This window comes from Sphingomonas sp. CARO-RG-8B-R24-01, from assembly GCF_022662295.1.
Taxonomy (GTDB): domain Bacteria; phylum Pseudomonadota; class Alphaproteobacteria; order Sphingomonadales; family Sphingomonadaceae; genus Sphingomonas.
In genome coordinates this window covers 1-56,221 of the sequence record NZ_JAKNQI010000013.1, presented here as the reverse complement: position 1 = coordinate 56,221, position 56,221 = coordinate 1, and the positions used below count along the sequence as shown (strand labels likewise).

Below are 56,221 nucleotides of genomic sequence, written 5' to 3'. Positions count from 1 at the left end.
CGCGCCATAGGTCGGGGACAGTTCCTCGAGCCGGATGACCGCGTGCGCGACGGAATGGACCGTCTTGTCCATCAGCTCGGCGGTCAGGTCGTCCAGCAGCAGCACGGTCGCGTCATGGCGCGCGAAATAATGCTTCAGCGCCAGGATCTGGCGACGGTAGCGCAGCGAACTCTGGGCGAGCAGCCGGATTTCGGACAGGCTGTCGAGCACGACCCGCGACGGCTTGATCCGCTCGAACGCCTCGAAGATGCGCTTGGTCGTCTCGCCGAGTTCGAGGTCCGACGAATAGAGCAGGCTCTGCTGGTGATCGGTGTCGAGCAGGCTTTCGGGCGGAACGAGCTCGAACACGGTGAAGGAGGGCGGAAAGACCCAGCCGTGCGACGCGGCGCCCGCCCGCAGCTCTTCCTCGGTTTCGGACAAGGTGATGTAGAGGACCCGCTCGCCCGCCGCCGCACCCTGCATCAGGAACTGCGTGGAGATCGTCGTCTTGCCCGTGCCCGGGCTGCCTTCGAGCAGGAACAGGCGGCCAGGCTCGAGCCCGCCTGCCAGAATATCATCGAGACCGGCCACTCCGGTTGCACAATCCGCCACATGCGCTCCACTTCGACTGCGGTTGGTAACGACCCCAAACGCATCATGGGCTGATCTGGATCAACGGTTGGGGCAGGATCGCAATCTTTTTGCCGGGCCCGCTCCACCACAAGCACGGATTGATCCTTCGGCCGGGTCGCGCGTAGGATTAGCGATGGCCGCCAGTCGTATTCGCCGTTTCCTGACAGAGGAACAATGGACGTTCGCGCCGCACGAGCGCCCGGCCTTGCCGGGGTCGCCGGCGTCGCCCGAGCACAGCAATGCGGTGCGCCTGGCCTATGGGGCGATCGCGGTGCTTGTCGGGCTGACCGGCGGGCTCGGGACGGCGCTGATTTCGGTCAATACCACCACGCTGCAGGGGGCGCTCGGGTTCGATCCGACCGAGATCGCATGGCTGCCGACGGTCTATGTCATGACCAACGCGTCGATGAACCTGCTGCTGATCAAGTTCCGCCAGCAATACGGGTTGCGGCCGTTCACGATCCTCTTCCTCGGCCTGTACGTGCTGCTCGCCTTCGGGCATCTGTTCGTCCACGGCCTGGGTTCGGCGATCGCGGTGCGTGCGGCGAGCGGCATGGCGGGGGCGGCGCTCAGTTCGCTCAGCCTCTATTACATGATGCAGGCGCTGCCGACGAAATGGCGGCTGCGCGCGCTGGTCATCGGGATCGGGATCCCGCAATGCGCGACGCCGCTCGCGCGGCTGTTCTCGCCCGACCTGCTCGCGATGTCGCAGTGGCGGGCGCTGTACCAGTTCGAATTCGGGCTCGCGCTGCTGTCGCTGGTCGCGGTCAGCCTGTTGCGCCTGCCGCCGACCGAGCGGAAACCCGCGTTCGAGCCGATGGATTTCCTCACCTTCACCCTGTTCGCGACCGCGATCGCGTTGTTCTCCGCGGTGCTGGGGCAGGGGCGGATCGTGTGGTGGTTCGAGGCGCCGTGGATCGGCTGGTCGCTGGTCATCGCGATCCCGCTGCTCGCGGCCGCGCTGGTGATCGAGCATGGCCGCGCCAACCCGTTGCTCAATACGCGCTGGCTGGGGAGCGCCGATATCGTGCGCTTCACCATCGTCACGCTGATGGCGCGGCTCGTGCTGTCCGAACAGACCTATGCCGCGGTCGGGCTGCTGACCGTGCTGGGGCAGAACAACGACCAGTTCGGCACGCTGTTCGTGATCATCTTCGTCGCCTCGGTCGCGGGCGTCATCGCGAGCGCGGTGACGCTCGACGTCAACCGCCTGGCGCATCCGGTGATGCTCGCGATCGGGCTGGTGGCGGTGGCGGCGTTCGTGGATTCGCGCTCGACCAGCCTGACCCGGCCGGAACAGCTCTATGGCACCCAGGCGGTGATCGCCTTCGCGGGCACGTTCTTCCTCGGGCCGTCGCTGCTGTTCGGCATGACGCGCGCGCTGCAGGCGGGGGCGGGGCACATCATCAGCTTCCTCGCGCTGTTCGGAATGGTCAATTCGCTCGGCAGCCTCGGCGGGGCGGCACTGCTCGGCACCTATCAGACGATTGCCGAAAAGGCGCACAGCGCGGCGATCGTCCAGTCGATCGACCCGACCGACCCGATCGTCACCGCGCGGATCGCGGCGGGCGGCGGCGCGGTCGGGCGCGTGATCGGCGACCCGACGTTGCGCTCCGCCGAGGGCAGCGCGCTGCTCGCGCAGACCGCGACGCGCGAGGCCAACGTGCTGGCCTATGACGACACCTTCCGGCTGGTGGCGATCCTTGCCGGACTGACCACGGCCTATCTCGCCATTCTATTGATCCGTCGCGAACGGCGCCTGCGCCGTGCCGCGCCTGCCGGGGTTCCCGCATGACCGACACGCGCCAGCCACCCGCCGCCAGCCCGGTCGCGGCGGAACCCGTTACCGAGGCGCGCGCCGCGGAAGCGACCACTGGCGCAGGGACGTCCGCCGCGGCCGCCGCCGCGCCGGTCGGTTCCGGCTGGCGGCCACCACGTCCCTCGCGCAGCGCGCTGATCGTCGCGTTCGTGCTCACGACGATCGGCGTCGGCGCGGTGCTGTCCGCCTGGCGCCTGCCGCCGTTCGCGACCGCGACCGAGGCGACCGACAACGCCTATGTCCGGGGCCGCACGACGGTCATCAGCCCGCAGGTCAGCGGGTATGTGACCGCGGTGCTGGAACGCGACTTCGCGACCGTGACGCAAGGGCAGCCGCTCGTCCGGATCGACGACCGGATCTACCGCCAGCGCGTCGACCAGGCGAAGGCGCAGGTCGCCGCGCAACAGGCGACGCTTGCCAACAGCGACCAGACCGCGCGTGCGCGCGCCGCCAGCCTGCAGGCGCAGGACGCGGCGGTCGCCAATGCCAAGGCGCAGCTGCTCCGCGCGCAGGCCGACATGAACCGCGTCAACGACCTCGTCACCGACGGGTCGGTGTCGCTGCGCGAACGCGACCAGACGCTCGCCGCGCTGCGACAGGCCGAGGCGGGCGTGCTGCAGGCGAATGCCGCACGCGAGATCGCGCGGCAGGACATCCGCACGGTCGAGGTCGGGCGCGGCGGGCAGCGCGCGGGCGTCAGCGGCGCCGATGCGGCACAGCGGCTCGCGCAGATCGATTTCGACAACACGATCGTGCGCGCGCCCGAGAGTGGCCGGCTGAGCGAAGTCGGCGTGCGCGTCGGCCAATATGTGACGGCCGGATCGCAGCTGATGTTCCTGGTCCCGCCTGAAACCTGGGTCATCGCCAATTCTAAGGAAGCGCAGACCGCGCGGATGGCGGTCGGCCAGCCCGCGAGCTTCACCGTCGACGGCCTCGCCAACGCCCGCCTGACTGGCCATGTCGAGCGGCTGTCGCCTGCGGCTGGCTCCGAATTCGCGGTGCTCAAGGCGGACAATGCGACCGGCAACTTCACCAAGGTGCCGCAGCGGATCGCGGTGCGGATCAAGATCGATCCGGGCCAGGCGCTGGCCGGACGATTGCGGCCGGGCATGTCGGTGCAGGCGCGAGTCGATACCTCGTCCGGGCCGAAGATTCGATGAAGCGCATCGCTGGACTGCTCGCGGGTGCGCTCGCCGTGGGGGGATGTCTCGGACCCCGCCCCGTGGCGCCGGCAACGACGGCGGTCGTCCCGCCGCCCGCCTGGCGGACGGCGCTTGCTGCAAGCGGGGCGGTCCGGACGGATTGGTGGAGCGCGTTCGGCGACCCGGTGCTGACCCAGCTGATCGAACGCGCGATCGCCAACAGCCCGGATCTCGGGGCCGCCGCGGCGCGGGTGGACGAGGCGCGCGCGCTGCAGCGGCTTGCCCGGGCGCAGCTCGCGCCGTCGGTCAGCGCCGGGCTGCCGACGTCCGACGCCCGCGCGCTCAACGCCTTCGGCGTGGCGACCACCAATGTCGCGGCGCAGCCGTCGGTGTCGGTCAGCTATGACCCCGACCTGTTCGGCCGGCTGCGCAACGCCAGTGCGGCGGCGCGCGCGCAGTTGCTCGCCAGCGAGGGCGCGCGCGATGGCGTGCGGCTCGGGCTCGTGAGCAGCGTCGCGACCGGCTACATCACCTTGCGCGCGCTCGACGCACGGCTTGCGGTGGCGCGCGATACGCTCGCGGCGCGCGGCGACGGGCTACGCATCGCGCGGCGGCGGGCGGAGACGGGCTACACCTCCAACCTCGAACTGCATCAGGCCGAAGGCGAATATCGCGCGACCGAGCAGCTCATTCCGCAAGCCCAGCTCGCGATCGCGCGGCAGGAGGATGCGCTCGCGCTGCTGCTCGGCGAGACCCCGCGCGCGATCCTGCGCGGCGCGGCGCTGACCGCTTTGCGCACGCCGCCGATCCCGGCCGGGCTTCCCGCCGGCCTGCTGCGCCGGCGCCCGGATCTGTACCAGGCGGAACAGACGCTGGTCGCGGCCGACCGCAGCCTCGACAGTGCGCGCGCGGCCTTGCTGCCGAACATCGCGCTGACCGGGTCGGTCGGCGTGATCCTGACGACCGCATTGTCCAATCCGGTCGGGGTGTTTTCGCTCGGCGGGAGCGTCTTGTCGCCGCTGTTCGATGGCGGACGGCTGCGCGCCAATGCCGATGCGACGATCGCACGCCGCGACCAGGCGGCATTCGCCTATCGCCGCGCGGCGCTGACGGCCTTCCGCGAAGTCGACGACAGCCTCGCGGGCGTGCAGCGCTCGGGCGAGCAGGCGGTCGCGATCCGCGGGCAGCGCGATGCGCTGGCGGCGGCGCTGCGCAATGCGTCGAACCGGTATCGCGCGGGCTATTCGTCCTATCTCGACCAGCTCGATACGCAGCGCGGGCTGCTTACCGCCGAACTCGCGCTGGTGCAGGCGAACGCGGATCGCCTGACGTCCTACGTTTCGCTGTACCAGGCGATGGGCGGCGGCTGGAGCGAGGCCGATATCGCTCCGGTCCGCCGGTAGCGCGCGTCATCACGCCGACCACGCGGTCGGATCAGCCGTGCCCAGGCGACCCGGTGGATCGGGTCAGAACGCAAAGGGGGCCACCACCTCGCGCTCGGCGACGCGGATCGCGTCCTCGACCAGGCGCAAGGGCGCGAGATCGGCGTCCGACGTGCCCTCCGCTACGATCTGCGCAAACCGTGCGTAGAGGGCGCGATATTCGACATTGTCCGCCCGGCGGGGCGCCTCGCCGTCGATCGCGATCGTCGCGCCGCCGTCGCTGAGCACCAGCGTGCCGCTATCGGTACCGACCCGAATGTCCCAGCTTTGCGGCCCGGTCTGCAGGAAGTCGAAGTCGGCCGCGATCCGTGCGTCCCCCGATACCAGCGCCAGCCGGGCTGCGATCGGCGCGGCGCGACCTTCGGGGATCGCGATGTGCGCGGTTTCCACGCGGACCGGATCGGGCAGGATCTCGGTCAGGATCGACAGCGCGTTGATACCGGGATCGAACACGCCGAACCCGTTGGCGGCGAGGATCCATTCCTGCCCCGGGTGCCAGCGGCGGATGTCTTCCTTCCACGTGATGGTCACTTGCGCGACCTGCCGTTCCGCGATCCAGCCGCGCGCCTCCGCCACGGCGGCGGCCTCGCGCGAATGCCACGTCGCCATCAGCGGGGTCCCGGACGCGGCGGCGTGCGCGACGATCCCCTCGGCCTGCGCCAGCGTCGCGGCGGTCGGTTTCTCGAGCAGCACCGCGAGCCCGGCATCGATCGCGGCCGTCGCGATCCCGGCGCGCAGCCCGGGCGGCGTGCAGATCGCAACCGCGTCCAGGTCGGGCATGCCCGCCAGCATGGCCGCGAAATCGCCGAAGGCGGGGACTCCGTCGAGGCTGCCGTGCGGGTCCGCGGTTGCCGCCAGAACGAAGCCCGGGTTCGCCATGATCGCGGGAACATGCTGATCGCGCGCGATCTTTCCGATACCGACGATCCCGAGGCGAATGGGCCCATGACGCGGCGGGGCGGGGTCTGTCGCGGTGGTCATGGCAGCTCTCATGTTTTGTATGATGAATGGGCTGATAGAAGGCGGATGCGATGGCATCAAGCCGTCGGCGCTGTGTCGTCCCCGTCGCCCTGTTCGATCAGCGCGAGCACGTCGCCGATCAGATGCTGCATCGCGGCGCGCGCGGCATCGGCATCGCGCGCGACGATCGCGTCGCGGACCGCGGCGTGATCGGCGATGCTCGCGGTCCGCCCCTTGATGCGGTTGGTGAAGCGGATCGACGTGCGCAGGGCGGTTGCCACGACCTCGCGAAACTGGCCGTAGAACGGGTTTCGCGAGGCCTGCAGGATGGCGATGTGAAAGGCGATGTCGGCGTCCAGCGGATCGTCCGCCGCCTGGTCCGCCGCGATCATCCGGGCGAGCCCGGCGTCGATCCGGTGGAGATCCCGGGTGTCCCCGAAGCGCGCGGCGAGCGCCGCCGCCTCGGGCTCGATCGCGATCCGCAACTGGCTGAACTGGCGCAGCAGATCGACCGAAAAGGTCCGCTCGAGCAGCCAGCGCAGCACGTCGGGGTCGAACAGGTTCCACGTCTCGGCGGGCCGGACGACGGTCCCCTGGCGCGGGCGCGCGCTGAGCAGGCCCTTGGCGGTGAGCATCTTGACCGCCTCGCGCGTGACCGAGCGGCTGACGCCGTGCGTCTGCGCAAGCTGCGCCTCGGTCGGAAAGGATGTCGTCTCGTAAACCCCGGTGACGATATCGCGACCGATCGTGTCGAGCAGTCGGTAGGTCAGGTTTCGCGAGGGCGCGGCGGGCGCGGCGGCCGGCGGGGCGGCGGGAGGGGGCGTTACGGGAACCATAGCGCGCCATTCTGGCCCTTCGCGACCGTCCTGTCACGGCCCGGTCACGACGGTGGCGGCTGGACAAGACCAATAAGTCAGATAAATACCCGGAGCATTCCGCCATCGCCGATGTAGCGCCGGTGGCCTTGCCGGCATCCGCGCCGGCGCACAGGAGTCGAAGCGTTGACCGTGCCGATAGCGCAACCGTTCGGGGACGCCTTCCTCGCCGTCGATTGGGGCACGACCAACCGTCGTGTCTACCGCATCGAGGCGGGACGCGTCGTCGCTACCGATCGCGATGCGCGCGGCGTGACCGCGATCGCGCGGGACGGCTTTCCCGCCGCGGTCGCGGAGATCCGCACGCGCTTCGGGGACCTGCCGATGCTGCTCGCCGGGATGGTGGGCTCGACGATCGGATGGCGCGACGTGCCTTATGTCACGGTGCCTGCGGGGTTCGCCGGGATCGCGCGCGGGCTGGCATGGATCGACGCGCGGACCGCGATCGTCCCGGGGCTTTCGGTGCTCGCGGACGGGCGCGCCGACGTGATGCGCGGCGAGGAAGTCCAGTTGCTCGGCGCGGTCGCGGCGGGGCTGGTGCCGGCCGACGGGCTGCTGTGCCAGCCCGGCACGCATTGCAAATGGGCGCGGGTCGAGGCGGGCGTGGTGGTCGACTTCACCACCGCGATGACCGGCGAGCTGTTCGCGCTGCTGCGCGGGCACGGGCTGTTGTCGACGCAACTGGCTGGTGCGGTCTCGCCGGGGGCAGCGTTCCGCGACGGCGTCGAGGCCGGCAAGCGGCGCGACCTGTCCGCCGCGCTGTTCGGGATCCGCGCGAGCAAGCTGCTCGGCCAGCGCGACGATGCGGATGCCGCTTCCTATGCCAGCGGGTTGCTGATCGGCAGCGACGTTGCGGTGCGGCTGGCAAGCGGGGCCGGCGACCTCCATATCCTGTCCGACCCCGATCTGGGCGGACTTTATGCGATTGCGGTCGCGGCGAATGGGGGCACGCCGCACGTGGTCGACAGCCACGCTGCCTTCGCCGCCGGCATCATCGCGCTGTCGCGCGCGCTTGGAGAATGATCGCATGACCATGGTTTCCGATTTCGACGCCGCCTTCGCGCGCTGCCCGCTGGTTGCGATCCTCCGCGGGGTCCGCCCCGACGCGGTCGAGGCGATCGGCGAGGCGCTGGTCGACGCGGGCTTCACGCTGATCGAAGTGCCTATGAACTCGCCCGACCCGCTCGACAGCGTGGCGCGGCTGGCGAAGCGGTTCGGAGGGCGCGCGATCATCGGCGCGGGGACGGTGCTCGATACCGACACCGTTGCGGCGGTGCAGGCGGCGGGCGGGACCATGGTGATCTCCCCCAACATGAACCCGCGCGTGATCGCGGCGACCGCGGCGGCGGGGCTGGTCTCGCTCCCCGGCATCGCCACCCCGAGCGAGGCGTTCGCCGCGCTCGAGGCGGGCGCGACCGCGCTCAAGCTGTTTCCGGCGGAAGCCGCGAGCCCGGTTGTGCTCAAGGCAATGCGCGCGGTGTTGCCGAAAACGGTGCGCGTGCTTCCGGTCGGCGGGATCACGCCCGAGGGGATGGCGCCGTGGACCGCGGCGGGCGCTGCGGGTTTCGGTCTGGGCGGCGCGCTCTATTCGGTCGGTGCGACGGCGGAGCAGGTCGGCGCCAACGCGCGCGCGTTCATCGCCGCGCTGCAGTAACCCCGCCGTTCGACTCCTTATCCGTCACCCCGGCGAAGGCCGGGGCCGTCTCGTCACCCTGGCGTAGCCGGACGGCGGAATGCGGTACCGCGGGTCGTGTCCCTCGACATGGCGGCCCCGGCCTGCGCCGGGGTGACGGACGGGGAAGTCTTCGTCCCCTAGCCCTTCCCGAAATCGCTGGTATGGCCGTCCCCGTAACACGGACAGGCCCGGCACAGGGCGGTAGAGGGAGCGGCAGGCGATGGCGGGATTATGGTTCGAGCAGCTGAAGGTCGGGCAGACCTTCGCACATGCGATCCGGCGGACGGTGACCGAGACCGACAATCTGCTGTTCTCGACGCTGACGCACAATCCCGCGCAGCTCCACCTCGATGCCGAATATATGAAGACCAGCGACTATGGCCGGATCATCGTCAACTCGACCTTCACGCTGGGGCTGATGGTCGGCGTGTCGGTCGGCGACACGACGCTCGGCACCGCGGTCGCCAATCTCGGGTGGGACGAGGTGCGCTTTCCCGCCCCCGTCTTCATCAGCGATACGCTGCGGATCGAGACCGAGGTGGTCGACCTGCGCGAATCCCGCTCGCGCCCCGACGCCGGGATCGTCACCTTCGTCCACCGCGCGTTCAACCAGCGCGACGAACTCGTCGCGACGTGCAAGCGCACCGGCCTCCAGCGCAAGACCCCCGTGGGGGACGCGGCATGATCGACCTGCGCTCGTGGCTGTTCATCCCCGGCGACAGCGAGAAGAAGCTCGCCAAGGCGGATGGCACCGGCGCGGACGCGCTGATCTTCGATCTCGAGGATTCGGTCGCGCCCGAGAACAAGGCGCGCGGGCGGGATCTCGTCGCCGGATTGTTGGGGGATCGACCGCAGGAAGCCCGCACCAGCCAGTTGTGGGTGCGGGTCAACCCGCTCGACAGCGGGATGGTGCTCGACGATCTCGTCGCGGTGGTCGCGGCGGCGCCGGATGGGGTGATGCTGCCGAAATGCGCCGGACCCGCCGACATCGCACAGCTGTCCTTCTATCTCGACGCGTTCGAGGCGCAGGCGGGGCTGGCCGCCGGATCGATTGCTATCCTGCCCGTCGCGACCGAGACCGCCGCCGCGCCGTTCACGCTCGGCGACTATGCGAAGGTGCCGCAGCCGCGGCTCGCCGGGCTGACGTGGGGGGCGGAGGATCTGGCGGCGGCGCTGGGGGCTTCGACCAATCTCGATCCGGCGGGCGGCTGGGCACTGACCTATCGCACCGTGCGGACGCTGACGCTGCTCGGCGCGAAGGCGGCGTCGGTGCAGGCGGTCGACACGTTGTACGTCGATTTCCGCGACGAGGCGGGGTTGCGCGCCGCCTCGCGCGCGTCGCGGGCGGAGGGGTTTACCGGGCGACTCGCGATCCACCCGGCGCAGGTCGCCGCGATCAACGAGAGCTATCTGCCGGCCGCGGAGGAAGTCGCGTTCGCCGAGCGGGTCGTAGCGGCATTCGATGCGGCGGGCGGGGCGGGGACGGTCGGGCTCGACGGGCGGATGCTCGACATCCCGCATCTGAAACAGGCGCGCGCGGTGCTGGCCAAGGCGGCGGCGTACGGGGGGTAACGCCGCGCAACTGTTCCTTGGACCGGGCGGGATGCGCGAGGCGGGAGCGACCCGTACCTTCTGGTCCGACACCCCGACCCAACGGGAGGGGAGGCATGCAAGCACCCTGCAACGCTACCGCGCGGAAGTGCCGCCCGCATCCATCCCGGCCGGGGTCCCCGTCGCCGGCAGCGTTCCCGACATCGATTGCGCCACTCGCTCTGCCGTCGCCATCACGCGCAGCACATTGCCGCCAGCGAGCTTCGCGACATCGCCGTCGCTCCACCCGCGGCGCATCAATTCCGCGAGGAGCGCAGGGTAGGTCGAGACGTCGTCCAGTCCTTCGGGCAAAACGCTCCCAACCCCGTCGAAGTCCGATCCGATTCCGACATGATCGACCCCTGCGACGTGCGCGACATGCACGATATGGTCGGCCACCTGCGCCAGCGTGACACGCGGCGCGGGATGTTGCGCCTGCCAGTCCTGCAACGCCGCTTTCGCCTTTTCGGGCTGCCCGATCAGCAGGCCACCGAAGGGCGGCGCGTTGAGCCGGGTCTTTTCGGCCGCCAGCTCGGCCGACCAGCGGCGATAGGCGTCCGACACGTAATTGGGGGCGAAATCGACCATCACCACGCCGCCATTGGCCGCGACGAGCCGCAACACCGCATCGGACACGTTGCGAGGATGATCGTTCACCGCGCGCGCCCCGGAGTGCGAGAAGATCACCGGCGCCTTCGTCACGCGCAGCGCGTCGCGCATCGTATCCTCGCTGACGTGGCTGAGATCGACCAGCATTCCCAGCCGGTTGAGCTCGCCGACCACCGCCTCGCCGAACGCGGTGAGCCCGCCATGGCGTGGATCGTCGGTCGCCGAATCCGCCCATTCGATCGTGCGCGAATGGGTGAGGGTGAGATACCCCGCGCCGAGATCGTGATAGGCGCGCAGAACCGACAGGCTCCCGTCGATCTGCCCCCCGCCCTCGACCCCGATCAGCGAAGCGATCCGGCCGCTCCGGTGAATGCGGCGGACGTCGTCGGCGGTGCGCGCGAGCGCGAGATCCTTGGGGTAGCGCGCGACCATCGTGTGGACGAAATCGATCTGCTCGAGCGTCTGCTTGACCTGTTCGAGCCCGGGAAGCGCGGCGTCGACATAGACCGACCAGAATTGCCCGCCGACCCCGCCCTTGCGGAGCCGCGCGATATCGGTGTCGTATCGGGGGGTGCGCCGATCGAGCCCGGCAGCGAGATCGATGCTCCAGCGCTGCTCGCCCGCGCGGTCACGGAGCGGTTCGGGCCAGTCGTTGTGCCCGTCGATCAGCGGCGTCGTGCGAAGGACGCGGGCGACGCGCGTATCGTACCCGTCGGCGAGGGCAGGCGTTGCAAGCAGCATCGTGGCAAGGAGGGCGAGGGCGGTACGGGTGCGCGGCTGCATGGTCGGGTCCTTCCCGGGGAAGGACCCGTGGTAACCCACGGTGCGCGAGCGGCAAGCGGCAAACGCCCGGCGTCCGCCGCGAAGACTCGATCCGGGTGGCAAGACGATCGCGGGCCTGCGGTGTCCCGGCTTCCCTCGACCGGCGCACCCGGCGACTGCCTCCGCCGGGGAGGCCGTCGCGATGCAGCCCCGTTACCGCAGGGAAGCGGTCGCCACCGGCGGCGTCCTGGCGGTCACCCGCCATACGGTGTTGCCAAGATCGTCCGCGATCAGCAGCGCACCCGACTTGTCGACCGCCAGCCCGACCGGGCGCCCGCGCGCCTTGCCGTTCGGGCCGACGAAGCCGGTCACGACATCCTGCGCCTTGCCGTTGGGCTTGCCGCCGGCAAACGGGACGTAGACGACCTTATAGCCGTTGAGGTTGCCGCGATCCCAACTGCCGTGTTCGGCGACGAACGCGCCGCCCTGATAGGCCCCGGGTAGATTGGTCGCGGCGTAGAACACCATCCCGAGCGGGGCGACATGGGAGCTGAGGCCGTAGTCGGGCAGGATCGCCTTCTTCACCAGATCAGGGCGTTGCGGCATCACGCGCGGATCGACGTGCTGGCCCCAGAAGCTGTACGGCCATCCGTAGAACGCGCCGTCCTTCACCGAAGTCATGTAATCGGGCACGAGATCCGGGCCGATCTCGTCGCGCTCGTTGATCACGGCCCACAGCTGCCCGCTGGTAGGGTTGAAGGTCAGGCCGTTGGGGTTGCGCAATCCGGTCGCGAACAACCGCGATGCGCCGTTGGTGCGATCGACTTCCCAGATCGCGGCGCGGTTCTTCTCCGCCTCGATCCCGTTTTCGGTGATGTTGCTGTTCGATCCGACGCCGACGTACAGCTTGGTCCCATCGGGGCTGGCGACGAGGCTCTTGGTCCAGTGATGATCAATCGGCCCGCCGGGCAGATCGGTCAGCTTGACGCCCGGCGCGGTGATCCTGGTCTGGCCCGTGACATAGGGGAAACGCAGGATCGCATCGGTGTTCGCCACGTACAGGTCGCCGCCGACCAGCGTGATCCCGAACGGGGAATTCAGGTGATCGAGAAACACGGTGCGGACGTCCGGCTTGCCGTCGCCATTGGTGTCGCGCAACAGCGTGACGCGGTTGCCACCCTTCGCACCGGCACCGGCATAGCTCTGCACCAGGCCCATGATCAGTTCCTTGGGCCGCTTGACCGGCGCGCTGCCCGGGCCGTTCGCCTCGACCACGAGCACGTCGCCATTTGGCAGGACAAACGGCTGGCGCGGATGGGCGAGACCGGTGGCGAGCGCGGTGATTTGCAGGCCGGGGGCCACCGTCGGGGTCTCGCCGCCCGTCCACGAGCTGGCGGGCGCGACGTGCATCGGCGGGAGCAGATACTGGTTGATCGCGGGCAGCGTCGGATTCGCACCGATCTGCTTGTCGGTGGAGCCGCCGGCCCCGCCGCAGGAGGCAAGCGCCAGGGTCGTCGCGCCGAGGACCAGCGTGGGAAGAATGCGCATCATGCGGCTCCTACGGGATAGCGATGGGCGACCGACGTGCCGGTCCAGCTCGAGACGATCACCAGCACGGCGACGATCGCCGACAGCAGGATCCCGGTCGGCATGACCGACGTGTACGCATCGCGGCTGTGGATGAACGCGTTGACCGTGCCGAGCACCAGCACGACAATGTTGAGCAGGCTGTGGAACCATGGCCGCGGCGCCCGCCGCGCGCGACGGTTGCGCGCAAAGTCGACGATCCCGGCAATCGCCGCGAGCACGCCCATGATCAGGCCGCCGGTGATCAGCCAGACCGAGAAGTTCGCCCACATCATTTCGGCAGTATTGACGTAGGTGAGGTCGGTCACGAACGCGGTCGTGAAGAACGCGAGTGGAAACGCCGCGAGTACCGAGTGAATGGGATGGGGTGCGCTTGCCATCGGCATATCGCGCACGTCTTGCTGAGCCATAGTCTGCAATCCTTCGAAGGTGTGCGAGATACGCCCCGCGCGCCCGAGTGTTCCGTCCCTGCAACGATTACGCGCGTATTCCAGGGCGTTACCGCCTCAGCCGCCCGCCATCGGCCAGAAGAAGGCGATCAGCGGTACGCCGAACCCGATCACCACCAGCGACAGCGGCAGGCCCAGCCGCCAGTAATCCCCGAACCGGTAGCCCCCCGGGCCCATCACCAGCGTGTTGCACTGGTGGCCGATCGGCGTGAGGAAGTCGCAGCCCGCCCCGGTCGCGACCGCCATCAGGAACGGATCGGGATTGAGGTGGAGTTGCTTGGCGACCAGCACCGCGATCGGCCCGAGCACCAGCACCGTCGGGGCATTGTGCAGGAAGGGCGAGCAGGCCATTGCCGTGACGAGCAGTACGCCGAGCACGATAATCGGAGCGACCCCGGTCAGCGCATGCGCGAGCCCCGCGGCGATCAGCCCGGTCCCGCCCGTATGCTGTACCGCCTCGCTGATCGGGGTCAGCGCACCGATCAGGATCAGCACTTCGGGTTCGAGGGCGCCGTACGCTTCGCGCATCGGCAGCGCACCGATCAGCACGACCGCCACCGCCGCGCCGAAAAAGCCGCCGACGACGGGCACGACCTTGAACGCGATCAGCAGGATCGCGACCGCCAGCACCAGGATCGGACCATATTTCTGGCGCGGGCTGCCGAGCTTTACCGCGCGTTCGGCGAGCGGCAGCAGCGACTGGCTGCGCACGAATTCGGGAAGGGCCGTATCGTTCGCCCGGATCAGCAGCAGGTCGCCCGCCCGCAGCGTCACTTCGCGCAGGCGTTGCGTGATCCGTTCATTGCGGCGGCCGACGGCGAGGAGCTTCACGCCGAAATCGTCCTGCAACCGTGCGCGCTGCGCGGACTGGCCGATCAACGGGGAGTCCGGCTGGATCACGGTTTCGATCGAGCGCACCTCGGTATGCGCCTCGGCGCTTTCGAGCGCGTGCTCGGACCGCGCGGGCAGCAACGGCAGGCGCGCGAACATGGCCGCGAGACCTTCGTCGTCCCCCTCCAGCAACAGGATCTCGCCCGGAACGAGCCGGGTGTCGGGCCCGGCGGGCAAACGCCGGCCATCCGCGCATTCCAGACCGACCACGACGATCTTGTCCTTGTCGAGCGCGAGATCCGCGATCGTGCCGAGCGTGTCGGGAAGGGTGTCCGGAACGGTCGCTTCGGTCGAATAGGCCTCTTCCGCGGTCCCGTCCTCGAGCCGTTCGCGCCCTTGCCGGTCACGCGGCAGCAGGCGCCAGCCGAGGCTGACCACGACGAAGCCGAGCAGTGTCAGGCACAGCCCGACCGGCGCGAAATCGAACATGGCGAACGGTTTGCCGACGGTTTCCTCGCGCACCTGGCTGACGATGATGTTGGTCGAGGTCCCGACCAGCGTGACCAGCCCGCCGAGCAACGACATGAACGACATCGGCATCAGCAAGGCGGAGACCGAGCTGCCTTCGGTCCGCCCCAGCCGGATCGCCGTCGGCATCAGGATCGCCAGAGCACCGACATTCTTGGTCACGATCGACAGAAGTGCGGTCGCCCCGGCGAGCGCCGGGACCTGTAGCGGCAGACTCTTCAGCCGGCCCAGCAGGGGCGCGAGCGTCGCCTCCAGCACGCCGGACTTCGCCACGGCCGCGCTCACTACCAGCGCCGAGGCGATGATCACCACGACGTCGCTGGTAAAGCCCGTGAACGCGCCCTTGATCGGGACCACCCCGACGATCACCGCGATGCACAGCGCCACCAGCGAGACGAGATCGTAGCGGAACCGCCCCCAGGCAAAGGTCACGATGGCGCCGGCGATAATGGCGAAGGACAGGATCTGGGGTGTCGTCACGGGAACGCTTCCGAAGAGGGCGACCAACGCCACACCGGGTAAGTCGCAAGGTCAAACGTCATGCCCGCGGCTAGGGTTCCGGGTTCGGCGTCCGGGGGCGTTGCCTCCGATATCGGGCCGGTGCACAGTGGACCCTTCCGCGCTCGGTGCACCGGCGTGCGGAAGCCGGCCGAACGCTACCGGAACAGCGCCAGCGGGATCGCATCGGCCATCGCGCGATAGCCGAGCGGCGAGGGGTGGAGCCCGTCGCCGGAATCATACGCCTTGCGCAAGCGGGTCGGCGCGGCGGGATCGCGCATCAGCTCGTCGAAATCGATCACCGCATCGAAGTTCCCGGGGGTGCGGACCCACGCGTTCACGGCGGCACGATCCGCCTCGTTCCGCGCATCGGGATGATAATAAGCCGAGCCGCCGTCGGGCAGGATCGTCGCGCCATACGCCTTGATTCCCGCGGCATGCGCGCGCGCGACGATCTGGCGGTACGATCCGATCATCCGCGCGACCAGGGCGGCGTGCGCCTCCGGCGTGACGGGCGCATCGCGGGTCAGCGTGCCGAGATCGTTGATCCCTTCCAGCACGATCACATAGCGCACGCCCGGTTGCGCGACGACGTCGCGATCGAACCGGGCAAGGGCATTGGGCCCGAGCCCGTCCGACAGCAGCCGATTGCCGCCGATCCCGTGGTTGAGCACGCCGACCGGCCGCGTGCCCGCAACCGCCTGCAACCGGTTGGCGAGCAGGTCGGGCCAGCGATCGTTGCCATTGGTCGTCGCGCCATGCCCATCGGTGATCGAATCCCCGAGCGTCACGACGGCGCGGGCGCCGGCGTCCGGGGACTCGACGGCAATGCCCGCAAGCTGGAACCAATGGTCGACGGTCTGCGGGTCGCGCAGCGCCGGGTCGCCGGCATGGTTGCCATGCACCAGATAGCTGGTCGCGCGCGACCCCGGATGGCTGGTCTGGCCCTTTGGTGCCGTCGGCAGATACAGCGACACCGCGATCGATGCCAGCGCGGGCGCGTCCAGTGCCACCGGGTCGGACCAATAGCCGGCGCCCGCCGGAATCACGACGGTGGCCGCGCCGTCGAAGGTCAGGGCACGGTCGGAGCCGGGCACGATCCGCGCGCCCGATCCGGCCCGGGCCACGTGCGCCGCGTCGACCCGCAGCGGCGCGGTGCCAAAGGCATTGCTGACCAGGACGCGCAGGTGGCGGCCCCCCGTCGACAGGCGAACCACCTGCCGCAGCGTCGCGTCGCTCAGATCGGCGTCGGGAAGCGCGTTGTTTGGCTCCGGCGTCTGCTGCGACGCGGCCCAGCTGCCGAGCCACACCGTCCGCGGCGCGGGACTTGCGCCGAGCAACAGCGCGCTTGCGAGGCCGATTGCGACCGTGCGGACCAATTCCATCCCAATTTCCTCTCCACGCCACTATCTTGTGGCTGTCGCGGCCTTGACAGCGTGCCGATGCTGGTGTTGTTAACGCTATCAAAATATAATGTCGAGGGGAGTGGGGAATGAAGGGCGAACGCGGCAGTCTGGCGTCGGCGCTACCGGAAGATTGGGGCACGGGAAGCTTCGTCGGCAGGATGCTGACGCGCGCGGGACCGTCGCCGATCCTGGTGGTGCGCGGGCAAGCCTATGACATGGCGCGGGTCGTGCCGACGGTCGCGGCGTTGGTCGATCGCGGCGACTTCAGCGGCGCCGGCGGCGATCCGATCCCCGACTTCTCGATCGCGTCCGTCGACCTGCTCAGCCCGGTCGACCTGCAATGCGTCAAGGCCTGCGGCGTCACCTTTGCGGTCTCCGCGCTCGAACGCGTGATCGAGGAGCGCGGCCGCGGCGATCCGGGCGCCGCAAGCGCGATCCGCGACCGGCTCGAGGCGCGGGTCGGCGGGTCGATCCGCGGCGTGGTGCCGGGTACGCCCGAGGCCGCCGCGCTCAAGGCGGCGCTGATCGACGATGGCCTGTGGTCGCAATATCTCGAGGTCGCGATCGGTCCGGATGCCGAGGTGTTCACCAAGGCGCCCGTACTCGCCACGGTCGGCGCGGATGCCGAGATCGGGATCCGCTCGGATTCGACCTGGAACAACCCGGAGCCCGAAATCGCGCTGCTAGTCGACAGCACCGGCAAGGCAGTCGGTGCGATGCTCGGCAATGACGTCAACCTCCGTGATTTCGAGGGACGCTCGGCGCTGCTGCTCGGTAAGGCAAAGGACAATAACGCATCCTGTTCGCTCGGCCCGCTGGTGCGGTTGTTCGACGACAGCTTCGGGATCGACGACGTCCGCTCCGCCGAAGTGTCGCTGCGGATCGAAGGCGCGGACGGCTACGTTCTCGACGGCGCGAGCAACATGGCGGAAATCAGCCGCGACCCGCTCGAGCTGGTCCGCCAGACGTTGAGCGAGCATCAATATCCGGACGGGTTTGCCTTGTTCCTGGGCACCTTGTTCGCGCCGGTGCAGGATCGCGACGACCCCGGTCGGGGCTTCACCCACAAGGTCGGCGACGTCGTGGCGATCGAGAGCGCAAAGCTCGGACGGCTGGTCAATCGCGTGGTGACCTCGCGCGACGCCGCGCCGTGGCAGACCGGGATCGGCGCGCTGATGACAAACCTGGCCGGACGTGGCCTGTTGGAGAACAAGCAGTGACGGCCATGCCGACCGACGACACGATGACGACGCGTGCGATCTACCCGAGCCTTGCCGGCAAGCGCATCCTCATCACCGGGGGTGCCACCGGCATCGGCGCGGGGCTGGTCGAGGCGTTTTCGGCGCAACGCGCGCACATCGCCTTCATCGACATCGATCGCGACGCCGGCGGGGCCGTGGCGGAGCGGTTCGCGCCCGGCGGGTTCCACCCTTGCGACCTGCGCGACATCGATGCGCTGAAGGCCACGATCGGCACGATCGCGGAGCAGCTCGGCGGGATCGACATCCTGATCAACAATGCCGCCAACGACGATCGCCACAGCATCGCCGAAGTGACGCCCGCCTATTGGGACGACCGGATGGCGACCAACCTGCGCCACCTGTTCTTCGCCGCGCAAGCCGTCGTGCCGCACATGCGGCAGGCAGGCGGCGGGTCGATCGTCAATTTTGGGTCGATCAGCTGGCATCTCGGCCTGCCCGACCTCGTCCTGTACCAGACCGCCAAGGCCGCGATCGAAGGCATGACGCGCAGCCTCGCGCGGGATCTGGGCCGCGACAATATCCGCGTGACGACGATCGTTCCGGGCAACGTCCAGACACCGCGGCAGGAAAAATGGTACACGCCCGAGGGCGAGGCCGAGATCGTCGCGGCGCAATGCCTCGACGGTCGTATCCAGCCGGCAGACGTCGCGGCGCTTGCGCTGTTCCTCGCTTCCGACGACGCCCGCATGTGCACGGGGCACGACTATTTTGTCGATGCCGGCTGGCGCTGAGGGGATAGCAGAATGGTTCAGTCGGTTTTTGCAGCGGCGGCGACGCTCGGGGAGGGGCCGGTCTGGATCGACGGCGGCCTGTGGTTCGTCGATATCAAGGCGCACCGCCTGTACCGGTTCGATCCGGCGGCCGGCACCGCGCAGCACTGGACCGCGCCCGACCAGATCGGCTGGGTGTTGCCCACGGAAACCGGCGACCTGATCGCCGGCGTCAAGACCGGGCTGCATCGTTTCGACCCGGCAACCGGCGTCTTCACGCTGTTCCACGATCCCGAGCCGCAGCATCCGGGCAACCGCCTCAACGACGCGACGACCGATTCCCGGGGGCGGATCTGGTTCGGTACGATGGATGACGGCGAAGCGTCCGAAACCGGACGGCTGCATCGCTTCGCCGACGGCACCACGCAGGACAGCGGGCTGCCGCCGGTGGCGATCACCAACGGCCCCGCGGTCAGCGCGGATGCGACGATGCTGTACCACACCGACACGCTCGGCAAGCGGATCTGGCGCGTGCCGATCCACGACGACGGCGCGCTCGGCACGCCCGTGCTGCACGTCGAGATCGAGGACGGCGCGGGGCATCCGGACGGCTGCGTGATCGATTCCGAAAACTGCCTGTGGACCGGCCTGTGGGGTGGCTGGCGCGTCCGGCGCTACGACCCGGCGGGCAAGGCGATCCAGGAGGTGCGCTTCCCGGTCGCCAACATCACCAAGATGGCGTTCGGCGGCCCCGACCTGCGCACGGCCTATGCGACGACGGCGCGCAAGGGACTCGATCCTGCCGCGCTCGCCGACCAGCCCGAGGCGGGAAACCTGTTTGCATTCGACCCCGGGGTCGCGGGCCTGCCCGTGACCCCGGCAAAACTATAAACGAGAATTGGGAAGAGGATAGGATATGGCGACGGCATCGTTGCCCGGGCTCGGCCCGGATTTGAGCAAGGTCAATTTCGGCTTCATTGCCGCCATCGTCGCGGTGGCGACGATCGGCGGATTCATGTTCGGCTATGATTCGGGCGTGATCAACGGTACGCAAAAGGGGCTCGAGGCGGCGTTCGACCTCGGCAAGCTCGGGATCGGGATCAACGTCGGCGCGATCCTCGTCGGGTCGTCGATCGGCGCGTTCACCGCCGGGCGGCTCGCCGACCGGATCGGGCGGCGCAGCGTGATGATGCTGGCGGCGGCGCTGTTCCTCGTCAGCGCCCTCGCAGCGGGGGCGGCGAGCACGTCGATCATCTTCATCCTTGCCCGCATCGTCGGCGGCCTGGGCGTCGGCGCGGCGAGCGTCATCTCGCCGGTCTATATCTCAGAAGTCACCCCCGCCTCGATCCGTGGCCGCCTGTCGAGCGTGCAGCAGGTGATGATCATCACCGGGCTGACCGGCGCGTTCGTCGCCAATTACGTGCTGGCGCATTATGCCGGCGGCTCGACCGCGATCCTCTGGCTGGACCAGCCGGCATGGCGCTGGATGTTCTGGCTCCAGGCGATCCCCGCCGCGATCTACTTCCTCGCGCTCCTGATTATCCCGGAGAGCCCGCGCTACCTGATGGTCAAGGGATATGACGAACGGGCCCGCGTCGTGCTCGCCCGGCTGTTCGGGCAGGAAGAGGCGGACCGCAAGGTCACCGAAATCCGCGCGAGCCTGTCGGCGGATCATCACAAGCCGCGCCTGTCCGACCTGCTCGACAAGCGGACCGGCAAGATCCGTCCGATCCTGTGGGCGGGCATCGGTCTCGCGATCTTCCAGCAGCTCGTCGGCATCAACGTCGTCTTCTATTATGGCGCGACGCTGTGGGAGGCCGTCGGCTTCTCCGAGAATTATGCGCTCCAGACCAACATCCTGTCCGGCGTACTGTCGATCGGCGCGTGCGTATTCACGATCGCCTTCGTCGACAAGATCGGCCGCAAGCCGCTGCTGCTCGTGGGTTCGGCGGGCATGGCGGTGACGCTGGCAACGGTGGCCTATGCCTTCTCGACCGCGGTGACGGGCGCGGACGGTGCGGTGACGCTGCCCGGCAACAACGGCGTGATCGCGCTCGTTGCCGCCAACCTGTACGTCGTGTTCTTCAACTTCAGCTGGGGCCCGATCATGTGGGTCATGCTGGGCGAGATGTTCCCCAACCAGATCCGCGGATCGGGGCTTGCGGTCGCAGGCTTCGCGCAGTGGATCGCCAATGCCGCAATCTCGGTCAGCTTCCCGGCGCTCGCCGTGTCGCCGGGCCTTGCGGTCACCTACACCGGCTATGCGGTATTCGCGGCGATCTCGTTCTTCTTCGTCAAGGCGATGATCAACGAAACACGCGGCCGCGAACTGGAAGACATGGAGGGCTGAGCCTGCTCCAGACCTGAAAAAGGCCCCGTTCCGGAGGGAACGGGGCCTTTTTTCTTTGGGTCGCAGCCGGGGTGCTGCGGGTACTGCCGGGGGGGGCTGGAGCGTGGACTAGAGCGCGGTCCCGGTCCCGGCTTGCAGCGTCCGCATGTCGGCCTCGACCAGCGAGGTTCCGGAGGTGATCCAGGATCGCACGCGCGCGCGACGAAGCCCGTTGATCCAGTAGACGACGCCCATGCCGGGCCAGACCGGGGGCAGTCCGTCGCCGAGCGCGTTGGCAATCACCCGCAGGAATGCCCGTTCCCGCTTGTCCGCAAGCCGCGCGCGCAGCGGCAGGAATTTCTGCGGCCCGGTGTAATGCCGTAGCGCCGCCTGTTTCCAGAGATCGGTCTGAAAGGTGATCGACTGGACGTTCCAGGTCAGCGGTAGCGGCGTCCACTGGTTTTCGAACGCCTGGTTGAACGCGCATTGGTCCACCAGCTTGCACGCCTCGTTATACGGGCAATAGGATTGGTGGATCTGGCAGTATTTGTCATATTCGGCGCGAAAATGCGCGATGTCGCCGCGCGTCAGGTCGAACAGCATCACCCCCGAATTGAAGTAATATCGGGAAGCGTTGACGGGCGTGAAGGTCGTGGAAAATCCCGTCTCGCCGACTTCCTGGGTCTGCGACAGTTCGAACACCGCCGCGATCGGATTTCCGCGAAAATCGACCTGGGATATTGGCAGGGGCTCGTAGAAAATCGTGTCGGTGTCGGCGTAGAGAACGCGGTCATGCGCGCCGACCAGGCTCTGGATCGCGGTGAACTTCTGGTATGCGGTGCGCGTGAGGTGCTTGGTAACCTGGAAGTTTTTGTCCTGATACGTGTTCTGCGTCAGGCGAATGATCTGGAGCGGACTGCCCAGGCGCTGCGCCAGCCGGAGCAGGCCATCGGTTTCCGCCGGTCCATCCCAACGATCGATGAACAGATACGGGGTGAAAGGTTCCGTCTGGGTCAGAAGCGCCGATGCCATCGCATAACGCGCAAGACAGTATCCCCGTGCGTCAGTCACCATTGCCAGAGCCGAGTGCATTCGGAATTCCCCACGAACCCTGCAACTATGGACCTAAAGATATACGCTAGTCTCGTCAGCCGGAATAACGCATTTTGCGTATGGCAGTATTTCCTTCGGCCAGGATCTGTCTTTTCGGACGCCAAGGAAACCTTCGGCCCGGGCGGCCGGTCGTCAGCCTTCCTTGGACGCCAGCACCACCACGGGCCGGCGGCGTGGCGCCGCATCGGACTGGCGCCGGATCAACGCATAATCGGCGAGGACGTGCGGCTCGGTGATTTCGCTGGAGCGTCCCGCCTTGCCCATGCGGATCGCATGCACGAGCAGTTCGACCGCCATGCGCGACATTTCCACGACCGGTTGGCGGATCGTGGTCAGTTCGGGCCAGATCGTCGTCGCCAGCGCGGTATCGTCGAAGCCGCAGACGGTCAGGTCGCTCGGGACGTCGAGTCCCCGGCGATGCGCGATCGCGACGGTGGCGGCGGCCATGTCGTCGTTCGAGGCGAAGATCGCGGTTGGCGTGTCGGAGAGATCGAGCAGCCGATCGGCCGCGTCGAGCCCCGACCGATAGGTGAACAGCCCTTCGGTCACGAGCGCGGGATCGTCGGGGAGGCGCATGTCGGCCAGGGCGGCGCGATAGCCCTCGAGCCGCTCTGCGCTGGCCGTCTGGTTGGGGTTGCCCGTGATGAAGCCGATTCGCACGTGACCAAGCGCACCGAGGTGTCGCGTCATGTCATAGGCGGCCTGGCGATCGTCGATGCTCACCGACAGCGCCCATTCGGGCGCGCGGCCGGTCGCGACCGCGACGATCGGCACGCCGGCCGCCTCCAGCGCGGCGAGCACGTCGGGCGAATCGCTCAGTGGGGGCGGGAGGACGATCCCGTCGACGCGACCGTTGAGCAGATGCATGACGGCGGCGGCTTCCTGACCGGGCTCATCGCACTTTTCCACGACGAGCTGGACGTTGCTGCGGCTGGCCTGGTCGAGGCTGCCGACCAGGAACGCGCTGAGATAGGCGAAGCTGGGGTTGGAATGGAGCAGCCCGATCCGCATTTCCTCGCCGCCCGCCAGGGTGCGGGCCGCGGCGTTGGGCGCGTAGTTGAGCTCGGCGATGGCGGCTTCGACGCGTTCGCGGGTCTGGTCGCGGACGGTGTGCTTGGCGTTGATGACGCGCGACACGGTCATCGGCGACACCCCGGCCTTGCGCGCGACGTCGGTGATCGTCGGTACGTTGTGCTGGCGCCGGGAGGGTCGGGTTTCCGTCATACGGGTCCTTTCGAGGGCACGACTATGACCCGATCGTTAGGCTCTCGGCAAGTCGGGGTTTCCAGGCGTGTTCGCGGACGGCCCGACCAGGGGCCGATCGATGCTGCGGACCGGCGGGGCGGGGCGCAATGGCGGCCGTCTGGCGCGTCTGGGCGCGGTCCGGGGGCACCCTGACCAGTGCGCCGTTGACAGACCGGCGGCGCTTCGACCATGATAACGCTAACACAACGATGGCATCACAAGCAATGCCACGTCTGCGCACGCAGGGGAGGAATGCCGATGGGTCTTTGCACCAAGGAGAGCGTGGACAGGGTCATCCCTCGACCGCGTGGCGTGGGTGTCGCACCCCCCTGGTTCGCTTTGTCGCAATTCGGCCGGCGCTCTTGAGCGCGCTCGGCGACCAGGTCCCCCGGGCACCGGAAACGGCGGAGCACGCCGTTCCCCGACCGCGCGGGCGAGTCCGCTGGATCATCTGCGCGCTGCTCTTCGCGGCGGTGGTATTGTCATACATCGACCGCCTGGTGCTGGGCGTCCTCAAGCCGGAGCTTTCCAGCCTCTATGGTTGGTCCAACACCGGATACGGCGACATTACCGGTTATTTCCAGGTGTGTTACGGGTTCGGCTTCCTGTTCTTCGGCTGGCTGATCGATCGGATCGGCGCACGGACGGGCTATCTTCTCGCCATGGCGACCTGGACGATCGGGCATCTCGCGCAGGTGCTGGTGACGAGCACGACGGGCTTCGTGATCGCCCGGATCCCGCTCGCGCTAGGGGAAGCGGGTACCTATCCGTCCGCGCTGGCGGCGGTGTCGCAATGGTTCCCCAAGAAGGAGCGCGCGCTCGCGATCGGCATCTTCAATGCCGGTGCCAATGTCGGGGCGGTGGTCACGCCGCTCCTCGTGTCGCTGCTCGTCGTGTCGTTCGCGCTCAACTGGCGGTGGGCGTTCATCGTGACCGGGTCCTTCAATCTGGTGTGGCTCGGCATGTGGTTCTGGCTGTACCGCAAGCCCGCCGACCATCCCCGGCTCACCCGGGAGGAGCGCGCCTGGATCGAAACCGAAGCGGCCGAGGATGTCGGTCGCGCGAGTTTCCGGCGCGTGCTGCGCCACCGCGAAACCTGGGCATATATGGCCGGGCGCTTCCTGATCGATCCGGTGTGGTGGACCTTCCTGTTCTGGCTGCCGGACTTCTTCAGCAAGCAATATGGCTATGACCTCAAGAGCTTCGGCCCGCCGCTGGTGGCCATCTACATCATGGCCGACTTCGGTGCGATTTCGGGCGGCTGGTATTCGTCGCACCTGCTCAAGCGTGGCGTGGCGACCGGTCGCGCGCGCAAGCGGGCGATGTTTGCCTGCGCCCTGTTCGCGTTGCCGGTGATGTTCGCGGTCCAGGCGAGCAACATCTGGATCGCGGTCGGGCTGATCGGGCTGGCGTGCGCGGCGCACCAGGGGTTCTCGACCAACCTGTTCGCGCTGCCCGGCGATCTCTTCCCGCGCTATGCGCAGGGCACGCTCGTCGGGCTGGGCGGATTCGCCGGGGCGGCGGGGGGCTTCATCGCATCCAAGTCGCTCGGGTTGCTGCTCGATACGGTGGGGAGCTACCAGCCGTTCTTCATCGCGTGCGGCCTCGCCTATCTGCTGGCGCTGCTCGTGACCCACCTGCTCAATCCGCGCTACGTGGCGGTGACGATCGCCCCGTGACGGGGAATTGGCCGGGGTGGCGATCGCGGCTATGCGGGATGCCATGAGCCTGGATCATCCCGATATCGTGGCGTCGGTCGCGCGCTATGAATCCGAACTGGCGGCCACGCTCGGTTCGGCGGTGGTGGACGCGGACGTGCAGGAAAAGCATCGCAAGATGCGCAAGACCGCGTTCCAGTTCCTCCGCGCCACCTGCTTCCGCTGGGCGGAGACCGCAGCGTCGCTGTGCCCCTCGCTGATGGCCGCAGCGCCGGTCGGCGCGGTGGTCGATTCGCACGCGGGCAATTTCGGCTTGTGGCGCGATGCGCAGATGCGGCTCGTCTGGGGCGTCAATGATTTCGACGAGGCGGCGCGCGCACCCTGGCCGATGGATCTGGTGCGGCTGGCGGCGAGCCTGGTCCTCGCGCTAGACGATGCGCGGGCGGGCGAGATCGCGGATGCCGTGATCGCCGGATATGCCGACGGCTTGGCGACGCCCCGAGCCTTCGTGCTCGAGCGGGATCACGCATGGTTGCGCGATGCGTTCACCGCATCCGACAAGGCGCGCGAAGCCTATTGGGCAAAGCTCGATGCCGCCTTGCCGGCGCCGTGCAATCCCGCCGCCTTCGACCAGCCGCTGCGCGCGGCGCTGGGTCCGGTCGAGCAGGCGACGATCGCGCCGCGATCGGCCGGGGTCGGCAGTCTCGGCCGGCCGCGCTTCGTCGCGATGGGGCAATGGCGCGGGGGGCCGGTCGCCGCCGAGATCAAGGCGTTGCTGCCGTCGGCCTGGGTCGGGGGGCGCGTGGCCGGGTTGGCCGATCGGCTCGCGCACGGACGGTTCCGCTCGCCTGATCCGACCTTGCGTTATGCCGCGGATCACGTCGTCCGGCGGCTGGGGCCAAACAGCAGCAAGCTCGATTTCGACACGCTTGCCCCGGCGCTCCACACCAACCTGTTTTGCGCCATGGGGCGGGAGCTTGCCGCGATCCACCGCGACTCGAGCGAGGCCGCCCCGATCGCCAGCGAGCTTGCGGCGTTCCCGGCGGGCTGGCTCAAGCGCGCCGCCAAGACCGTCGCGGCCGCGACCGAGGCGGATTGGGACGAGTTCCGACGCGGCGCCGGCTGACGTTCGGCCGTCCTGCGGTGTCGGCCGGAGGCTCGCGATCGTCAGCAGTCCTGGCGGTGTTGCTCCCGGCATTCCTTCTGCGCGCGCTTGCGCTCGCGGCCTTCGCGTTCTTCCTGCTTGCGCATCTTGCGGCCATAGTTGCGGTCGGATTCGGACTGGCTGGTCGTCGTCCAGTCGACGGTCTTGCCGACCGCCCGGACGGGAAAGGTCACGACACTGGCCGCTGTCCGGATGCAGCCCCCCGCCAGCAACGGAAGCATCGCGGCAGCGACAAGGGGCAGAAACTTCATCGGTTTTCCTTCACGGCGTTGCGCGTCTGTACGCCAATTCCAGGGAAATCGGTGAAGAAACCGTCGATGCCAAGGGCGAGATAGCGGCGCATCGCCGCTTCGATCCTGCCGTGCGCCGCGGGATCGGTGCCGACCTGCAGGCTTTTCGGCAGGAATGTGTTCTCCGCGCGGAACGTCCAGGGATGCAGCCGCAGCCCGACGGCATGCGCGTCCGCCACCAGCGTGCTGGGCGCTGCATCGCCATTCTGGATCATGCCGAGACCCGGCCCGATGCCATAGGCATAGCCGGCGATCGCCTTGAGGCCGGCGGGCGTCGCCATCGCGGCGTAGCTCGGCGCGGCATGGTCGGCGGGGCCGCCGCTTGCGTCCATCAGCTGGATCAGGCGCAGCCCGGTCATGCCGTGAATGCGCTTGAGATTGTCGACTTCGAACGACTGGATGAACACGGGATCGCTCGGCCTGCTCCAACCGGCGGCCTTCAGCTGCGCGACGAGCAGCGCGTCCATCGGATGCCCGATGCTCGCGAAGTAGCTCGGATGCTTGGTCTCGGGATAGATGCCGACGACGCGCCCGCCGACCGAATGGCGTTTGGCGAGCGTGATGACCTCGGCGAGCGTCGGAACCTCGAACTGGCCGTCATATCTGGCGTTGTCGGGCCGCAGCTTGGGCAGCCGCTCGATCGCGCGGAGCGTTTTCAGCTCGGCCAGCGTGAAATCCTCGGTGAACCACCCGGTGTGGCTCTCGCCATCGATCATTTTGGTGGTGCGGCGGGCCGCGAATTCGGGATGGCTCGCGACGTTGGTCGTGCCGGTGATGTCATTCTCATGGCGCGCGACGAAGACATTGTCCTTGGTCAGCACCAGGTCTGGCTCGATGAAGTCGGCGCCCTGTTCGATCGCAAGCGTATAGGAAGCAAGGGTATGTTCCGGGCGCAAGCCACTGGCGCCGCGATGCGCGATGACGATCGGCGGGGAGAGCGGATGCGATGCGGGCGTGGCCATCGGCGCACTTTGCGCCATCGCCGGGGGTCCGGCTACCAGCGACAGCACGGCCAGATACAGAAAGCTTGATCGAAGGCTGTACGAAAAAGGACGTAGACCGCCGGTATGATCGGAAACCATTCGGTTCATGTTCGTTAACCCGTGCTGAAAGGGAGGCCATACCCCATGCAATTCACCATCAACGGCGAAACCCACGAGGTCGAGCCCGATATCCGCGCGTCGCTGCTCGACGTACTGCGTGAACACGTCGGTCTGACCGGCACCAAGAAGGGGTGCGACCACGGCCAGTGCGGTGCGTGCACCGTTCTCGTCAACGGGCGCCGGATCAATTCATGTCTCACGCTGGCAGTCATGCATCAGGATGATGACATTCTGACGATCGAAGGCCTTGGCAGCGCGGACAATCTGCATCCGATGCAGGCGGCGTTCGTCAAGCATGACGGCTATCAGTGCGGCTATTGCACCCCCGGGCAGATCTGCTCGGCGGTCGGCATGCTCGACGAGGTCAAGAAGGGCTGGCCCAGCCACGTCTCCGACAAGCTCGACAACGTGTCGCTGAACAACGACGAGATTTCGGAGCGGATGAGCGGCAATCTTTGCCGGTGCTCGGCCTATCCCAACATCGTCGACGCAATTTCCGAAGTGTCCGGGCTCACCCCCGCCAAGAAAGAGGCAGCGGACGCATGAAGACCTTCGCCTATAGCCGGGCCGAGAGCCCCGAAGCCGCCGTCGCCGCGGGCGGACGCTTCATCGCGGGCGGGACCAACCTGCTCGACCTGATGAAGCTGCAGATCGAGACGCCGGAATCGCTGGTCGACATCAGTCGCCTCGACCTTGCGAAGATCGAGGAGCGCGAGGATGGCGGTCTGACGATCGGCGCGCTCGTTCCGAACAGCGACCTGGCCGCCGACCCGCGCGTGATCGAGGGCTATGCCGTGCTCAGCCGGGCGTTGCTCGCGGGCGCGTCGGGACAGCTGCGCAACAAGGCGTCGACCGGGGGCAATCTGCTCCAGCGGACGCGCTGCTATTATTTCTACGACACGGCGACTGCGTGCAACAAGCGCGAGCCGGGCACCGGCTGTTCGGCGATCGGCGGGTTCAACCGGATCCTCGCGGTGCTGGGCACCAGCGAGCATTGCATCGCGACTCATCCGAGCGACATGGCGGTTGCCATGCAGGCGCTCGATGCGACGATCGTGACGCTCAAGGCCGACGGGGACCGTCGCCGCATCGCGATCGGCGAATTCTATCGGCTTCCCGGCGACACGCCCGAGATCGAGAATGTCCTCGAACCGGGAGAACTGATCACTCACGTCGAGCTGCCCGCGCCGCCCAAGGGCGCGCAGCTGTACCGCAAGGTCCGCGACCGGGCGTCCTATGCCTTTGCGCTCGTGTCGGTCGCCGGGATCGTCTCGGTCGAGGACGGCAAGATCGCATCGGCCGCACTGGCGTTCGGCGGGCTTGGCCCGATGCCGTGGCGTAATCCGGCGGTCGAGGCGGCGCTCGTTGGCCAGGCGCCGAGCGACGCCGTGTTCGGGGTAGCGGCAGATGCGCTGCTCAAGGACGCCAAGGGTTATGGCTCGAACGATTTCAAGATTCCGCTCGCGCGCCGCACGCTGATCGCGAGCCTGCGCGAGCTGACGGGAGTTTCCGCATGAGTAGCACCAACGCACTGACGATGGACAAGCCGGTCCCCAACAGCCTGCTCGACACGAGCACGCAGGGGATCATCGGCAAGCCGCTCGATCGCAAGGAAGGCCCGCTCAAGGTTTCGGGCGCCGCGACCTATGCGGCCGAGTATCAGATCGAGAACCTCGCCTACGGCGTGCTGGTCGGTGCGCCGTTCGGCAAGGGCAAGATCACGGGCGTCGATGCCGAGGTCGCGCGCGCGCTGCCGGGCGTGATCGACGTCGTGACCGACTTCGAGAAGTTCCTCGCGACATCGGCACAGGGTCTTGCGGCAAAGGCACCGCAGGGCGTCGAGAGCGTCCAGTATTTCGGCGAACTCGTCGCGATCGTGCTGGCCGAGAGCTTCGAAGCGGCGCGTGACGCGGCACAGCAGGTTGTCATCACGTTCGACGCAGCGGACGATGGCCGGTTCGACTTCGAGGCGCTGAAGGGGGACGCCGAGAAGCCGGCCGATGGCGATATTCCGGCGCATTTCTCGCAAGGTAATCTCGACAAGGCGATGGCGGACGCCGCGGTCACGATCGACGCGACTTTCACCACCCCGAGCCAGAACAGCGCGGCCATGGAGCCGCATGCCAGTATCGCGACCTGGGACGACACGGGTATGCTGACCCTCCATGGGTCGTACCAGATCCCCGGAAATGATGCGGAGCAGCTCGCCAAGGCGCTCGGGGTCAGCAAGTCCAAGGTCCGGATCGTCGCGCGCTATATCGGCGGCGGCTTCGGGTCGAAGCTCGGGATCGCGCCGGAGTCGGTCGCGGCGGCGCTGGCAGCCAAGGCGCTCGGACGTCCGGTCAAGGCGGTGATGGCGCGCCAGCAGGTGTTCGAGGCGACCGTGCGTCGCTCGAATACCGAGCAGCGGATCCGGTTGGGTGCCGATGCGAATGGCAAGCTGACCGCGCTCGGCCACGACACCATCGCCTCGAACCTGCCCGACGACGATTATTTCGAACCGACCGGGCAGGCGACGCACTTCCTGTACGCAGCCGAGAATCGCGAGATCAATCACGACCTCGTTCGGCTCGACTGGCTCGTCTCCGGTTCGATGCGCGCCCCCGGCGAAGCGGTCGGCATGCTCGCGCTCGAGGGCGCGATGGATGAGCTCGCGGAGAAACTGGGGCTCGACCCGATCGAGTTCCGCAAGCGCAACGAGCCCGAGACGGATCCGGAAACGCAGGTTCCGCATTCGTCGCGCGAGCTGGTGCGGTGCATGGACGTCGGCGCGGCGAGCTTCGGCTGGGACAAGCGGAACGCAACGCCGGGTACGCGGCGCGAAGGCGAGTGGCTGGTCGGCATGGGCATGGCTGCGGCGGTGCGCGGCAACATGCTGCTGCCGTCCGAGGCGCGCGTCACGCTGTCGGCAACCGGCCGCGCGACGGTCGAGACCGACATGACCGACATCGGCACGGGGTCGTACACGATCCTCGGGCAGATCGCGGGCGAAGTCCTCGGGCTGCCGCTCGATCACGTCGACGTCGAACTCGGCGACACGAACTTCCCGACCGCAGCCGGCTCCGGCGGGTCGTTCGGCGCAGGATCGAGCGGGACCTCGGTCTATCTCGCGGCGGAAGCGATCCGCGAGAAGCTCGCCAAGGCCATGGGCGTCGATGCGGACGCAATGACGCTCAAGGATGGCTACGCGATCGCCGACAACCGCCGCGTTCCGCTGGCGGAACTGGCGGGCGAGGGAATCGTCGCGACCGGTTCGATCAAGCCTGGCAAGCAGGAGAAGGAAACGCGCCAGTCGTCCTACGGCGCGCATTTCGCCGAAGTCGGGGTCAATGCAGTGACGGGCGAAGTCCGCGTGCGCCGCATGCTCGGCGTGTTCGCGGCCGGGCGGATCCTCAATGCCAAGACGGCACGGTCGCAGTGCCTCGGCGGCATGACGTTCGGCATCGGCACGGCGCTGACCGAGGATCTGATCCATGATCCGCGCAACGGCAAATTGGTGAACCGCGACCTCGCGGAATACCATGTGCCGGTGAACGCCGACGTCCCGCAGCTCGAGGTCGAGTTCCTCGAGGAGCGCGACATCCATGCCAACCCGATGCACGCCAAGGGCATCGGCGAGCTGGGGATCTCGGGTGCGGGGGCAGCGATCGCGAATGCCGTGTACAACGCCACTGGCATCCGGGTCCGCGACTACCCACTTACGCTCGATAAGATCTTGGACGGCCTGCCCGAACTGTAAGGGCAGGCCCGCGCGCGGGGAACATCATGGCCGATTTCAAAATGGACGCCGACCACCCCGGCCTCGCGCTGGAACGCGGCGTCCAGGGAGTGCTCGGCGCCGGGCTCGACCGGAGCGAAGGGGCGCTCAAGGTCAGCGGTGCTGCCCGCTACGGCTATGAACATCCGGTCGCGGGGGAGGTGGCCTACGGCTATCTGATCACCGCACCGGCCGCCAAGGGGCGGATTACCGGCTTCGATACCGACGTCGCGCGCAGCCTGCCGGGGGTGATCGACGTCATCGTCGACGATTCCCGCATTCCCCGCCAGGCGGCGGCCTTCTCGCCGGCGCATGCCGGGAACGATGCGATCGATCATTGGGACCAGGTCGTCGGCGTCGCGGTCGCGACCAGTTTCGAGGCGGCGCGCGACGCGGCGAAGTCCGTGACGATGACGATCCAGCCCGAGACGGGCCGGTTCGACACGATGGAAAACATCGCGAGCGCGAGCGGCCCGCCCAAGGACTCGCGCCTGCAGGACATCGCCAAGGGCGACATCGACGCCGCGATGGCGGCGGCGGCGGTGACGATCGACCAGGTCTATACCACGCCCAACCAGGTCCACGCCGCGATGGAACCGCATGCGTCGGTCGCGGTGTGGGAGGGCGACAAACTCACGCTCCATTCCAGTCTGCAGATCCTTCATGCGGCCAAGGGCATTCTGGCCAAGGCCGTCGGGATAGACGCCGACAAGGTCAGGATCTTCTCGCCTTATATCGGCGGCGGGTTCGGCGGGAAATTGCTCGGGCCGGAAGCCGTGCTCGCGGCGATCGCCGCGCAGAAGATCGGCCGTCCGGTCAAGATCGCGATGGCGCGCGCGCAGTTGTTCCACAACATCTACCGTCGCACCGATACGCACCAGCGGATCCGGCTGGCGTGCGACGCAAAGGGGAAGCTGACCGCGCTCGCGCACGACAGCGTCGTGAGCCAGGGGCCGGACGGTGGCTTCATGGAGCCGGTCGCGCTCGGCTCGATCGCCTTGTACGATGCGCCGGTCCGGCATTTCTCGCACAAGATCGTGACGCTCGACATGGTGCAGGCGGGCGCGGTGCGCGCACCGGGCGAGGCGGTCGGCATGCTCGCGCTCGAAACCGCGATCGACGAAATGGCCGAGGCGCTGGGACGCGACCCGATCGATTTCCGCAAGCTCAACGAACCGCCGGTCGACCCGATGACGGGCGCGCCCTTCTCGACGCGGGCGCTGGTCGAATGCCTCGACAAGGGAGCTGAACGCTTTGGCTGGGCCAAGCGCGGTGCGCGCCCCGGTCAGGTGCGGGAGGGCGAGTGGCTGATCGGCATGGGGGTGGCCGCGGCGGTGCGGATCAACCTGCTGGTCGATTCGCAGGCGCGGGTCACGCTGTCACCGGACGGTCGTGCGCGGGTCGAGACCGACATGACCGACATCGGCACCGGCAGCTACACGATCCTGGGCCAGATCGCGGGCGAGGTTCTCGGGCTGCCGATGGAGTGCGTCGACGTGATCCTCGGGGATACCGATCTTCCGCCAGGCGCAGGCTCGGGCGGGTCGTTCGGTGCGGCGAGCGCGGGGTCGTCGGTCGCGCTGGCGTGCGAGGACATCGTCGCCACGCTGGCCGAGCGGATGCAGGCGGACGCCAAGGACATGACGCTCAAGGACGGGCACGCGATCGCGGGCAACCGCCGCGTGCCGCTGGCCGAACTGGTCGGGAGCGATCCGCTGGTCGCGCTCGGCAAGATCAGCCAGGGGAGCAACGCCAAGACCTTCAGCCAGGCCGCGCATGGCGCGCAATTCGCAGAGGTCGCGGTCAACAGCGTGACGGGCGAAGTCCGCGTGCGCCGGATGCTCGGTGTTTTCGAGGCGGGGCGGATCCTCAACGCGAAGCTCGCACGCAGCCAGGCGATCGGCGGGATGATCTGGGGGATCGGCTATGCGCTGATGGAGGATGCGGTGCTCGACCAGCGGCACGGCGCATTCGTCAATCACGACCTGGGCGAATATCACGTGCCGAGCCATGCCGACGTTCCGCCGCTCGATGTATTGTTCGTCGAGCATATCGACCGGCATGCCAATCCGATCGGCGTGAAGGGACTGGGCGAACTGTCGATCTCGGGCGCGGGCGCCGCGGTGACGAACGCGATCTACAATGCGTGCGGCGTGCGCGTGCGCGACTTCCCGCTGACGCTGGACAAGGTGTTGGCCGGGTTGCCGGATATGTGATTGCGTGGGGAGAGGGTGGTGCGAGAGCGGTGACGGTCGGTTTGCGGCATGCCCCTCTCCCCGGCCCTCTCCCGCAGGCGGGAGAGGGAGTAAGATGGCTGACAACGATTCCGTCCTGAACGCGGCGACCCAGTGGAAGGGCGCGCCGCTTGCGCTCGCCACCGTGGTGTCGACCTGGGGCTCGGCACCGCGACCGCGCGGGAGCCATATGCTCGTCCATGCCGATGGCCGGTTCGAGGGATCGGTCTCGGGGGGGTGCGTCGAGAGCGACATCCTCGCGACCGCCGCCGAGGTGATCGCGGGCGCGCCGTTCCAGCTCAAGAACTACGGCATCGCGGATGCCGCCGCCTGGGAAGTCGGGCTGCCGTGCGGGGGCGAGATTTCCGTGCTGGTCCAGCCGGTCTCGGCGGAAGGCTTCGACCCCGAACTGTTCGACCGCATCGCCGAGGCGCGCGATGGCGGCAAGGGGCTGGCGGTCACCACTGACCTGGCCTCGGGCCAGAGCTCGCTGCGCCCGCAGGAGGGGGCGGCGTTCGTCAATCGCTACGATCCGCCGCGGCGGCTGCTGATCGTCGGCGCGGTGCAGATCGCGCAGGCGCTGGCCGGCCTTGCACGCGAACTGGGCATCGCGACCACGGTGATCGACCCGCGCGCGCGTTTCCTGACCGAGGAACGCTTTCCCGGCGTCACGCTCGACGATCGCTGGCCGGACGAAGCGGTCGAGGCGCTCGATCCCGGTCCCTCGAGCGCGGTCGTGACGCTCAGCCACGATACCAAGATCGACGACCCCGCGCTCATCGCCGCGCTGTCGCGGCCGACCGCGTACGTCGGTGCGCTCGGCTCGCGCCGCAGCCATGCCGCACGGCGCGAGCGGCTCGCCGCGGCCGGCATTTCGGAAGCGGACCTCGACCGGATCGACGCACCGGTCGGGCTCGACATCGGCGCGGTCGGGCCGGCGGAGATCGCCCTGTCGATCGCCGCCGCGATGGTCGGTGCGTTCAACGCCGGTGAACGGAAAAAGGGATGAAACCGATCATCCCCGCCGAGGAATGCGTCCTGATCCTGCTCGCCGCCGGCCGCTCCGAGCGGTTCGGCGATACCGACAAGCTGCAACAGGAGTATCTGGGGCAGCCCCTCGCGTTCCATGTCGTCACCGCCTTGGAAAGCGTGCCGTTCAAGGCGCGGATCGCGGTCTGCTCGGGGTCGGAACTCGATTTCGGGAGCCGCGGCTATCGGGTGATCCACAATGACAATCCGGGCGACGGCATGTCCGGGTCCGTCAAGCTCGGCGTGGCCGCGGCGCGGGAGATCGGGTGTGCGGCGGTCGTGGTCGCGCTGGCCGACATGCCGCGCGTGACCGCGACGCACATCTACCGCCTGCTGGACGCGACGCACGGCCCGGATGCGGTGGTCGCCTCCAGCAACGGCGTCCACCCGACGCCCCCCGCAGTGTTCGGCGCGGATCAGTTCGAGGCGTTGCTGACGCTGGAGGGCGACGAAGGCGCGCGGGCGATGGTGCGCGCGGGACGGCACGTCATCGCACCTGAATCCGAGCTGCTGGACGTCGACCGGCCCGAGGATCTGGAGCGGCTGCGAACGTTGCGGTGACTTTGCCGCAGGGTGCTACCCCGGCCCGTCGCCGGGGGAACCCTCAGCGGACGTAACTCGCGCCGTTCACGTCGAGCACCGCGCCGGTCATCGACGCTGGCGCCTCGAGTGCGAGGAAACGCGCGACGTCGGCGACTTCCTCGGGGGCCGCGACCCGGCCGAGCGGAATGTCGGCGAGCAACGCGTCACCGCCGCGGCTCGACAGATAGTCCTCCGCCATCCCCGTCATCGTGAACCCGGGGCACACGGCGAACGCCAGGATGCCGTCGCGGGCATAGCCGCGCGCGATGCTCTTGGTCATCGCGACCATTCCCGCCTTGGACGCGGCATAGTGCCAGTGCGCGGGCGAATCGCCACGATAGGCCGCGCGACTCGCGATGTTGACGATCCGGCCGCCGACGCCGCGCGCCTGCCAGTGCAGCACCGCCAGCCGGCACAGTTCGGCCGACGCGGTCAGGTTGATCCGCATCGTCCGCTCCCATTCGGCGACCCATTCGGCATCGGTACGCTCGATCGGGTTGGCGTCGAACACGCCCGCGTTGTTGATCAGCACGTCGACCTTGCCGCCCAGCCGGTCCAGTGCGGCATCCCACAGCGCGCGGGGGGCGGCCGGGTCCGCAAAGTTGGCGGGGATGCCGCTGCGCGTCCCGTGCCCGACAAGCGCGATGCCCGGGCGATCCAGCGTTGCGGCAATGGCGGCACCGATCCCGCGCGACGATCCGGTGAGGAGGATGTTGGTCATGCGCCCGCCTTACCGGGCGACGGCGCGCGGACCAACCCCTTGCCCCGGCAAAGCGTCGTGCATCAGGTGGCGACGCTGGCCGAAAACGAGTCCGCCGCGCCCTTCAGCGTGCGCAGGCGGTCGTCGACCTCACCGAAGCCGCGTTCCAGCGTATCGATCTCGCCCGCGACATGATCGGTATCCTCCCGGATCGCCGCAATCGTGTTCGACATCGAATCGGCCGCCAGCGCGGTTTCGTCGACCGCCGCGGTAATCGCGGTGACGGTCCGGGCCTGTGCCTCCATCGCGCCGCGGATGCGGCTTGCGCTTTGCTGCACCTCGCCGACGGTCGCCTTGATCGAGGCGTTGGTGGCGACGGTCGACCGCGTCGCGGACTGGATCGCCGCGATCTTCGACGCGATGTCGTCGGTCGCGCGCGCGGTCTGACTGGCGAGGCTCTTCACCTCTTGCGCCACCACCGCGAAGCCGCGCCCGGCGTCGCCGGCGCGCGCCGCCTCGATCGTCGCGTTGAGTGCGAGCAGGTTGGTCTGTCCGGCAATGTCGCGGATCAGCCCGAGGATCGATTCGATCGACTTGGCGTGGTCGCTCAGCGTTTCCGACATGCACACCGCGGCGCCCGCCTGGGTCGATGCGCGCGTCGCGATTTCGGTCGCGGCCTCGACTTCGCTGCGGGCATCCTCGATCGCGCGGATCAACCCCGCAGCGGTCTCGGCGGCTTCGCGCATCGCCATCGCGGACTGCTCGGCCGCTGCTGCGACCTGGCTGGTCTTGTCGGTCATGCCGCGCGTCGCCTGGGCGGCCCCCTGCGCCTGCACGCGGATGCGGTTGCCGAGGGCGGCGGTGCCTTCGATCGACGTGGCGATCGTCAAGCTGAACTGGGCCGACCGGCCACGGCGATCCTCGCGCGCGCGGGCTGCGTCATGCCCGCCGAGATAGGATGCCATCACGTCCGCCTCGACCAGTGCGAGCCGCTGGACCGTATCCGCCAGCACCCGCAGGCGGGGCGAGCCGATCCCGAGCGTATCTTCGATCAACTGCAGCGTGCAGCTATGCGCGAAGCTGAGCGACGAGAGCAGGGCCTGCAGCGGAACCCCAGCCTTTTGCGACTCGGCGGCGTGGCGCATCGCCATGCGTGCCCAGTCGTCGCTGTGCGGATCGGCGTATTTGACGAGCGTATAGCGCGCGCTGTCGGCGATCCGCGCGGCGAGATAGGCATCGTCGAACAGCGGGCGGATGTGCGCCGACACCGGCAGGTCGAGATAATGTTTCCAGAAGGTGCGCGAGATGTCGTGCTCGTGCCCTTCGATCAGCCGAGCGATCTCGGCGCTTGCGGCGAGCACGCTGCCATCCCAGTCATAATCGGCAACCCGCTGCGCGGCCGAGCGGTTCTCGCCGCTCCACCCGCCGGGAATCGTGTTGCTTGCCGTCCAGACGCGGGCAATGTCGGCCATCGCGTTTCCTCTCCTGTGTACACCATACGCGCCGGGCCCGCGTCAGGCCGCGACCTTCGCGACGAATTCGCCCGCGCTGCTCTTCAGCGCGCCCAGCTTGTGGTCGAGCGAGTCGAACCCGCGGCCGACCAGGTCGATCTCGGACGCGACCGTCTCGGTATCCTCGCGGATCGCGGTGATCGTGTTCGACATCGAATCCGCGGCGAGCGCGGTCTCGTCCACCGCGGCGGTGATCGCCGTCACGGTCTGCGCCTGGGCTTCCATCGCATATCGAATGCGGTTGGCGCTTTCCTGAACCTCGGCCACGGTCGACTTGATCGAGGCATTGGTTTCGACGGTCGAGCGCGTCGCCGACTGGATCGCGGCGATCTTCGCGGCGATGTCGTCGGTCGCGCGCGCGGTCTGGTTGGCGAGGCTCTTCACCTCCTGCGCGACCACCGCGAACCCGCGGCCGGCATCACCCGCGCGGGCCGCCTCGATCGTTGCGTTGAGCGCGAGCAGGTTGGTCTGCCCGGCAATGTCCCGGATCAGGCCGAGGATCGACTCGATCGACTTGGCGTGCTCGCTCAGCGTTTCGGACATGCCGACCGCGGCGCCGGCCTGGGTCGATGCGCGATTGGCGATCTCCGCGGCGGCCTCGACTTCGGTGCGGGCGTCCTCGATCGCGCGGATCAGACCGGCCGCGGTCTGCGCGGCTTCGCGCATCGCCACCGCGGACTGTTCGGCGGCGGCGGCGACTTCGCTGGTCTTGCCGAGCATCCCGCGCGCCGATGTCGAGGTGCGGACCGACTGGCCGCGCAGCACGCCCGATTCCTGCGTTGCCTGTTCGACGGTCAGCGCGATGCCCTCGCGGAATTCGTCGGCAAGCCGGTCACGCTCGCACGACGCGCTGTGCGCGCAGAAGGCGTTGTAGATTTCGACCGTGATCTCGCTTTCCAGTCCCGTCAGCCGCAGGATCGTATCGATGAACGCGGGGAGGCGGGGATCGTCCGTGCGCAGCCGCTTGAACAGGATGGTGAGCGCGGCGCGATCGCTGGCGCAGGTCATCGACAGCAGCGCCATGGTCGACACGCCCGCGACATAGCCCGATGCGACCGATCGCTCCATCGATTCGATCCAGGCACGCCCGCTCACGTCGCAGAAGCGGTTGCGCAGATAGGTGATGCCGAGGTCGACCATCTTGGCCTCCTCGTGCGGTTGCCAGCTCCGCTCGCCCAGCCCCGCGCGCCGCCACTGGCCCCAGAAGGCCATCGCGATCTCGCCGGCGTCCGCTTCCAGGACGGTCCAGGCTTCGCGGGCCGCGGCCTCCAGCGTGCTGTCGAAATCGAAGGCGCGCAGTCGGGCGCGGATGTCGATCGTTGCGGCAACCGCGCCGGGAACGGGCAATTCACTGGAGTTCAAGGCGGGGCTCCGTATCTGGTGCGACGTATCTTCTGCGACCGGCACGCGCGACGGTCCGTGACCCGGCGTACCCCCATCTGGTTAACGCCCCGTAACCAGCGAATGCAGGATTGCAGCGGATGCATCTGCATGATCACCCAGAATCCTTGCATCGTCGGCCCGGCGGATTAAGAGGGCATCGACCCGCATTCGACCTCGTAGTCGACCCTGCAACCGATGAGGACACGCCGCCTTGGCCAGCACGACCCCCACGACCAAACGGGCACGCCCGCTCAGCCCGCATCTGAGCATCTGGAAATGGGGGCCGCACATGACGGTCTCGATCCTCCACCGCGTCACCGGCAGCGGGATGGCGACGGTCGGCACGCTGGTGATGGTGTGGTGGCTCGCCGCGATCTCGGGCGGTCCGGCGACCTATGCGACGTTCCATCATGTGTTCGGCGAATGGGCCGGCGGGGCGCTCGGCTATCTCGTCGGGATCGGGCTGACGCTGTCGTTCTTCCAGCATCTGGCCAGTGGCGTTCGCCATCTCGTGATGGATACGGGTGCCGGCTATGAGCTGAAGCGCAACAAGACCGGCGCGCTCGCGACGATGGTCTTCTCGGTCGCTGCGACCGCGGTGATCTGGGTCTATCTCCTGGGGTTCAAATAAGATGCGCTACGGAACCGAACTCGGCCGCGTGCGCGGTCTCGGCAGTGCCAAGGAAGGCACGCACCACTGGTGGCAACAACGTCTCACGGCGGGCGCCAACCTGTTCCTGATGCTGTGGTTCTTCATCGCGATCCTGCGCTTGCCCGCCTATGATTACGACACGGTCCACAGCTGGCTGTCGTCGAGCTGGGCGGCGATCCCGATGGCGCTCCTGATCCTCTCGGTCTTCTACCACTTCCGGCTCGGGCTGCAGGTGCTGATCGAGGATTACGCGCACGCCGAGAGCCGGGTGCTCGCGATGGTCGCGCTCAACTTCTTCACCGTCGTGACCGCCGGCATCGCCATCTTCGCGATCCTCAAGGTCGCCTTCACCGCTACCACCGGAGTGCCGCATGCCTGAGGCATATAAGATCATCGACCATACCTATGACGCCGTCGTCGTGGGTGCGGGGGGCTCCGGCCTGCGCGCGACCATGGGGATCGCGGAAAGCGGCCTGAAGACCGCGTGCATCACCAAGGTGTTCCCGACGCGCAGCCACACAGTTGCGGCGCAGGGCGGCATCGCGGCGAGCCTCGGCAACAATTCGCCCGACCATTGGTCGTGGCACATGTACGACACCGTCAAGGGCTCCGACTGGCTCGGCGACCAGGACGCGATCGAATATATGGTCCGCGAAGCCCCGCAGGCGGTGTACGAGCTCGAGCACGCGGGCGTGCCGTTCAGCCGCAACGACAATGGCACGATCTACCAGCGTCCGTTCGGCGGCCACATGCAGAACATGGGCGAGGGGCCTCCGGTCCAGCGCACCTGCGCTGCCGCCGATCGTACCGGCCACGCGATGCTCCACGCTTTGTACCAGCAGAGCCTGAAGTATGACGCGGACTTCTACGTCGAATATTTCGCGCTCGACCTGATCATGGAAAACGGCGTCTGCCGCGGCGTGATCGCGCTGTGCATGGACGACGGGTCGATCCACCGTTTCCGCGCGCATTCGGTCGTGCTGGCGACGGGTGGCTATGGCCGCACCTACTTCTCGGCGACCTCGGCGCACACCTGCACCGGCGACGGCAATGCGATGGTGCTCCGCGCAGGACTCCCGCTGCAGGACATGGAGTTCGTCCAGTTCCACCCGACCGGCATCTACGGCGCGGGCGTCCTCATCACCGAGGGTGCGCGCGGCGAGGGTGGCTATCTCACCAACTCCGAGGGCGAGCGCTTCATGGAGCGGTACGCTCCGTCGGCGAAGGACCTGGCGTCGCGCGACGTCGTGTCGCGCTCGATGGCGCTGGAAATGCGCGAAGGGCGCGGTGTCGGCGAGCATAAGGACCATATCTTTCTCCACCTCGATCACATCGATCCCAAGGTGCTGGCAGAGCGGCTTCCGGGCATCACCGAGACGGGCAAGATCTTCGCCAACGTCGACCTGACGCGCCAGCCGCTGCCGGTGACGCCGACCGTCCATTACAACATGGGCGGCATCCCGACCAATTATCACGGCGAAGTCGTCCACCTGCGCGACGGCAACCCCGATGCGGTCGTCCCCGGCCTGTTCGCGGTCGGCGAAGCGGCATGCGTTTCGGTCCACGGCGCGAACCGCCTCGGCTCGAACTCGCTGATCGATCTGGTGGTGTTCGGCCGCGCGACGGGCTTGCGCCTCAAGGAGACGCTCAAGCCGAATACGCCGCACAACCCGCTTCCCAAGGGGTCGGAGGAGCTGTCGCTCGGTCGTCTCGATACGTTCCGCAATGCCAAGGGCAGCTCGCCGACCGCGCAGATCCGGATCGAGATGCAGCGCACGATGCAGAAGCATTGCGCAGTGTTCCGCGACAATGCGCTGCTCACCGAGGGCCAGCAGAAGATCACCGCGACCTACGAGCGGCTGCAGGACGTCCACGTCACCGATCGCTCGATGATCTGGAACACCGACCTGGTCGAAACGCTCGAGCTCGACAATCTGCTCGCGCAGGCGGTCGTTACGATGGAGAGCGCGGCGAACCGCAAGGAATCGCGCGGCGCGCACGTGAACGAGGATTATCCCGATCGCGACGACGCGAACTGGATGAAGCACACCACCGCGACCTTCAACGGCTGGGGCGGCAAGGCGGGCAAGGTCGAGATCGGCTATCGCCCGGTGCACGACTATACGCTCACCGACGATGCCGAGTACATCAAGCCGAAGAAGCGCGTTTATTGAGGACGAGGGTTGCGGCGAATATCGGACGGGGCCTCCCCGTACGGTGTTCGCTGCAATCACCGGCGGCCTGCCGGTCCTTTGTTTGCGGGTTTTGGCGTCCGGGCCTATCGTCGTGATCTACGGAGGCACCAATGGCGCTTTGGACCCTGCACGCGGCTTACGATCCGGAGGCTCATATCTGGTACGCGCTCGATTGCGATGTGCCGGGGCTTGTCACCGAAGGCGAGACAATCGAACGGCTCCGCGATCGCGCCGCTGCGGTGATGCCCGAGCTGATTTGCGACAATGCGCATCTGATCGACGAGGATCGTCGTTCCGGACCCCATGCGCTTCGACTGGTTGCGTTGCACGAAAGTACGATCCCGGTCGGCGCCTGATGGTCACGAGCTACGGCCGTGACTTGAAGCGTCTGCTGCGAGAGAATGGCTGCTCTTCGTCCGCAACGGGAAGGGCGATCATTAGATCTGCCCACTGCCCCCGCCCCCCGTTCGTTTCGAGCGAAGTCGAGAAACCTGCGCTGTGCCGGGTTTCTCGACTTCGCTCGAAACGAACGGGTGTGTTTAGAGCTCGGCGCTACGGTCGAAACATTTCGCCCAGAACTGCGAGCATCGCCGCCAGCGTGGTTGCATCGAGCGTGCCGATGCGTTTGACCAGCCGGGCACGATCCAGCGTCCGCATCTGATCCGCCAGCGCCAGTCCATCCGTCCCTTTGAAGCGTACCGCGATCCGAAACGGGGCAGGGCGGCTTCCGGTCGTCAGCGGCACGACGATGACCGTGCGCAGATGCGCGTTCATTTCGTCGGGCGAGACGGCCAGGAACGGTGAAGTCTTCTGGATCTCGCGCCCAACGGTGGGATCGAACGCGGTGAGCCATACCTCTCCCCGGCGCATCGCTTGCGCTACCATGTCAGTGCTGCATCGTCCTCATTGGCAAACCCCTGCCAGGCGTCTGCATCGTCGGCCGTTTGGTCCGCCAGCGTGGCCGCCACCGCGGCCCATCCCGCATGCACGCCGGCGACCGGCGTAGCGATGATTTTGCCGTCCTCGACGCGCAGGTCGAGCGTTGCTCCGGCCGTGGTGCCGATCTCGCCGAGGATCGAGGCCGGGACGATCATTCCGACCGAATTGCCGATCTTGCGTAAAGCCGTTCTCATGATGGCCTCCTGCACTCCGGTAGCTAGTAAGCACAGGGCTATAACATTGCCCATCAATTCCTATGGCGTCGGGGAACCCCGCCGCCGCCCGCCGGTTTCCGCGACCATGTCAGATCCCCGCTATCCCCTGCTCGCCAATCCCCACATCCGCCTTTCCGGTCCGGTCGACCAGCTGATGTACGAGAACTTTCGTGCCCAGCTCGGCAACTGCCCCCCGGAAGGGACTCTCGTCATCGCGCTGACCACGCTTGGTGGCGACCCGGAGGTCGCGCGGACGATGGCGGACGACATTCGTCTGCTCGAAGATCATGACGGGCGCGAGATCCTGTTTCTCGGCAAGGTCGCGGTCTATTCGGCGGGGGCGACGTTCATGTCGGCGTTCCCGGTCGCGCGGCGGTTCCTGACGCGGCATACCCGGTTGATGCTCCACGAGCGGCAGATCACCAAGCAGATCAACCTCAACGGGCCGCTCCGGATGGTGGTGGCGTCGATCAAGGCGGCACTGCACGAAGTCGAGCATTCGATCGAGATCGAGGAAGAAGGCTTCCGCGACATCGTCCGCGACAGCCAGGTGACGTTCGAGGAACTGCGCGAGAAGGCGCCGTCCAACTGGTACATCGAGGCCGAGGAAGCGCGCGACCGCGGGCTGGTGCTCGACGTCATCTGATTGGACGAGACCGTCGCGTGCAATCGCAGATGCAGCAATTCAGTGCCGCAAGGGTTTGCGACAACAGCCTTGCTTGTGTACGGCTATCCGCACAACCCGGCGGTAACCCGCCCTCCTGGATGGAAAACGCGAGCAAGCGATGGCCGAATTCTTCCTCCCCGCCAACAGCAAGCCCAAGTCGGGCGGCAAGGTCCACAAGGCCGCGCCTGAGGCGAAACGAATCAAGAAGTTCAAGATCTACCGGTACGATCCGGACGCGAACGCCAACCCGCATTACGACACGTTCGAGGTCGACCTCGACTCGTGCGGCCCGATGGTGCTCGACGCGCTGATCAAGATGAAGGGCGAGCAGGATTCGTCGCTCACCTTCCGTCGCTCGTGCCGCGAAGGCATCTGCGGGTCGTGCTCGATGAACATCGACGGCAAGAACGGCCTCGCCTGCACCACCGCGATCGAGGACGTGAAGGGCGACATCCGCATCACGCCGCTCCCGCACATGGAAGTGATCAAGGACCTCGTTCCTGATTTCACGCATTTCTATGCGCAATATTCGTCGATCAAGCCGTGGCTGCAGACGGTCACGCCGCCGCCCGCGGGCAAGGAGCGGCTCCAGTCGCCGCAGGAGCGCGAGAAGCTCGACGGTCTGTACGAGTGCATTCTGTGCGCCTGCTGCTCGACCGCGTGCCCGAGCTACTGGTGGAACAGCGACAAGTTCCTCGGCCCGGCGATCCTGTTGCAGGCCTATCGCTGGCTTGCCGACAGCCGCGACGAGATGACCGGTGAGCGACTCGACGAGCTGGAGGATCCGTTCCGCCTCTATCGCTGCCACACGATCATGAACTGCGCGAACGTCTGCCCCAAGGGTCTCAACCCCGCCAAGGCGATCGCGGAAATCAAGAAGATGGAAGCCGAACGCGTCGTTTGAGCTTCGCCACCTCCGCCCGCGGGTCGTCGTGACGCCGGGCGGGGTCAGGCCCCGAGGAACTGCCGCGTTTGACCGCACCCTTCACTTACGATGACGATCCCGACCAGCCGGGATGGAAGCGGTGGCAGTTTCGCGACGCCACGCGCTACAACGCCTTTCTCGAGCCGTTGCTGGTCAAGGTCGAGGACCAGATTGCGCGGGTACGGATGCTGCCGCGCCACGAACATTCGAACATGCGCGGGGACGTTCATGGCGGCGCGTTGCTCGGCTTTATGGACGTGGCGCTGTTCGCCGCGGCGCGCGGGTTCGGGGTCCTGTCCGCCGGGGGCGCGGTGACGCTCGATCTTTCGGCGCAGTTCATCGGCGGCGGCAAGATCGGCATGCCGCTCGAGGCGCGCATCGAACTGCTCCGCGAAACGCGTAACATGTTGTTCCTGCGCGGGCTGATCGTCCAGGACGATACGCCGACGATCGCCAGCTTCTCGGGCACGCTGCGCAAGTCCACGCCGCCGCCCGCCACGGTGCCTGATCCAGAATGACCAATGTCCTTGCGCGCTATGACGCGCTGATTGCCTCGGGCGAACTCCGGCCCGATCCCGAACAGGCCGCTGCCGCGCGCCGTCTTGCCGATCTCGCGACCGCACTGGAGGCCGTCCCCAGGCGCGGCTCCATGCTGTGGCGGGTGCTGGGCCGCAAGCCCGAGGCGCCGCGGGGGCTGTACCTGTGGGGCGGGGTCGGGCGTGGCAAGTCGATGCTGATGGACCTGTTCTTCGATGCGCTCGACATAAGGCGCAAGCGGCGCGTCCATTTCGCCGAATTCATGCTTGAGGTGCACCAGCGGCTCGCGGTCGAGCGCGCCAAGGAGCTGGGCGACCCGATCCCACCGCTCGCCCGGGCAATTGCCGAAGACGTGCGGCTGCTCGCCTTCGACGAGATGATGGTGACGAACAGCCCCGACGCGATGATCCTGTCGCGGCTGTTCACGCTGTTGCTCGAGGAGGGCGTGACGGTCGTTACCACCTCAAACCGCCCGCCGGCGGATCTCTACAAGAACGGCCTCAACCGCGAGCATTTCCTGCCCTTCATTGCGCTGATCGAGTCGCGAATGGACGTGATCCCGCTCAACGGCCCGGTCGACTATCGCCGCGACCGGCTGGGGTCGATCGATACGTGGCTGGTGCCCAACGGCCCCGAGGCGACGAAGCTGTTGTCGGGCGATTTCTTCCGATTGACCGACTTTCCGGTCGAGGATCGCGCGCATGTCCCGTCCGAGGATCTGGTCGTGCAGGGGCGGACCGTTCATGTCCCCAAGGCGCTCAAGGGCGTCGCGGTGTTCAGTTTCAAGCGCTTGTGCGAGGAGGCGCGTGGCAGTGCGGACTATATCGCGATCGCGCGGCGCTATCATACCGTGATCGTGGTCGGGATCCCCAAGCTCGGGCCGGACAATCGCAACGAGGCGGCGCGGTTCGTCGCGTTGATCGACGCATTGTACGAACAGAAGGTCAAACTGCTCGCCGCCGCGGATGCCGAGCCGCAGGAGCTGTACGAAAGCGGGGACGGGCGGTTCGAGTTCGACCGGACGATCAGTCGGCTGGAAGAGATGCGGTCGGAAGAGTATCTCGCTGCAGGGCATGGCGGGGAGTGACCGGCTTCCTGTAACGAACCGTTTCCCCGCGCAGGCGGGGATCCAGGGTCGCGGGCGTTGCGCGTTGCAACTCTGGGCTCCTGCCTGCGCAGGAGCACGGACACGCTAATTGCACTTGCGAACGAATTGCAATAGTGGGGCAAATCCTTTGCCTTACGGGTTGCCCAAATGCGAAAACCCGCCTAAGTCGACGCCCGGCAGAGCTCGCCCGATCGCTCTTGAGTTTTTAACGCCATGGGCGGGCCTCAAAGCGAAAAGGATCCCGGATGGCTCGCAAGAAGATCGCGCTGATCGGCGCCGGCAACATTGGCGGCACGCTCGCCCATCTCGCAGCGCTCAAGGGCCTCGGGGACGTCGTGTTGTTCGATGTCGTCGAAGGCGTTCCCCAGGGCAAGGCGCTCGACCTCAGCCAGTGCAGCCCCGTCGAGGGTTTCGACGCGACCATCACCGGCACCAACGATTACAAGGACATCGCAGGCGCGGACGTGATCATCGTCACCGCTGGCGTCGCGCGCAAGCCCGGCATGAGCCGCGATGACCTGCTCGGCATCAACCTCAAGGTTATGAAGGCCGTCGGCGAGGGCATCGCTGCCAACGCACCCGACGCGTTCGTCATCTGCATTACCAACCCGCTCGACGCGATGGTGTGGGCGCTGCGCGAATTCTCCGGCCTCCCGCACAACAAGGTCGTCGGCATGGCCGGCGTGCTCGACTCGGCGCGATTCAGCCACTTCCTCGCGGACGAGTTCAAGGTCTCGGTCACGGACGTCACCAGCTTCGTGCTTGGCGGCCACGGCGACACGATGGTCCCGGTCATTTCCTATTCGACCGTCTCGGGCATCCCGGTCCCCGACCTCGTCGCGATGGGTCGTTCGACCCAGGAAGAGATCGACGCGATCATCAAGCGCACCCGCGGCGGCGGCGGCGAGATCGTCGCGCTGCTCAAGACCGGCTCGGCTTATTATGCGCCCGCCACTAGCGGCATCGCGATGGCGGAAGCCTATCTGTACGACCAGAAGCGCGTTCTTCCGGCAGCGGCACACCTGACCGGCCAATATGGCATCGACAATCTCTATGTCGGTGTCCCGGTCGTGATCGGTGCCGGCGGCGTCGAGGAAGTCATCGAGATCAAGCTCGACGACGAAGCGAAGCAGAACCTCAGCGTGTCGGTCGATGCGGTCAAGGAACTCCTCGTCGCGTGCAAGGCGATCGACGGGTCGCTCAACTGAGGTAATCTGGGCTGAGATAGACGTGCCACCCCGGCGCAGGCCGGGGCCCAACCGGGAAGGCCGAGGTAATGGAAGAACAGGCTTCCGTTTACATCATGGCAAGCGGTTACAACGGCACGATCTATCTTGGTTCGACGGTGAATCTGGCAAAGCGCGTGTGGGAACACCGCAACGGCGTGGTCGCCGGGTTCACGAAGAAATACGACTGCAAGCTGCTCGTCTGGTACGAAATGCTTGGCAGTTGGGAAGCCGCCCGGCAGCGCGAGCTGCAGATGAAGGAGTGGAAGCGCAACTGGAAGCTGCGAGAGATCAACGGGTTCAACCCAGATTGGGCCGACCTGTACGATCGTATCGCGCTGCCCTGACCGCCTTCGCTATTGGACCCCGGCCTTCGCCGGGGTGGTAAGGAACGAGATATATGAGCATCCTCGTCGACAAGAACACCAAGGTTATCACCCAGGGCATGACCGGGGAAACCGGCAGCTTCCACACCAAGGCGGCGCTGGAATATGGCACGCAGATGGTTGGCGGCGTCACGCCCGGCAAGGGTGGCACGACTCACCTCGACCTGCCGGTGTATGACACCGTGGCCGAAGCCGTTGCGATGACCGGCGCGACCGCGTCGGTGATCTACGTTCCGCCCCCCTTCGCGGCGGATTCGATCCTCGAGGCGATCGACGCACAGGTTCCGCTGATCGTCACGATCACCGAGGGCATTCCGGTGCTCGACATGGTTCGCGTCAAGCGCGCGCTGTCGGGGTCCAAGTCGCGGCTGATCGGCCCGAACTGCCCCGGCGTCCTGACCCCCGGCGAATGCAAGATCGGCATCATGCCCGGCAGCATCTTCAAGCAGGGTTCGGTCGGCGTTGTCAGCCGTTCAGGCACGCTCACCTATGAGGCGGTGTTCCAGACGTCGAACGCTGGTCTCGGTCAGACGACCGCGGTCGGCATCGGTGGCGATCCGGTCAACGGCACGAACTTCATCGACGTGCTCGAGCTGTTCCTCGCCGACGACGCGACCAAGTCGATCATCATGATAGGCGAGATCGGTGGTTCGGCCGAGGAAGAGGCTGCGCAGTTCCTGATCGACGAGGCGAAGCGTGGCCGCAAGAAGCCGATGGCCGGCTTCATCGCGGGCCGCACTGCACCTCCGGGTCGTCGCATGGGCCATGCCGGTGCGATCGTTTCGGGCGGCCAGGGCGGCGCGGAAGACAAGATTGCGGCGATGGAGCGCGCAGGCATCCGCGTCTCCGCTTCGCCGAGCGAACTGGGCACGACCTTGCTGGAAGTGCTCAAGGGTTAACGGCACATCGCCCCGGCCGGTTGGTCGGGGCCGCCGCGTCCGGTCGGGCGCGGCGGTGTCCCACTACTAGAGACCCCAATGTTCCGGGGTGACGAGGACTCGCTATGGGCTACGAGAACCAGGACTTCGGCGATATCGCAGGCGGCGTCAGCCCCGCGTTCATCGAGACGCTCTACGCGCGTTTCCGCACCTCCCCGGACAGCGTCGAACCGGCCTGGCGTGGCTTTTTCGAAGGCCTTGAAGGCACGTCTTCGGGCCCGAGCTGGCAGTCGGCGAAATGGCCACTGTCGACCACCGACGATCTGACCGCTGCGCTCGATCCGACCCAGATGGAGCCCGCGCCCAAGCCCGTGAAGGGTGGCGCGAAGCCTGCTCCTGCCGCGGCCCCCGCGGTCAGCCAGGATGACATCATCCGCGCCGCGGGCGATTCGATCCGCGCGATGCTGCTCATCCGCACGTACCGCGTGCGCGGCCATCTCGCCGCCAATCTCGATCCGCTGGGGCTCTCCAAGCGCGAGATGCCCGCCGACCTCAAGACCGAATATCACGGCTTCTCGGATGCCGACATCGACCGTCCGGTCTATCTCGGCGGGACGATGGGGCTGCAATGGGCGACCGTGCGCGAGCTCGTCGACACGCTGCGCGCCAATTATTGTGGCAATGTCGGCCTCGAGTACATGCACATCGCCGACGTCGAGGAGCGGCGCTTCCTGCAGGACCGCATGGAAGGCAAGGACAAGGCGATCGAGTTCACCGACCTCGGCAAGAAGGCGATTCTCAACAAGGTGATCGAGGCCGAGCAGTGGGAACGCTTCTGCGGCAAGAAATATGTCGGCACCAAGCGCTTCGGGCTCGACGGTGGCGAGAGCATGATCCCCGCGCTCGAATCGGTCATCAAATATGGTGGCTCGCTCGGCGTGAAGGAGATCGTCTTCGGCATGGCGCATCGCGGGCGCTTGAACGTCCTCACCAACGTGATGGCCAAGCCGTTCCGCATCATTTTCCATGAATTCGGCGGCGGGTCGGACAATCCCGATGACGTTGCGGGTTCGGGCGACGTGAAATATCACCTCGGCACCTCGACCGACCGCGAGTTCGACGGGATCAGCGTCCACATGTCGCTGGTCGCCAACCCGTCGCATCTGGAAGCGGAAGATCCGGTCGTGCTCGGCAAGACCCGCGCGATCCAGACGATTGCGAACGACCTGACCGAGCATAAGGCATCGCTCCCGGTGCTGATCCACGGCGACGCGGCATTCGCGGGGCAGGGGATCGTTTGGGAGACGCTCGGCTTCTCCGGGATCCGCGGGTATAACACCGGCGGTTGCGTCCACTTCATCATCAACAACCAGGTCGGCTTCACGACGTCGCCGCAGTTCGCGCGCTCGTCGCCTTATCCGTCGGACGTCGCCAAGGGCGTCCAGGCACCGATCTTCCACGTCAACGGGGATGACCCCGAGGCGGTGACCTTCGCCACCAAGATGGCGATGGAATTCCGCCAGCAGTTCCACCGCGACATCGTGATCGACATGTGGTGCTACCGCCGCTTCGGCCACAATGAAGGCGACGAGCCGGGCTTCACCCAGCCGCTGATGTACAAGGCGATCAAGGATCATCCTCCGGTCAGCGAGATCTATGGCAAGAAGCTGATCGAACAGAAGGTGATCGACGCAGCCTGGATCGACGAGAACATCAAGCAGTACACCACGCTGCTCGAAGGCGAGTTCGAGGCGGGTGCGAGCTACAAGCCCAACAAGGCGGACTGGTTCGCCGGGCGCTGGTCGGGGCTTCACGCCCCCGCCGATGCCGAAACCGCGCGCCGCAACGTCAATACGGGGATGGAGCAGAAGCTGTTCGATTCGCTGGGCCGTACGCTGACGACGATCCCCGAAGATCTGGTTGTCCACAAGACGCTCAACCGCGTGCTCGATGCCAAGCGCGAGATGTTCAAGTCGGGCCGCAATTTCGACTGGGCGACCGGCGAGGCTCTGGCGTTCGGGTCGCTGCTGTCGGAAGGCTATGGCGTCCGTCTGTCGGGGCAGGATTCTGGGCGCGGGACCTTCTCGCAGCGCCACGCGGTCTGGGTCGACCAGACCGACGAGCACAAGTATCGCCCGCTCGAGACGATCCCGCACGGCCGGTTCGAAGTGCTCGACTCGCCGCTCAGCGAATATGGTGTGCTCGGCTTCGAGTACGGTTACGCACTCGCGGACCCCAAGACGCTGGTCATGTGGGAAGCGCAGTTTGGCGACTTCATGAACGGTGCGCAGATCATGATCGATCAGTTCATCGCTTCGGGCGAGGCCAAGTGGCTCCGCGCCAACGGGCTCGTGATGCTGCTGCCGCACGGCTACGAAGGGCAGGGGCCGGAGCATAGCTCCGCGCGGATCGAGCGCTTCCTCCAGCTCTGCGCGCAGGACAATATGCAGGTCGCGAACTGCACGACGCCGGCCAACTATTTCCACCTGCTGCGCCGGCAGATGCACCGTTCGTTCCGCAAGCCGCTAATCGTCTTCACGCCCAAGTCGCTGCTGCGGCACAAGATGGCGGTGTCGCAGATCGACGATTTCCTCGGCGACAGCCACTTCAAGCGGTTGCTGAGCGATCCGTCCGCGCCGGCCGATGTCGACGTGAAGCGGCTCGTCCTGTGCTCGGGCAAGGTCGCCTATGACCTGATCGAGGCACGCGACGCGGCAGGCGATACGAACACGGCGATCGTGCGGGTCGAACAGCTCTATCCCTTCCCGGGCGAGCCGCTGGTCGAGCGGATGAAGCGGATGCCCAACCTCGAGACGGTGGTGTGGGCGCAGGAAGAGCCGAAGAACAACGGCGCGTGGAGCTTCGTCGAGCCGTTCATCGAAGACGTACTGACGGACGTCGGCGGGCGCGTGACCCGCGCGCGCTATGCGGGCCGTGCGGCTTCGGCTTCGCCCGCGACGGGTCTGATGAAGCGGCACCAGACCGAGCAGGCGGCGCTCGTCGCCGATGCGCTCGGCCACAGCGTCCGCGAGGAAATCCGCCGCACGCGGAAGGTTTGAAACGCTGCTCCGCTGCTTCCCCGGCGAAGGCCGGGGCCCAGTAGCGGGGCGTAAGGTAATTTCGCGCGGCGCTTGATCAGCGAGCGTTGCGCACCTGGGCCCCGGCCTTCGCCGGGGAAGATAAAAGAGGCGCATATGGCAACCGAAGTCACAGTACCGGTACTCGGCGAATCGATCACCGAGGCGACGCTCGGCGAATGGCTCAAGCAGCCGGGCGACAAGGTCGCGGCAGACGAGCCGATCGCCAGCCTCGAGACCGACAAGGTCTCGGTCGAGGTGCCGTCGCCGGTCGCCGGGATCATGGGCGAACATGCGGTCAAGGTCGGCGAGACGGTCCAGGTCGGCGCGATGCTCGCGACGATCGACTCGGGCGATGGCGCAGCGGCTTCGGCCCCGGCACCCCAGCCTGCGGTCACCGCTTCGCCCGAATCCGCAGCCGCTGCCGAGCAGGCCAACCCCGCCGCGACCGCAGGTCAGCAGGCCCCGTCGTCGTCGAGCGATGGCCCCGCCGCGCTTAGCCCGTCGGTGCGCCGCGCGGTGCTCGAGCATGGCGTCGACCCGTCTACCGTCAAGGGCACCGGCAAGGACGGTCGCCTGACCAAGGATGACGTCGCCGCCGCCGCTGCTTCGACCCCGGCAGCCGCTCCGGCGGCAACGCCGATGCCGGTCGCGCCGTCGGTCGCTGCCGCGAGCGGTCGCAAGGAAGAGCGCGTCCGCATGACGCGCCTGCGCCAGACGATCGCCAAGCGCCTCAAGGAAGCGCAGAACACCGCCGCGATGCTGACGACGTTCAACGACGTCGACATGACCGCGGTGATCGCGGCGCGCGCCAAGTACAAGGACCTGTTCGAGAAGAAGCACGGCGTCCGCCTGGGCTTCATGGGCTTCTTCGTGAAGGCCGCGACGATGGCGCTGCGCGACATCCCGTCGGTCAACGCGTCGATCGAGGGCGATGACATCGTCTATCACGATTATGCCGATATCTCGGTCGCTGTGTCGTCGCCGGGTGGCCTCGTCGTTCCGGTGATCCGTGATGCCGACCAGATGTCGGTCGCGCAGATCGAGAAGACGATCGGCGACTTCGGCAAGCGCGCCAAGGACGGCGCGCTCAAGATGGACGAGATGAAGGGCGGCACCTTCACCATCTCGAACGGCGGCGTGTTCGGCTCGCTGATGTCGACCCCGATCATCAACCCGCCGCAGTCGGCAGTGCTTGGACTCCACCGCATCGACGAGCGTCCGGTCGTGGTCGACGGGCAGATCGTGATCCGCCCGATGATGTATCTGGCGTTGAGCTACGATCACCGCCTCATCGATGGTCGCGAAGCGGTGACGTTCCTCGTCGCGCTCAAGAATGCTATCGAGGACCCGACGCGGATCTTGATCGACTTGTGATCTGACCGTTGTGCTCCTGCGAAGGCAGGAGCCCAGAGTAACGGGCGGCGGCGTTTGTAACTCTGGGTTCCTGCCTTCGCAGGAACACGACGAAGGACAGGAGAAGTCGTACGAAACCGGGCTGCGTCTATCTGATGGCGAGCCAGCGCAACGGGACGCTCTATCTGGGCGTCACCAGCAACTTGCAGGCTAGGGCCTATCAGCACCGCAACCGGTTGATCGACGGCTTTTCCAAGCAATACAACTGCACGCACCTTGTCTGGTACGACGCGTGTGACGATCTTGAGGCAGCACGGTATCGCGAGCTTCAGATGAAGAAGTGGCAGCGGGCCTGGAAGATCGCGTTGATCGAACAGGACAACCCGCAGTGGAAAGATTTGTACGAGACGCTGTTCTAACGCGTTCCGTGTTCCTGCGAAGGCAGGAACCCAGAGCACCGAGCGACGGCCCCCGTAACCCTAGGCTCCTGCCTTCGCAGGAGCACAGCGGAGAGTAAAATGGCTGACTATGATTTCGACGTTCTGATCATCGGTGCCGGACCCGGCGGCTATGTCGCGGCGATCCGCGCGGCGCAGCTCGGGCTGCGCACGGCATGCGTCGAGAGCCGCGAGACGCTTGGGGGCACGTGCCTCAACGTCGGCTGCATCCCGTCCAAGGCGATGCTCCATGCGTCCGAATTCTACAACGACGCGAAGAACGGCATGATGGCCAAGCTCGGCGTCAAGATGGATAACGTCTCGCTCGATCTTGACACGATGCACGAGCAGCGCCGGGATGCGGTCAAGCAGCTCACCGCGGGCGTCGCCTTCCTCTTCAAGAAGAACAAGGTCGAATGGCTCAAGGGCCAGGCGCGCTTCACCGGCGCCGACAGCGTCGAGGTCGCGGGCCAGACGTATCGCGCAAAGAACATCGTGATCGCGACCGGCTCGTCGGTCACGCAGCTCCCCGGCGTTACCGTCGACCAGAAGGTCGTCGTCGATTCGACCGGCGCGCTCGAACTGGCGAAGGTGCCCGAGCATATGGTCGTGATCGGTGGCGGCGTGATCGGGCTCGAGCTCGGCTCGGTGTGGAAGCGGCTTGGCGCACGCGTCACCTGCGTCGAATATCTCGACCAGATCCTCCCCGGCTTCGATGGCGAAATCCGCAAGGAATCAAACAAGATCTTCAAGAAGCAGGGGATCGAGTTCAAGCTGTCGACCAAGGTCACCGGCGTGAGCGTCGAGGGCGAGAAGGCGACGATCACGGTCGAGCCCGCTGCTGGCGGCGCGCCGGAGACGATCGAGGCGGATACCGTGCTCGTGTCGATCGGGCGGCGTCCCAATACCGATGGCCTCAACCTCGAAGCCGCGGGTCTCTCGACCAACGCACGCGGGCAGGTCGAGACCGATCACCGCTTCCAGACGTCGGTTCCCGGAATCTGGGCGATCGGCGACGTGATCCCCGGCCCGATGCTCGCGCACAAGGCCGAGGACGAGGGCATCGCGGTGGCGGAGAACATCGGTGGGCTTACCGGCATCGTCAATCACGACGTGATCCCCTCGGTCGTCTACACCTGGCCCGAGATCGCGGGCGTCGGCCTGACCGAGGAAGCCGCGCGCGAGAAGGTTGCCGAGATCAAGGTCGGCAAGTTCCCGATGGCCGCGAACAGCCGCGCCAAGACCAACCACGAGCCCGACGGCTTCGTGAAGGTGATCGCGGATGCCAAGACCGATCGCGTGCTCGGCGTGTGGGTCATCGCGAGCGTTGGCGGGACGATGATCGCGGAAGCGTGCGTCGCGATGGAATTCGGCGCGACCAGCGAGGACATCGCCTACACCTGCCACGCGCATCCGACGCATGCCGAGGCGATGAAGGAAGCGTCGATGGCGGTTCGCGGCAAGGCGATCCATATCTGAGACGGCACCGGGAACGATCGCGGCCGTTCGGCTGCGGTCGTTCCGATCCGCTGGCGGAACGATAATCGGATTTGGCGGTTTTCCCGGTCGTGCCAGGTTTAGGCACGTGTAAACGGGGATATTCCATGAAGAAGACGATGTTCGTGCTGGCCGCGCTGGCGCTCCCACTGGCAGCCTGCGGTGGCAATGGCGACGGCAAGCTCGCCAAGCAGGTCGAGAAGGCCGGCGACAATCGCGCGGACGCGATGGAAGCGGACGCAAAGAACCTCGAAGCCGCGGCCAAGGCCGAGCGCAAGACCGCTGATGAGCGCGCCGATGCAATCCGCGCCGCCGACGTCAACGCGCAGGCGATGACGCCCGAACAGCGCAGCGACGTCGTCGCCAACCAGGCGGCAGCGGTCCGCTGACGGCCGGCGCGCGGGGCGCCGTCCCCGCGCGCCAACGCGGACGTTCAGCCGGACGCCTCCATGGGTCGCTCGCGACGGCCGAAGTCCAGGAGCGGCGCGGACGGCGTTGCTTCGAAGGCCTGCCATCGCCGGGCGAAGCGTTTGATGACACGGCACAACAGGGCTATTGAACGGCGATGTGCAACGAAGCAGCCCGCCGGATCGCGCTCGGCCTGATGCGCGACGATTTCAACGACCTGCGCATTCCGCTGCGCTTTCCCGAGGGCCTGCCCAACCTCGCCAGCATCGACAGTTTCAAGATCACCGACACGACCTTCATCATCCGGAAGGATCGCACCGGACCCGACATCGATGTCGCCGCAGAGGGCGTCATGCGCCGCTGGAGCTGGCCCGGCCCTGCGGGCAAGCCCGTCTACAAATACCGCTCCGACGGCCGCGACTTCCGTAACAGCGCGGCGCAGGGGCGCTGCCTGATCGCGGCGGACGCCTTCTATGAATTCACGGCTCCCACTGACCCGCGGCAGAAGCGCAAGGACAAATGGTCGTTCACCAAAACCGGAGAGGCATGGTTCGGCATCGCCGGACTATGGCGCGAGCATCCCGCCGTGGGAGAGGCGTTCACGATGCTGACCTGTCCGCCTGGACCCGACATCGCGCCATACCACGACCGCCAGATCGTCATTGTCGACCGTACGGACTGGGCGGGATGGCTGTCGGGAGAAACCCCGGCGGCGGATGTATGCATTCCGTTGCCCGCAGGGTCGCTGACGGTCGAGCCGGTAGCACGATAACGCAGGGCTCCTGCGCAGGCAGGGATCCCAGAATTTCAGACGTCACGCCCCTATCCCTGGACTCCCGCCTGCGCGGGAGAACGGAGCGGG

General features: G+C 67.2%; 53 protein-coding genes (1 of these 53 cut by a window edge). 36 read left to right on the top strand and 17 right to left on the bottom strand.

What is annotated here, in order from left to right:
- Positions 1–570: the beginning of an ATPase domain-containing protein gene (locus L8G49_RS20160; RefSeq protein WP_242187727.1), read on the bottom strand. The gene continues 888 nt to the left of window position 1, outside the view; 570 of the gene's 1,458 nt are visible here — the first part of the coding sequence; its start codon is at positions 568–570; its stop codon lies off the left edge, out of view.
- Between the two features lie 175 nt (positions 571–745).
- On the opposite strand from L8G49_RS20160, the gene L8G49_RS20155 reads away from it, so the two are divergent.
- Genes L8G49_RS20155 through L8G49_RS20145 form a run of 3 tightly spaced genes read left to right on the top strand, consistent with a single transcriptional unit; the run spans position 746 to position 4,976 of the window.
- On the top strand, positions 746–2,407 hold the full coding sequence (locus tag L8G49_RS20155) for an MFS transporter (RefSeq protein WP_242187724.1): 1,662 nt from the start codon (positions 746–748) through the stop codon (positions 2,405–2,407).
- Positions 2,404–3,591, top strand: a complete 1,188-nt coding sequence (locus L8G49_RS20150; RefSeq protein WP_242187723.1) for an HlyD family secretion protein — start codon at positions 2,404–2,406, stop codon at positions 3,589–3,591. Before L8G49_RS20155 ends, L8G49_RS20150 begins: the two co-directional genes overlap by 4 nt.
- The gene (locus L8G49_RS20145) at positions 3,588–4,976 is read left to right on the top strand and encodes an efflux transporter outer membrane subunit (RefSeq protein ID WP_242187722.1); all 1,389 of its coding nucleotides are present in this window, start codon (positions 3,588–3,590) and stop codon (positions 4,974–4,976) included. Before L8G49_RS20150 ends, L8G49_RS20145 begins: the two co-directional genes overlap by 4 nt.
- A gap of 63 nt (positions 4,977–5,039) precedes the next feature.
- Here the strand turns inward: L8G49_RS20145 and L8G49_RS20140 are convergent, their stop codons facing one another.
- A complete protein-coding gene (locus tag L8G49_RS20140) occupies positions 5,040–5,996 on the bottom strand; it encodes a Gfo/Idh/MocA family oxidoreductase (protein WP_242187721.1) in 957 nt (318 codons plus the stop codon).
- Between the two features lie 56 nt (positions 5,997–6,052).
- Positions 6,053–6,811: a FadR/GntR family transcriptional regulator gene (locus tag L8G49_RS20135; RefSeq protein WP_242187720.1), complete on the bottom strand. Its 759-nt coding sequence runs from the start codon at positions 6,809–6,811 to the stop codon at positions 6,053–6,055.
- Positions 6,812–6,976: 165 nt separating this feature from the next.
- On the opposite strand from L8G49_RS20135, the gene L8G49_RS20130 reads away from it, so the two are divergent.
- The 4 genes from L8G49_RS20130 to L8G49_RS20115 all read left to right on the top strand — a co-directional run bounded on the left by L8G49_RS20130 (position 6,977) and on the right by L8G49_RS20115 (position 10,097).
- Positions 6,977–7,873, top strand: a complete 897-nt coding sequence (locus tag L8G49_RS20130) for a 2-dehydro-3-deoxygalactonokinase (protein WP_242187719.1) — start codon at positions 6,977–6,979, stop codon at positions 7,871–7,873.
- A gap of 4 nt (positions 7,874–7,877) precedes the next feature.
- Complete coding sequence (locus tag L8G49_RS20125; RefSeq protein WP_242187718.1) at positions 7,878–8,504, top strand: 2-dehydro-3-deoxy-6-phosphogalactonate aldolase; 627 nt, start codon at positions 7,878–7,880, stop codon at positions 8,502–8,504.
- 241 nt (positions 8,505–8,745) lie between these two features.
- Complete coding sequence (locus tag L8G49_RS20120; RefSeq protein ID WP_242187714.1) at positions 8,746–9,210, top strand: MaoC family dehydratase; 465 nt, start codon at positions 8,746–8,748, stop codon at positions 9,208–9,210.
- Complete coding sequence (locus L8G49_RS20115) at positions 9,207–10,097, top strand: CoA ester lyase (RefSeq protein WP_242140394.1); 891 nt, start codon at positions 9,207–9,209, stop codon at positions 10,095–10,097. Before L8G49_RS20120 ends, L8G49_RS20115 begins: the two co-directional genes overlap by 4 nt.
- 114 nt (positions 10,098–10,211) lie before the next feature.
- Here the strand turns inward: L8G49_RS20115 and L8G49_RS20110 are convergent, their stop codons facing one another.
- The 5 genes from L8G49_RS20110 to L8G49_RS20090 form a co-directional block, all read right to left on the bottom strand.
- Entirely contained in the window at positions 10,212–11,507 is a 1,296-nt protein-coding gene (locus L8G49_RS20110) for a dipeptidase (protein ID WP_242187713.1), read from the bottom strand.
- Positions 11,508–11,699: 192 nt separating this feature from the next.
- Positions 11,700–13,034, bottom strand: a complete 1,335-nt coding sequence (locus L8G49_RS20105) for a sorbosone dehydrogenase family protein (protein WP_242187804.1) — start codon at positions 13,032–13,034, stop codon at positions 11,700–11,702.
- Positions 13,034–13,483, bottom strand: a complete 450-nt coding sequence (locus L8G49_RS20100; RefSeq protein ID WP_242140396.1) for a DUF2231 domain-containing protein — start codon at positions 13,481–13,483, stop codon at positions 13,034–13,036. Before L8G49_RS20100 ends, L8G49_RS20105 begins: the two co-directional genes overlap by 1 nt.
- Positions 13,484–13,579: 96 nt before the next feature.
- Entirely contained in the window at positions 13,580–15,361 is a 1,782-nt protein-coding gene (locus L8G49_RS20095) for an SLC13 family permease (protein WP_242187707.1), read from the bottom strand.
- 176 nt (positions 15,362–15,537) lie between these two features.
- Positions 15,538–16,764 carry an SGNH/GDSL hydrolase family protein gene (locus L8G49_RS20090; protein WP_242187705.1) on the bottom strand — a complete coding sequence of 409 codons (1,227 nt, stop codon included), beginning with the start codon at positions 16,762–16,764 and terminating at the stop codon, positions 15,538–15,540.
- 107 nt (positions 16,765–16,871) lie between these two features.
- On the opposite strand from L8G49_RS20090, the gene L8G49_RS20085 reads away from it, so the two are divergent.
- From L8G49_RS20085 to L8G49_RS20070, 4 genes are read left to right on the top strand one after another with little or no spacing between them, the layout of a single operon-like run.
- Positions 16,872–18,005, top strand: coding sequence for a fumarylacetoacetate hydrolase family protein (locus L8G49_RS20085; protein WP_242187703.1), 1,134 nt, complete (start codon positions 16,872–16,874; stop codon positions 18,003–18,005).
- A gap of 5 nt (positions 18,006–18,010) precedes the next feature.
- Positions 18,011–18,778 (top strand): SDR family oxidoreductase, encoded by a 768-nt coding sequence (locus L8G49_RS20080; protein WP_242187702.1) that lies wholly within the window; start codon positions 18,011–18,013, stop codon positions 18,776–18,778.
- A gap of 12 nt (positions 18,779–18,790) precedes the next feature.
- A complete protein-coding gene (locus L8G49_RS20075; protein WP_242187700.1) occupies positions 18,791–19,648 on the top strand; it encodes an SMP-30/gluconolactonase/LRE family protein in 858 nt (285 codons plus the stop codon).
- Positions 19,649–19,673: 25 nt separating this feature from the next.
- Entirely contained in the window at positions 19,674–21,107 is a 1,434-nt protein-coding gene (locus tag L8G49_RS20070; protein WP_242140402.1) for a sugar porter family MFS transporter, read from the top strand.
- A gap of 108 nt (positions 21,108–21,215) precedes the next feature.
- On the opposite strand, the gene L8G49_RS20065 is transcribed toward L8G49_RS20070, so the two are convergent.
- Positions 21,216–22,160, bottom strand: a complete 945-nt coding sequence (locus L8G49_RS20065; RefSeq protein WP_347272088.1) for a glycosyltransferase — start codon at positions 22,158–22,160, stop codon at positions 21,216–21,218.
- Positions 22,161–22,331: 171 nt separating this feature from the next.
- Complete coding sequence (locus L8G49_RS20060; RefSeq protein ID WP_242140404.1) at positions 22,332–23,423, bottom strand: LacI family DNA-binding transcriptional regulator; 1,092 nt, start codon at positions 23,421–23,423, stop codon at positions 22,332–22,334.
- 383 nt (positions 23,424–23,806) lie between these two features.
- On the opposite strand from L8G49_RS20060, the gene L8G49_RS20055 reads away from it, so the two are divergent.
- Complete coding sequence (locus tag L8G49_RS20055) at positions 23,807–25,123, top strand: MFS transporter (protein WP_242140405.1); 1,317 nt, start codon at positions 23,807–23,809, stop codon at positions 25,121–25,123.
- Positions 25,124–25,166: 43 nt separating this feature from the next.
- Positions 25,167–26,228, top strand: coding sequence for a DUF2252 family protein (locus L8G49_RS20050; protein WP_242187695.1), 1,062 nt, complete (start codon positions 25,167–25,169; stop codon positions 26,226–26,228).
- Positions 26,229–26,269: 41 nt separating this feature from the next.
- Here L8G49_RS20050 and L8G49_RS20045 read toward each other — a convergent pair whose 3' ends face one another.
- The gene (locus tag L8G49_RS20045; RefSeq protein WP_242140407.1) at positions 26,270–26,518 is read right to left on the bottom strand and encodes a hypothetical protein; all 249 of its coding nucleotides are present in this window, start codon (positions 26,516–26,518) and stop codon (positions 26,270–26,272) included.
- A complete protein-coding gene (locus L8G49_RS20040; RefSeq protein WP_242187692.1) occupies positions 26,515–27,519 on the bottom strand; it encodes a glycerophosphodiester phosphodiesterase in 1,005 nt (334 codons plus the stop codon). Before L8G49_RS20040 ends, L8G49_RS20045 begins: the two co-directional genes overlap by 4 nt.
- A gap of 165 nt (positions 27,520–27,684) precedes the next feature.
- Here L8G49_RS20040 and L8G49_RS20035 point away from each other — a divergent pair, with 165 nt between their 5' ends.
- The 6 genes from L8G49_RS20035 (at position 27,685) to L8G49_RS20010 (ending at position 35,241) form a co-directional block, all read left to right on the top strand.
- Positions 27,685–28,206 (top strand): 2Fe-2S iron-sulfur cluster-binding protein, encoded by a 522-nt coding sequence (locus L8G49_RS20035; RefSeq protein ID WP_242187691.1) that lies wholly within the window; start codon positions 27,685–27,687, stop codon positions 28,204–28,206.
- A complete protein-coding gene (locus L8G49_RS20030; protein WP_242140410.1) occupies positions 28,203–29,177 on the top strand; it encodes a xanthine dehydrogenase family protein subunit M in 975 nt (324 codons plus the stop codon). Before L8G49_RS20035 ends, L8G49_RS20030 begins: the two co-directional genes overlap by 4 nt.
- On the top strand, positions 29,174–31,399 hold the full coding sequence (locus tag L8G49_RS20025) for a xanthine dehydrogenase family protein molybdopterin-binding subunit (RefSeq protein WP_242187689.1): 2,226 nt from the start codon (positions 29,174–29,176) through the stop codon (positions 31,397–31,399). The genes L8G49_RS20030 and L8G49_RS20025 overlap by 4 nt, the downstream gene beginning before the upstream one ends.
- A gap of 26 nt (positions 31,400–31,425) precedes the next feature.
- A complete protein-coding gene (locus L8G49_RS20020) occupies positions 31,426–33,633 on the top strand; it encodes a xanthine dehydrogenase family protein molybdopterin-binding subunit (RefSeq protein WP_242187688.1) in 2,208 nt (735 codons plus the stop codon).
- Positions 33,634–33,727: 94 nt separating this feature from the next.
- Positions 33,728–34,660 (top strand): XdhC family protein, encoded by a 933-nt coding sequence (locus tag L8G49_RS20015; RefSeq protein ID WP_242187685.1) that lies wholly within the window; start codon positions 33,728–33,730, stop codon positions 34,658–34,660.
- Complete coding sequence (locus L8G49_RS20010; protein WP_242187683.1) at positions 34,657–35,241, top strand: nucleotidyltransferase family protein; 585 nt, start codon at positions 34,657–34,659, stop codon at positions 35,239–35,241. The genes L8G49_RS20015 and L8G49_RS20010 overlap by 4 nt, the downstream gene beginning before the upstream one ends.
- A gap of 43 nt (positions 35,242–35,284) precedes the next feature.
- On the opposite strand, the gene L8G49_RS20005 is transcribed toward L8G49_RS20010, so the two are convergent.
- The 3 genes from L8G49_RS20005 to L8G49_RS21065 all read right to left on the bottom strand — a co-directional run bounded on the left by L8G49_RS20005 (position 35,285) and on the right by L8G49_RS21065 (position 38,820).
- Positions 35,285–35,983 (bottom strand): SDR family oxidoreductase, encoded by a 699-nt coding sequence (locus L8G49_RS20005; protein ID WP_242187682.1) that lies wholly within the window; start codon positions 35,981–35,983, stop codon positions 35,285–35,287.
- 62 nt (positions 35,984–36,045) lie between these two features.
- On the bottom strand, positions 36,046–37,434 hold the full coding sequence (locus L8G49_RS20000) for a methyl-accepting chemotaxis protein (protein WP_242187681.1): 1,389 nt from the start codon (positions 37,432–37,434) through the stop codon (positions 36,046–36,048).
- 42 nt (positions 37,435–37,476) lie between these two features.
- Entirely contained in the window at positions 37,477–38,820 is a 1,344-nt protein-coding gene (locus tag L8G49_RS21065; RefSeq protein WP_277923403.1) for a methyl-accepting chemotaxis protein, read from the bottom strand.
- 247 nt (positions 38,821–39,067) lie between these two features.
- On the opposite strand from L8G49_RS21065, the gene sdhC reads away from it, so the two are divergent.
- The 4 genes from sdhC (at position 39,068) to L8G49_RS19975 (ending at position 42,059) form a co-directional block, all read left to right on the top strand.
- The gene (gene sdhC / locus L8G49_RS19990; protein WP_277923401.1) at positions 39,068–39,487 is read left to right on the top strand and encodes a succinate dehydrogenase, cytochrome b556 subunit; all 420 of its coding nucleotides are present in this window, start codon (positions 39,068–39,070) and stop codon (positions 39,485–39,487) included.
- A gap of 1 nt (position 39,488) precedes the next feature.
- Entirely contained in the window at positions 39,489–39,887 is a 399-nt protein-coding gene (gene sdhD, locus L8G49_RS19985; protein WP_242187680.1) for a succinate dehydrogenase, hydrophobic membrane anchor protein, read from the top strand.
- Positions 39,880–41,682, top strand: a complete 1,803-nt coding sequence (gene sdhA / locus L8G49_RS19980) for a succinate dehydrogenase flavoprotein subunit (protein ID WP_242187679.1) — start codon at positions 39,880–39,882, stop codon at positions 41,680–41,682. Before sdhD ends, sdhA begins: the two co-directional genes overlap by 8 nt.
- A 131-nt stretch (positions 41,683–41,813) precedes the next feature.
- Entirely contained in the window at positions 41,814–42,059 is a 246-nt protein-coding gene (locus L8G49_RS19975; RefSeq protein WP_242187677.1) for a DUF1902 domain-containing protein, read from the top strand.
- Positions 42,060–42,255: 196 nt separating this feature from the next.
- Here L8G49_RS19975 and L8G49_RS19970 read toward each other — a convergent pair whose 3' ends face one another.
- Together L8G49_RS19970 and L8G49_RS19965 are read right to left on the bottom strand one after the other, a co-directional pair.
- A complete protein-coding gene (locus tag L8G49_RS19970; protein ID WP_242187676.1) occupies positions 42,256–42,588 on the bottom strand; it encodes a type II toxin-antitoxin system PemK/MazF family toxin in 333 nt (110 codons plus the stop codon).
- A complete protein-coding gene (locus L8G49_RS19965; protein ID WP_242187675.1) occupies positions 42,582–42,836 on the bottom strand; it encodes a hypothetical protein in 255 nt (84 codons plus the stop codon). Before L8G49_RS19965 ends, L8G49_RS19970 begins: the two co-directional genes overlap by 7 nt.
- Before the next feature lie 106 nt (positions 42,837–42,942).
- Between L8G49_RS19965 and L8G49_RS19960 the strand changes: the two genes are divergently transcribed.
- The 13 genes from L8G49_RS19960 to L8G49_RS19900 all read left to right on the top strand — a co-directional run bounded on the left by L8G49_RS19960 (position 42,943) and on the right by L8G49_RS19900 (position 56,131).
- Positions 42,943–43,503: an ATP-dependent Clp protease proteolytic subunit gene (locus tag L8G49_RS19960; protein ID WP_242140421.1), complete on the top strand. Its 561-nt coding sequence runs from the start codon at positions 42,943–42,945 to the stop codon at positions 43,501–43,503.
- 139 nt (positions 43,504–43,642) lie between these two features.
- Positions 43,643–44,428, top strand: a complete 786-nt coding sequence (locus tag L8G49_RS19955) for a succinate dehydrogenase iron-sulfur subunit (protein WP_010160550.1) — start codon at positions 43,643–43,645, stop codon at positions 44,426–44,428.
- Between the two features lie 68 nt (positions 44,429–44,496).
- Positions 44,497–44,967: a PaaI family thioesterase gene (locus L8G49_RS19950; RefSeq protein ID WP_242187674.1), complete on the top strand. Its 471-nt coding sequence runs from the start codon at positions 44,497–44,499 to the stop codon at positions 44,965–44,967.
- Positions 44,964–46,073, top strand: a complete 1,110-nt coding sequence (zapE, locus tag L8G49_RS19945; protein ID WP_242187672.1) for a cell division protein ZapE — start codon at positions 44,964–44,966, stop codon at positions 46,071–46,073. The genes L8G49_RS19950 and zapE overlap by 4 nt, the downstream gene beginning before the upstream one ends.
- A gap of 266 nt (positions 46,074–46,339) precedes the next feature.
- Positions 46,340–47,302 (top strand): malate dehydrogenase, encoded by a 963-nt coding sequence (gene mdh / locus L8G49_RS19940; RefSeq protein ID WP_242187669.1) that lies wholly within the window; start codon positions 46,340–46,342, stop codon positions 47,300–47,302.
- Between the two features lie 68 nt (positions 47,303–47,370).
- The gene (locus tag L8G49_RS19935) at positions 47,371–47,667 is read left to right on the top strand and encodes a GIY-YIG nuclease family protein (RefSeq protein WP_242187667.1); all 297 of its coding nucleotides are present in this window, start codon (positions 47,371–47,373) and stop codon (positions 47,665–47,667) included.
- Between the two features lie 53 nt (positions 47,668–47,720).
- Complete coding sequence (gene sucD, locus L8G49_RS19930; RefSeq protein ID WP_010160545.1) at positions 47,721–48,605, top strand: succinate--CoA ligase subunit alpha; 885 nt, start codon at positions 47,721–47,723, stop codon at positions 48,603–48,605.
- Positions 48,606–48,709: 104 nt separating this feature from the next.
- Positions 48,710–51,643, top strand: a complete 2,934-nt coding sequence (locus tag L8G49_RS19925; protein WP_242187662.1) for a 2-oxoglutarate dehydrogenase E1 component — start codon at positions 48,710–48,712, stop codon at positions 51,641–51,643.
- Positions 51,644–51,778: 135 nt separating this feature from the next.
- A complete protein-coding gene (odhB, locus tag L8G49_RS19920; protein WP_242187660.1) occupies positions 51,779–53,038 on the top strand; it encodes a 2-oxoglutarate dehydrogenase complex dihydrolipoyllysine-residue succinyltransferase in 1,260 nt (419 codons plus the stop codon).
- A 131-nt stretch (positions 53,039–53,169) separates the two neighbouring features.
- The gene (locus L8G49_RS19915; RefSeq protein ID WP_277923402.1) at positions 53,170–53,436 is read left to right on the top strand and encodes a GIY-YIG nuclease family protein; all 267 of its coding nucleotides are present in this window, start codon (positions 53,170–53,172) and stop codon (positions 53,434–53,436) included.
- Positions 53,437–53,535: 99 nt separating this feature from the next.
- Positions 53,536–54,933 (top strand): dihydrolipoyl dehydrogenase, encoded by a 1,398-nt coding sequence (gene lpdA, locus L8G49_RS19910; protein ID WP_242187656.1) that lies wholly within the window; start codon positions 53,536–53,538, stop codon positions 54,931–54,933.
- Between the two features lie 125 nt (positions 54,934–55,058).
- Positions 55,059–55,340: a hypothetical protein gene (locus L8G49_RS19905; RefSeq protein WP_242140432.1), complete on the top strand. Its 282-nt coding sequence runs from the start codon at positions 55,059–55,061 to the stop codon at positions 55,338–55,340.
- Between the two features lie 176 nt (positions 55,341–55,516).
- On the top strand, positions 55,517–56,131 hold the full coding sequence (locus tag L8G49_RS19900; RefSeq protein WP_242187654.1) for an SOS response-associated peptidase family protein: 615 nt from the start codon (positions 55,517–55,519) through the stop codon (positions 56,129–56,131).
- The last annotated feature ends 90 nt before the right edge of the window (positions 56,132–56,221 follow it).

Excerpts from the sequence above, each read along its gene's own strand:
- L8G49_RS20155 (WP_242187724.1), top strand. The coding sequence starts at position 746 with ATGGCCGCCAGTCGTATTCGCCGTTTCCTGACAGAGGAACAATGGACG.
- L8G49_RS20150 (WP_242187723.1), top strand. The coding sequence starts at position 2,404 with ATGACCGACACGCGCCAGCCACCCGCCGCCAGCCCGGTCGCGGCGGAA.
- L8G49_RS20145 (WP_242187722.1), top strand. The coding sequence starts at position 3,588 with ATGAAGCGCATCGCTGGACTGCTCGCGGGTGCGCTCGCCGTGGGGGGA.
- L8G49_RS20140 (WP_242187721.1), bottom strand. The coding sequence starts at position 5,996 with ATGACCACCGCGACAGACCCCGCCCCGCCGCGTCATGGGCCCATTCGC.
- L8G49_RS20135 (WP_242187720.1), bottom strand. The coding sequence starts at position 6,811 with ATGGTTCCCGTAACGCCCCCTCCCGCCGCCCCGCCGGCCGCCGCGCCC.
- L8G49_RS20125 (WP_242187718.1), top strand. The coding sequence starts at position 7,878 with ATGACCATGGTTTCCGATTTCGACGCCGCCTTCGCGCGCTGCCCGCTG.
- L8G49_RS20120 (WP_242187714.1), top strand. The coding sequence starts at position 8,746 with ATGGCGGGATTATGGTTCGAGCAGCTGAAGGTCGGGCAGACCTTCGCA.
- L8G49_RS20115 (WP_242140394.1), top strand. The coding sequence starts at position 9,207 with ATGATCGACCTGCGCTCGTGGCTGTTCATCCCCGGCGACAGCGAGAAG.
- L8G49_RS20110 (WP_242187713.1), bottom strand. The coding sequence starts at position 11,507 with ATGCAGCCGCGCACCCGTACCGCCCTCGCCCTCCTTGCCACGATGCTG.
- L8G49_RS20105 (WP_242187804.1), bottom strand. The coding sequence starts at position 13,034 with ATGCGCATTCTTCCCACGCTGGTCCTCGGCGCGACGACCCTGGCGCTT.
- L8G49_RS20100 (WP_242140396.1), bottom strand. The coding sequence starts at position 13,483 with ATGGCTCAGCAAGACGTGCGCGATATGCCGATGGCAAGCGCACCCCAT.
- L8G49_RS20090 (WP_242187705.1), bottom strand. The coding sequence starts at position 16,764 with ATGGAATTGGTCCGCACGGTCGCAATCGGCCTCGCAAGCGCGCTGTTG.
- L8G49_RS20085 (WP_242187703.1), top strand. The coding sequence starts at position 16,872 with ATGAAGGGCGAACGCGGCAGTCTGGCGTCGGCGCTACCGGAAGATTGG.
- L8G49_RS20080 (WP_242187702.1), top strand. The coding sequence starts at position 18,011 with ATGCCGACCGACGACACGATGACGACGCGTGCGATCTACCCGAGCCTT.
- L8G49_RS20075 (WP_242187700.1), top strand. The coding sequence starts at position 18,791 with ATGGTTCAGTCGGTTTTTGCAGCGGCGGCGACGCTCGGGGAGGGGCCG.
- L8G49_RS20070 (WP_242140402.1), top strand. The coding sequence starts at position 19,674 with ATGGCGACGGCATCGTTGCCCGGGCTCGGCCCGGATTTGAGCAAGGTC.
- L8G49_RS20065 (WP_347272088.1), bottom strand. The coding sequence starts at position 22,160 with ATGGTGACTGACGCACGGGGATACTGTCTTGCGCGTTATGCGATGGCA.
- L8G49_RS20060 (WP_242140404.1), bottom strand. The coding sequence starts at position 23,423 with ATGACGGAAACCCGACCCTCCCGGCGCCAGCACAACGTACCGACGATC.
- L8G49_RS20050 (WP_242187695.1), top strand. The coding sequence starts at position 25,167 with ATGAGCCTGGATCATCCCGATATCGTGGCGTCGGTCGCGCGCTATGAA.
- L8G49_RS20045 (WP_242140407.1), bottom strand. The coding sequence starts at position 26,518 with ATGAAGTTTCTGCCCCTTGTCGCTGCCGCGATGCTTCCGTTGCTGGCG.
- L8G49_RS20040 (WP_242187692.1), bottom strand. The coding sequence starts at position 27,519 with ATGGCCACGCCCGCATCGCATCCGCTCTCCCCGCCGATCGTCATCGCG.
- L8G49_RS20035 (WP_242187691.1), top strand. The coding sequence starts at position 27,685 with ATGCAATTCACCATCAACGGCGAAACCCACGAGGTCGAGCCCGATATC.
- L8G49_RS20030 (WP_242140410.1), top strand. The coding sequence starts at position 28,203 with ATGAAGACCTTCGCCTATAGCCGGGCCGAGAGCCCCGAAGCCGCCGTC.
- L8G49_RS20025 (WP_242187689.1), top strand. The coding sequence starts at position 29,174 with ATGAGTAGCACCAACGCACTGACGATGGACAAGCCGGTCCCCAACAGC.
- L8G49_RS20020 (WP_242187688.1), top strand. The coding sequence starts at position 31,426 with ATGGCCGATTTCAAAATGGACGCCGACCACCCCGGCCTCGCGCTGGAA.
- L8G49_RS20015 (WP_242187685.1), top strand. The coding sequence starts at position 33,728 with ATGGCTGACAACGATTCCGTCCTGAACGCGGCGACCCAGTGGAAGGGC.
- L8G49_RS20010 (WP_242187683.1), top strand. The coding sequence starts at position 34,657 with ATGAAACCGATCATCCCCGCCGAGGAATGCGTCCTGATCCTGCTCGCC.
- L8G49_RS20005 (WP_242187682.1), bottom strand. The coding sequence starts at position 35,983 with ATGACCAACATCCTCCTCACCGGATCGTCGCGCGGGATCGGTGCCGCC.
- L8G49_RS20000 (WP_242187681.1), bottom strand. The coding sequence starts at position 37,434 with ATGGCCGACATTGCCCGCGTCTGGACGGCAAGCAACACGATTCCCGGC.
- sdhD (WP_242187680.1), top strand. The coding sequence starts at position 39,489 with ATGCGCTACGGAACCGAACTCGGCCGCGTGCGCGGTCTCGGCAGTGCC.
- sdhA (WP_242187679.1), top strand. The coding sequence starts at position 39,880 with ATGCCTGAGGCATATAAGATCATCGACCATACCTATGACGCCGTCGTC.
- L8G49_RS19975 (WP_242187677.1), top strand. The coding sequence starts at position 41,814 with ATGGCGCTTTGGACCCTGCACGCGGCTTACGATCCGGAGGCTCATATC.
- L8G49_RS19970 (WP_242187676.1), bottom strand. The coding sequence starts at position 42,588 with ATGGTAGCGCAAGCGATGCGCCGGGGAGAGGTATGGCTCACCGCGTTC.
- L8G49_RS19965 (WP_242187675.1), bottom strand. The coding sequence starts at position 42,836 with ATGAGAACGGCTTTACGCAAGATCGGCAATTCGGTCGGAATGATCGTC.
- L8G49_RS19960 (WP_242140421.1), top strand. The coding sequence starts at position 42,943 with ATGTCAGATCCCCGCTATCCCCTGCTCGCCAATCCCCACATCCGCCTT.
- L8G49_RS19955 (WP_010160550.1), top strand. The coding sequence starts at position 43,643 with ATGGCCGAATTCTTCCTCCCCGCCAACAGCAAGCCCAAGTCGGGCGGC.
- zapE (WP_242187672.1), top strand. The coding sequence starts at position 44,964 with ATGACCAATGTCCTTGCGCGCTATGACGCGCTGATTGCCTCGGGCGAA.
- mdh (WP_242187669.1), top strand. The coding sequence starts at position 46,340 with ATGGCTCGCAAGAAGATCGCGCTGATCGGCGCCGGCAACATTGGCGGC.
- L8G49_RS19935 (WP_242187667.1), top strand. The coding sequence starts at position 47,371 with ATGGAAGAACAGGCTTCCGTTTACATCATGGCAAGCGGTTACAACGGC.
- sucD (WP_010160545.1), top strand. The coding sequence starts at position 47,721 with ATGAGCATCCTCGTCGACAAGAACACCAAGGTTATCACCCAGGGCATG.
- L8G49_RS19925 (WP_242187662.1), top strand. The coding sequence starts at position 48,710 with ATGGGCTACGAGAACCAGGACTTCGGCGATATCGCAGGCGGCGTCAGC.
- odhB (WP_242187660.1), top strand. The coding sequence starts at position 51,779 with ATGGCAACCGAAGTCACAGTACCGGTACTCGGCGAATCGATCACCGAG.
- lpdA (WP_242187656.1), top strand. The coding sequence starts at position 53,536 with ATGGCTGACTATGATTTCGACGTTCTGATCATCGGTGCCGGACCCGGC.
- L8G49_RS19905 (WP_242140432.1), top strand. The coding sequence starts at position 55,059 with ATGAAGAAGACGATGTTCGTGCTGGCCGCGCTGGCGCTCCCACTGGCA.
- L8G49_RS19900 (WP_242187654.1), top strand. The coding sequence starts at position 55,517 with ATGTGCAACGAAGCAGCCCGCCGGATCGCGCTCGGCCTGATGCGCGAC.